Genomic DNA, 44,908 nt, shown 5'->3' on the forward strand with positions numbered 1-44,908 from the left:
TGGAGTGCGTTCAGCCAAGAATTGGTGCGAGAAAGCAATCGCTATGAGTTGAGATGCTGGCGGGACAGCGCCCCCCTCTGTCCTGCCGGACATCTCCCCCATATGGGGGGAGATCGGCAGCCTCGGCGCCCCATCTTACGGCTCGGCGTCGAACACCGGGGTGAACGCCCGGATCGTGCAGGGCGTCGGGTTGACGTGACGGATGCGCACCCGCCCCTGCCCTTCCCAGCTGTCGTCGATCGGCACCTCGACATTGCCGGTGAACAGCGTTGCCCCGCCGTCGGGCGTCACGATCGAGGGCATGCGCACGGGTTCCCAGCGCCCGCGCATCAGGGACTGCACTTCCAGCCCCGTTGTGTCGGTCTCGAACAGCGACAGGATCACCTTCGCCACTTTCTTGCGGCGGCCGATGAGGGAGCCGTCGCGGCCGCCGACATCGAGCTCCAGCGTGTCGGCGCTTGCCGCATAGGGCAGGCCGAGCTGCCATCGGGCGGCGCTCGCTCCGCCCGGCAAAGTCACCGTGCCACCGCCGCTGACGGTCAGGCCGCGATAGACCTTGCCGTCGGCCAGCACGTCGACGAACTGGCCGGCCAGATGCGCGGCGCCTCCGACTGATGTGACCGCCGCCCCGATATAGGTCAGGCCGCAATCGACCTCGAAGGCATCGGCGACGGCGTCATATTCGAACGGCGCGGTCTTGATCTCGATATAGCGCTTCGTCACACCGCCGATGGTGCGCTTGACGACGAGCCAGAGGTCGTCGTTGCCGGCCTGGCCTGGAGTGACCGCGGCGCTCTCGACCACCGCCCAGCCCGTGCCGTCGAAGCCGCCGCCCAGACGGTGCCGGTGCATGCCGCGCACCTCCTGGCTCGGCTGATGGGTGTAGCCGCCGAGCTCGCCGTTCTCGAGCGGAAACCACAGCAGCGGGTCGGGATCAGTCTGGAAGGCCAGTTCGATCACACCCTGCTTGGGGATATGCTCCGAGACCTGGCCCACGTCATCCGAGGAGAAACGGCTCTGCGCCGTCTGCGTCAGCTCGGCGATCGATCGGCGCGAGCGCGTCACATAGAGGAACGACTGGCCGGCATCGACCGGCCGGATGCGCGCGCAGCCGAAGGTGCGCGAGCGGCGGTTCTTGAAGGAGGACGGCGTCAGAGCCTCGTCTATGCCCGAGCCCGAAAGCGCGCGCACGCCGCCGGACGTGCCGATCAGCAGCGCGCCGTCGGAATCGGCGATCCAAACGATGTCGTTGGCCTGGCCGCCGCCGGCCTGAAGGAATTCGATGGCGTCATCGTCCTTTTCACCCAGGGCGAAATTGTCGAAATCGCCCGTCCTCGACGCATAGACCGAGAAACGGCGGCTGAAGGCCAGGCGTTCCTCATACAGCGAACCGCTTTCGACATACTTGCCGGGGACGAACGTGCCGAGCCGCCAGCGGGTGATTGGCGACAGGTCAGGCAGGGCATGCCCGTACATCGTGACCTGAACGAGGGTTGTGCTGGTTCGCCCGGTGATCTTCGCCCAGCGCCAGATGTTGTCGCCGCCGAGAAGCCGAATGGCTCGGCCGATATCCGAGGTCTGGAACCCCGTGCCGCCATTGATGCCGACGACGGATGAAGCCGTGAGATTGAAAGGCGTCATCAGGGCGCCATCTTCGTTGGGAGCCCATTCGGCCAGCTGCGTGTTTGCGCTGTCAGGGCCACCACCACCCTCCATATCCAGCCGCAGATACTCGAACGGGGTCTTGTTGAAGAAATCGAAATATCGGCGTTCGTAGGGAGACCATCCGATCTGGGCGACTTGCGAATCGATCGTCGTCCAGTTGGTTCCGTTGTTAGACCCCTGAACCACCCACTGTGTCGGCATGTCTTCTGCATTTGCCGCGCCGCCGGATGCCTGCACCCAATAGGCGTTGCAGACCTTTTGCGCGCCGCCGGGTTGCTGGTACTGGACCCAGGCTGTTGTTCCGGAGGACAGGAAAGACAGCGTGCGGCCGTTCTTGTCGAACAATTGCCACGCATTGCCCGTCGCATTCTGGCTGGAGACCGTGCCTGTTGGCGTGGTCAACCCGGTCATCTTCGGGACGAACGAACCGTACGATGCCGGCGTCAGTGTCGTGGAAGTGTCGTTGATGTCGTCATACGGGCCGTCGAGGAACTGGAAGTCGTCGAGCGTCCAGGCGGTGTGCGCCGTGCGCGTCAGCACCTTCGGCGGATAGTTGCGATGGGTGATCCACATCTGGTCGGCCGACTGCACATAGGCGAGCTCGAACAGGTCCGCTTCGAGATAGGGCGACGCCACTTCCACCGTGCCGACGCGGGCGCCATAGGCATAGACGCGGATATACTGGTCGCCGAATTCGAGCGCATAGGCCTGGTCGGCCGAGAAGATGAACGGGATCAGCCGTGTCTTTTTCGCCGAAAGCTTGACCTCGCCGGCGAAATAGGTGCCGCCGCGCTTGCGGATGCCGCCATGCGGCAGCGTCACGAAGTTCTCGCACCGGGCGAGTGCCGCCCGATAGAAATCGAGCGACGCGCGAGCGTGCAAACGCGGACTGATCTCGCCGCGGGTGAAGACGTCCTGAACCGGATAGAGCGACGTCATCAGCGCACACCCCTGCCGTCGCCGCGCTGAAAGGACCAGGAAGCGGTGTAAAGCCGCCCGCCCCGCTGGATCGCATTGGCATTGAAGGCGGCGTCCAGCGCCCGGTCATAGGCCGCGCGGGCGATGTCGATCATCCCTGACTTGTAGGTCAGCGGATGCGCGACCTTGACGGCGAGCGCGGCCACCACCACCTCGGTGAAAAGCGCGTCCCAGTCGTTGGGGTCGGTCAGGTTGGCGACGTAGCGGATGACAAGCGGCCCGGGCTGGTCCGAATAGATCAATCCCGCCTCCTGCCGCCACGAGACCGGCACCCCGTCCGCCTCGCCATTGTGGGTCATCGGCAGCGGGCGCAGGCAGTCGGCCGGCAGTTCATAGGCGAAGTTCAACGTGCAGGCGCTGTTGCCTGTATCCGATGCCGTCACCGTGGCGCGCAGGATCGCGAACACCCAGGCGCATTTGGTCAGCTCGGCCTCGCGCGTCAGGTCGAAATGCAGGTTGAGCAGACGCGCCGCCTTGACGTCCTGGTCGAGACTGTCGATCGGCGCCTCGTCGAGCACGGCGAGCGCCATATTGGCGATGTCGAGTGGTGTGATGGCCATGGGTCGCCTCGTGGTGAATGATTAGGGAAAGAGCTTCTTTCTCCCCGCTCACAGGGAGAAATGCCGGCAGGGCTGAGGGCGGCGCCGGCATCGAAAGCTGGCGCCAATTTCCAAGCGCTGGCGCTGCCCTCACCTGCCTGCCGACATCTGTCAGCGTAGACGGGGCGAGGAGTTCTGCGCGGCCGTAAATCTCAATTTCGGAGAAACGATATTTCTGACCGACGCCAGCCTGGCTGTCTGGGCTGTCTAGAGCCGTTCAGCGTTTCATAGAATCGCTGAAAGGCTCTAACTCTTTGTTTTTACGCAATTCCCTAGGGGAAACCGTTTCATACCTTTCCTGGAATTGCTTTAGTATCCGTCCTCGCTGGCGCAGTAGGTCAGCGTCACGACCTGAGACGGCGCTTCCTGCGCCGCAGCCCCCGCCAGCTTACTTTTGAGATCGAGTCACGCGGGTCGCAACAGACCACAGTGCCTCTGAACCGCTGGCTACTTCTCAGGAAGCGCAATACCTTTCGCCAACTTCAACCATGTTTTTCTGGCGATTTCATAAGTGTCCTCGGTTGTATAACAGATCAACGTAACAACCCCGAAGGGAGCCTCCGAGACGGCCGTCCAGTTCCGGATCAGGCCAGGTTTCCTGAGGCGGACAGAAGATAACGAAACATCCCGGCCATCGATCTTGACGAGCGACGGCTTGTCGATCGCTATGGGATCGAAGCCATAAGTAACACCCCTGGCAATTGTTTCATCGTTGATCTCGTTTCGGTACCGTTCGAAGAACTCATGCGAGTCCAAGCCTGTCGGAGTCGTTGTCGAAACCACGCTGCAATCGCCACCACACGCGTCGGCCATGCATGACAGGAAGATCTTTTGATCCTGAAACTCCGCCTGCCACAAATCATCGCTGTATGTCAGTTTCACGCCCGTGGTGGGTTCGGAGATTTCTCCCGCGAAGACTGACGAGACGACGGAAAGAACGAAAAGGATTGTCGTTGCGGAGCGCATGGAGCTGATTATTTCCTCTGATCTTGAGCTTGAGGCTCTCTTCGAGCAACCTGCCCCAGATCAACCATCCGCGCTAAGCCAAATCAATGTCTCGGGAGGCAAATTTCCGGCTGCGTGCGCGCCTTACCCGACCAGCCATTGCCGCCATATCGGCATGGATAATATCGATAGGACGATGAGAGCACACCAAACCCACCCTAGCCACACCAAGAGCAAACACCACCAGGCAAATCGATCGCCTCGTGCAGCCGCTCGTTTGACGGCGGCATACTTGGCCCAACTCGAAATGGAGTAGAGCGTTGAATACACGGAACCGCCCTTTGGAGGGGCCGCCTCGATTTCCTCGCCGAGAAGATGGCCTCCGTACAATTGGAACGGCGCCGAGAGGACAAGGCTTATCGTGATGGCAAAAAGGAACCAGTTCAAACCAATATTCTCTCGCTGCCGTAAACCCCTATTCTAGCTGCCTTCGAGAATGAAATAGTAACGTCACCCATTACAATTAGACCATTTTATTCAAGAAGCGGGGGCACATTGCCCCCGCCTTTTTGGCCCGGTCAGGCCTCGGTCGTCTTCAGCGCGATGAAGGTCATGTTCTTCACGCTCGATGCCGTGCGGTCCCAGTTCGCCGCCAGCGCCAGCTCCGCGTCGGTGGCGAACTCGCCGGCGGTGGAGGCGTCGAGGAAGCGGGTGCCGGGCACATGCGGCACGAAATGCCGGCGGCCCACCATCTCGGTGACGCCGCCGCCATGGCCCTGGCGCGGCTTGCGGTCGAACTCCAGCGGGCCGCCCTCGGTGTTGACGGGCAGCTCGTTCCACAGGATCGCCTTGTCCTTGAACATGAACGCCGTGTAGGCGCCCTACGGCGCCCCCCTCTGTCCTGCCGGACATCTCCTCCTCAAGGGGGGAGATTGGCTGTCGCGGGCGCCGCGTTCCGGCATGCCCCCCTAGCGCGCTCAGCCCGAAAACCCACCGCAACCGAACCGGCCGCCATCCCCGGCGGCCCATCGCCGCGCGCCCTTCAAACCGCCAGGCAGGAGACAGCCAATGGTCCATGTCATTCCCCTGTCCATCGCCCAGCGCCGGCGTGATCCCGACAAGACGCAGCAAGCTCCTGAGATAACGCCCATAGCCGGCCCTACGCGGGGCTATGCGGGCGATGTCGGGGAACTGACCGCGCATTACCAGCAGCGCATGGCGCAGCAGGAGGCTTTCGACACCGACTTCATCCGCCGCCATTTCGACGGCCAGCTGGCAAAGGCCGAGGACGAGGCGGCGGCGAAGGCGCCGGCCGACGGGCGCGGCCTGCATGACGCCATCTATGGCGAGCTCGACCCCTATACCGGGCAGGTGGCCAAGCCCGGCCTGTTCGACGCCCTGTTCCAGGACATTCTGCGGCAAGTGCCCGAGGGCCAGCGGGCGGATTTCATCCGGCAAGGCTCTGCAACGCGCGAGGCCCGCTCGCTGCGCCTGGCGGCGAGGCAGATCCAACTGCGTGACGCTTACGAGCAGGCCCGGCTCGACACGGTGCTGAACGACAATGCCGCGGCGATCGGCAAGGGTGGAGGCGCAGATCGCCAGGGATCCACAGCGGGCGCTGGATATGCTGACGACCGGAGCGATTACAGACGCTGCCGGCGACGATGCCGCCGGCGACGCGGCCATGGGCTGGATGCTCGCGCCGAGCAGCCTGAAGGCGGCGAAAGGCGACCGTGTCGGGAGACTGACGCCGGATGAAAGGGTGGCGCAGGCGTTTGGCGACACTGCTCCGCCGGATCAGGCCATTCCCCTCGAGGCGATAACCTATCTGAAGCCGGACGATCTCGCGGCGCTGAAGGCTCAGGCCAACAACGCCACAGTGGCTCGGATGATCGGTGCGCATGCGAGAGTCATGCTTGCCGAGCAGAACGCGCCGGCTGTCATCGCCACCACGGGAAAATACCCCGAAGAGGAACCGACGGCGCAGGATTTCGTCAACATCTACGGCTCCGATGAGGGCCCGAGGCGCTTCGATGACTTCCGCATAACGACCGGCGTCGCCAAGGCGTACTCCGACATGTATCCGGCGACGAACCAGGCGATCCATGCCGATCTCCGTGACGCCGAACCCGCGCCCGGCGGTTCGCCGGAAGCGGTTGAACGCTACGAGGTAAAGGCGGCGGCCGCCCGCCTGATCATGCTCGCTCGCGATGCCGATCCCGCCGCCTATGTCAGCCAGCTGTATCGCGGCGATGCTCCGGACTGGAGCAAGCTTGAAACGCCCGAGGATTTCCAGGCCGCCGTCAACTGGGCCCGGGCCGCTCAGCAGCAAATGGGGTTCAGGACGGTGTTGTCCGTCCCGCAGGAATTCTCGGACAGGATGGGCGCCAGATATGTCGATGAAAGCGTGCCGCCGCAGCAGCGCATCATCGAACTGAGCGAGAAATTCAAGGCACTGCGCAACCCTGAAGAGCGCTTCACTTTCGCTTGGCAGATGCTGCCGTCCGCCCTGGCCGGCCTGCGCCGGAACGCGGCAGGCAAACCGAGCCGTCGGGAAACTGCGCATGGCGCGACAGCATGTTGAGCCCATGCGCGGCATATTGCCGGGAAAGCGCGGTGCCCGCCCCTTCCAGCGTTTCGCGGCGGCCGTCGCGCGGCCACGCGAAGGGCAGCCAGTCGCCCCAGGGTTTCAGGGTCAGCGCCTGCATCGCCGGGGTCTGCTGCGAGGCCCTGACGGCTTTTGTGACGTAGACGACGTCCGTTTCGGTGTCCCAGGCGAGTTCGACGGCGGCGGAAGGATGGTCCCAGCCGAAATCGAGCGCGCCGAGCCTCGGCCAGTAGCGCGGCAGCCGGAACGGCTCGCAGGCGATCAACTCCTCGGCCACCGGAAAGATGCGGCCCGAGCCCAGCACCGGAATGCCTTTCGCGCGGGCCTCGCGCTCATGCGCGGGATAGGCGGCCACGATCGCGGCACGTTCCCCCGGCGAATAATGCTCCGCCTCGTCGATGGTCATGAAGGTGACGTGTCGGGACATGGCGGTTTCCTGATTCAGCGTCTGCGCAAATTGGCGTATCGCCTTGTCCACGCACGGTTTTTTCCCGCCACCTGCCGCTGGCCGAACGATAGAAGAGCCATTCCGCTCAGCCGTGAGCGGCAGCTTCCCGCATTTGCGCATGCCGGCGCACATGCTCCAGCGTCAGTTCGGGGCCGATATGCGAAAGCTCGGTCGCGGCCGCTTCGGCCGCATCGGCCGCGGGTTCGATGACGCGCTCGAACATATCGCGCTCGTAGAGCCTGACCGCCTCGCGCCAGTCGCCGGCCTCGACGAGATGGCGCGCAAGCTCGGCGGCGTCGAGCATGGCGGCATTGACGCCCTCGCCGCCGAAGGGCGACATAAGATGGGCGGCATCGCCCAGCAGCGTCACACCGACCCGGTTTTGCCAATGATGGCCGACCGGCAGCGCATGGATGGGGCGCGCCACGATCTGGTCGTTGCTGGCCGCGATCAGCGCCAGGATCTCGGGCGACCAGCCTTCGAACTCCGCCATCAGCCGTGCCCGCGCTGCCGCCGGCGTGGAAAAATCGAAGGTCCGGGCCGCCCAGTCGGCCGGCACGCGGAAGATGGCGTAGCCGCGCAGATGGGCATTGGCGTTGCGCTGGACGATCATGTTCCTGCCATCGCCTTCGACGCCGATCTTGCCGCGACCGACCAGCTTCGAGATCGCCGGGTGTCTGGCGTCGACATCGTCGATGCCGAACTCGATGAAGGTCAGTCCCGAATACTGAGGGCGATAGCGCGACACCAGCGGGCGCACGCGCGACCAGGCGCCATCGGCGCCGACGACCAGATCGAACGGCCCCAGCAGATCAGGGCCGAAGGCAAGGTCATAGGCGCCGTCCGGGCGCGCATAGACTTCACGCAGGTCCCTGCCCCATTGCACGGTGCCTTCGGGCAGCGAGGCAAGCAGGATCTCGCGCAGCGCCGAGCGGTCCACCTCGGGGCGATCTCCGCTGTCGTCGTCATCGGCCACTATCAGCTGACCGTTCTTGTCGTAGAGCCGGCTGCCCTGGTCCTCGTAGCGCGCGATGCGCAGGAATTCCTGTTCCAGCCCGGCGCGCCGCAGCGCCAGCTGGCCGGACTCGACATGCAGGTCGAGCGTGCCGCCCTGCGGGCGGAACAGCGCATGCTCCTCGCGCTCGAAGACGGTCGCGGCGATGCCGTTGATATGGAGAATGCGGGCCAGCGTCAGCCCGGCCGGGCCGGCGCCGATGATGGCGATGCGTGGGGTCGTTGCGGTCATGGACAGAGGTCTCGCAGTGAATTATATAGGAGCCTATATAATATCCATAGGTACCTATGCAACCCATGATCGACTGGAATCTGTTCTCGGACCCCGCCCCGCTCGTCAACATGGCCTCGCGCAGCTTCGCCCGCCTGGGCGAACGTCGCGTCAAGCCGTTCGGTTTCTCCATCGGCCAGTTGCCGGTCGTCTATCTGCTGCGCCATGGCGGCGCGATGTCGCAAAGAGATCTCGCGCGCCTCGCCAAGATCGAGCAGCCCTCCATGGCGCAAGTGTTGTCGCGCATGGAGCGCGACGGGCGCGTGCGCCGATCGCCCGATCCCGCCGACGGCCGCAGCCAGTTGATCTCGCTCACCGAAGCGGCGCTTGAGAAACTGCCCGCAACGCGCACGGCCCTGGAGCAAGGCAAGGAGCGCGCCTTGGCCGGCTTCAGCGAAGACGAGGTTCGGATGCTGGTCGGCCTGCTGAGGCGGCTGAACGAGAACCTCGATCAAATGGTGGCGCGGGAAGTGGAGTGAGTGCTCGCAAGACTTGGGTTCCTCGCCCCCATCGCAGATGGGGGAGAGGTGGCGCGGCGAAGCCGCGACGGAGAGGGGGAATCGCGCGAACCAGGCAAGCAGGGCTTCACCTTGTCGACCCGGCGCCTTACGAAGCCCCCGCTCCGTCCGCTTCGCGGCCACCTCTCCCCCGCTCTGCGGGGGCGAGGAACCCAAATCCTGCAACCTCACCCCTTGCCCATCCCCTCCACATCCGCCGCGCTCAAGAACAGCAGCACCACATCGCTCATCCCGAGCAGCGGCGTGAAGGTCACGATCGTGATCCCGCCTGTGGCGTTGGTGCGGGTCAGGCCTTCGGAATAGATGTCGATCGGCGGCTCCTCGTCGAACCACACGCCGTGCAGGGTCTCGCCCTGCCATTTCTCGCGGCCCTTCTCGAAACTCTTGAATGACAGCACGCTCTCGCCGGCCTGCACGTCGCCGCCGCCGCCATGGCGCACCACCACGCTGTCGAGCGCGCCGGGCGCGCCGCGGCCCATGATGGTGTCCGAAATGGCATCGGCCGGGATCATGCCGGTGCCCCAGGCGGATTGCTGCTGCGGCGGGCCGACCAGCACGCGCTGCGGATTGTCGCGCGTGCCCTCGCCGGTCACGCCGGCGGCCCACAGCCTGACCGCGTTGTCGAACACCTTGCCTTGCCACCACGCGGGATAGCGGCCGGTGAGATGCATGGCCCACTCCGCGCCGCCCGCCCTCGTCTTGCCGAGCTGGTTGCCGGCCATGAACAGGCGCTCGCGGTTTTTTGCGCCCGCCGCGTGAAATTCGGCCTGGCGTTGGTACGGCTTGTAAGCGGCCAATTGATTGCGGCTGCGCCGGCGCTCAAGCTCCGTCAGCAGCGCCAGATATTCCGCCCTGGCCGGAATGATCGACGGGTCCGTCGAGGAACGGCCGGAGGATGGCTTCGAGGGCCCGGATGCGGCTGCGGATCTCCTCATCGCTGAGCGTGTCCATTTGGTTGATGGCGGCATCTATGTCCTTGGGCAGCACCGAGAGCACGATCTTGAGATACTGGTCCGGCTTGTCGGCCCGCACCTCGGCGATGACGCCGGCGCCATGGGCGCGGAAATCGGCGCAAACGACGGCGAGAAAATCATCACCCAGCGTCTTTTTCGCGCGTTTGGGGCGAGGTTTGGTCGCGGCGGCCGGCGGCCTGTCGACTGGCTTGCGCCGCACGGCCCGTGCCTTGCGGGGCGGCCCGGCATCGGTTTGGTCAGTCATGGACCGGCGCCACGCTATCGGCCTCGCCGGCACCAATCGCCGGCTTCTGCCTTGGCGGCTTTTTCGGCCCGGCGGGCTTCTTGCGCCTCTTGGCGGCTTTCTTCTTCGCGGGCTCCACGGGCCTTGCCGTTCCGGCAGGCTTCGTGGCCTTGAGCCGCGCCATGGCGAGGCCGACGAGCTGCCCGCCGATCGCGGCCTGCGGAAAGCCGAAGCCGCCGGCGACATTCCGCACCATGCCGATGAGCACACCGGGCATGACCGGCTCGATACGCCCCAGCCGCGCTTGCGGTGCCGCGCCCTCGAATTCGCCGATGGCGCTGACGATCTCGAGGCCGTCGTCATTGGTGATGATGGTGGCATAACGGGGCATGGGATCTCTCCTCACGGCGACGGCCTTCAATGTCGATACCGGGATCCAGAACCGGACTTGCCGAGATATCCCGGCCTTGAGTACCTTGGCTGTCTGAGAATTCGCGAGGGGGGAGTTCCGTGGGACCATCGTCGACTCCAGCAAGGCTTGGCACGCCTCGAGCGCTCGTCGGCCTGATCGTGCTGTCGGCCCTCGTCGTCCCCTTATCTGCCTCCGGGACAAGGGCGCAGGCCAGCTCCGCCCAGCCAGGCTCGGACTGTACGGTAAGCCAAGCCGGATCAGTCTGCTTCGGAGAACAGCATTCCATCGCCCTGGATGCGAAGGGAGAGATCGATCTCCTGAACCAGATGTGGCAGCAAGGCTGGCGCGGAGTGAACCCTCTGCGCAATCTGCACCACGGCGTGATCGACGGGAATGTCTGGGAATATGTCGGCTTCACCTGGAAGAACACCGTGGAGTACGAGGCCAACCCGATCGAGAAAGCGGATCATATTTCAACGCCGGAAGGATTTACCTTCTGCGGTTACAGGATAGTCGAAATCAGCATGAACAATGGCGACCTGATCATCGTACCCAGGGACGAAGACATCCTGGTCAATTTCGATGTAAAGCCGCATGGTGACACATTCAACCAGACCAGGGCCTGGCTGAATTTTGGTGTTCAGGCTCGATACTACAAGAAACTTCGGGCAGACGCGCAGCCGCCCACCGACTGCCAGGACGCATATTGGCGCACGATTCCCTACGTAAGCTCCAACATAACGTCGCCGCCCAGCGGCCGCCTTCCGGCTCAAAACGAGCCGCTGACAATGGCGATCCTGGGCGAAGGCGCCACGCAAGGATCCGCATGCGGCCATGCCGAGCAGAATGCCCGCATCGATGCGGCCAAGACGAACCAGACCGTCACCGGTATCGGAGCCTGCCAATGCACGCAGGACGACTCCAGGCAGCTTTGGGTCTGCAAGCTCCCCTACGCGGTTTCGCGATGATTTCGACCGGTCGCCTGCCCCCGGCACGGCCGATACCGGCATCCATTCAAGACAAAACCCGCCACGGCGGCGGGTCACTGGCGCAAATCAGCACCGTGGCTCTAAATGTACCATGGCTGCCCTCAGCGGTCAACAAAAAAAGGAACAAATTCCTATCAACCACCCCTAAGCCTCCTCCTCGATCACGCTCTGCGCGATCTGGGCCGCGCCGCCATTGATGCGGGCGGCGATGACATGGCCGAGCGCCACCGCCCCCACGCACAGCACCACCGACAGGCCGACGTTCAGCGCCGCCCGACCAAACCCGCCGGCGCGCAGCAGGTCCAGCGTCTGCAGGCTGAAGGAGGAGAAAGTGGTATAGCCGCCACACAGCCCGATCATCACGAACAGGCGCAGGCTGTCGGAAGCCGGATAACGCCCGCCGGCGAGCGTCAGCGTGCCGAAGAAGCCGATCAGCAGCGAGCCGCTGATGTTGATGATGATGGTGCCCCAGGGCAGCTGGCTGCTCACCGGCAGCGCCCAGGTGGAGACGAGATAGCGCGCCAGCGTACCGAGCGCACCGCCGGCCATGACGATAAGACAGTTCGAAAAAGACATGCTCGATCCTCTGTTGAGGCGAGCATGAAGCCCGCCATGGCGGCGGGATCGACAGACTCCCACCGCGGTTTTCGCGGCAGGAGTCATCAGCCATCACTGGCGGTTTCGGGAGAACTCCATTCCCATCACTGGCAAGATGCCAGAGCTCCGGGCATCCGGCAAGGTGGCGCAGGCAAGCTTGGCGGGAGGCTGAAAACAAAAAACCCGCCTCGGCGGCGGGCCGTCGGCGCAAATCAGCACCATGAAGAAATCATAGCACAAATGCCCTCACCCGGCAATCGAACGGGCCGCTGGGCAACCGAACAACCCCTCCTTCGCTAGCCGGCTTTTCAGGAACCGGCAGCTGTGAGACCATCGGACAAGCTCATGGAATGATTCCCGTCACGGCCTTTATGGGAGAGGACGATGGACAGACCAGCCATGGCATCCGTGTATCGGATGCGGCATGCTCCAGCCACGGTCTCCGGTGTGCGCAGCACCGGCCAGGGCCAGGCCGATCCGGTGATCCGGGTCAACTCGCTGGGCGAAGCGGTGCACTTCCTCGCCAACGCCTACCCCAACTATGACATCAGCGGCGCGACGGTCACCTGCGGCGATCCATCGATCCCGCGCCTCGACAGCCTCGAGGTCAAGGCGGTCTGGCGCGAATATGGCGAGCGGCTGACCCGGGAATAGTCTTCTCCATCCGCATCCAGTTCCTGGCGCCTTCACCATCACCGTCATACTGGTCCTGCTGTTCGCCGACAGGATCTGACGCGGCGCGCTTTGCCCCGGCTTCGGATCGGAAACGGCGCTGACGCGTTTCTTCTGCGATCAATGAGGGAGAACCACCCATGAACGTCGCCAATCTGCAACTCGAAGGCCTGCTGATGGCCGTCGCCTCGATCAACCATGTCCTGGTGCGCAAGGGCGTGCTGACGACGGAGGAGATCGACATCGCACTGCGCAAGGCGGAAGCCTCGGAAACCGGCGAGGAGCGATCCGGCGGCATGTCGGCATCGAGCCGCGACGCCGTCAACTTCCCGATACGGCTGCTGGAACTCGCCAACCAGTGCCAGCCGGAAGCGGACATGCCTTCCTTTTCGAAGCTGGCCCGCATGGTCGGCCAGATGAAGGAACCCTACAACGACCAGATGTGAGGGGATACCGACTTAGGCCCGGAGGTCCCTGGATGGCCCCGTTCGCCATCGCCGTTTCGGCCCTCACGCTCGGGTCGAACACGCAGCAGTTATCCCGTTCGAACTCACGCTCGACCTGGCCATCCCAGGTTCAGCGCCAGCGCCCTTCCCGGTCCATGGACGGCGGCAAACAGCAGTCCGGCCAGGAACGAGAAATGGTCGACGAAGAACCCGAACTCGGCCTGGTTGCCGGCCCAGTGGCTGGGCCCGTGGAAGGCGAAGGCCAGGAACAGCACATAGGCCGCCGCGACGAGAGCCGCCTGCGTGAAGAAGGCGCCGCTCAGGAAGCACAGCACCAGCGCCACCTCCAGGATTGCCGCGCACCAGGCAAGAAACAGCGGGAACGGAAAGCCGGCGGCGGCGATGAAGCCGGCGGTAGCCTCCATGCCCAGGAATTTGAAGGTCACCGCCATCAGGAAGACAGCAGCGAAGATCAGGCGGGCGACGAGAAGAGCCGTGGTCTGCCACGGCGATTGAGCGATTTGCGACGACATCGGGGGTTCTCCGGTTTCATATGCCCCAAGGACGTGTCGCCCGACGCGCATCCGACATGCCGGTGAAGTTTTTCGTCGTTTGCCGGCTGATGGTATAGTGTTGCGACTTCCAGGAGGGGGGAATCAGGCATGGCCAAGAGCTTGAGCATCGGCGCGCCGCAACATCCGGTGACTGGCGCCGCCTATGAGCAGGATTGCCGGGACATGCTCTTGCCTCATCTCGAGGCCCTGCTCGACAAGGTCGAGGCCGCGGGCTGGGACCGCGTGCAAGCGGCGACGGCCCTCATGTATCTGTCGGCCAAAAGGCTGAAGCCGGCCTGAGGCGAAGCTCGCTCGGCACGCCTTTCCGACCGTCCTTCTTACGAATCTTTAATGATCGCGAAACTTGTCCGTAACCCTGATCGTGCTATTGTTAGCTGGGGCTAATGCACAGCTATGTCTGTGCACGATATGGGTGGGCTAGGAATTGGGCGCGAGCGTCAGATTGGGGACGAAGTCCTATCTGGTCCGGTCACCGGTGCTGGAGTGCAGCGGTTGCGGCGGCACGGGGCAGGTGTTCCACTGCCCGCGCTGGACAAGCTCCAACGGCCTCTGCTGCCCGGCCGGCACGCATCAACGCGGCTGCCCGGGCGCCAGCGCCCCCTGTGCCGAATGCGGCGAAGCCACCAGCCACGACGCCGAACCTCTCCATCCCCAGGCCTGACAACCAGCTTTGCGCCCCTGCCACGGGGGCGCGGCATGTCATTCCCGATTTCGAACCCTGGCCAGCGAAATAGCGGACGAGCATCTGTCCCGCCCGGCCCGTGGCATGCCAGACTGACAACCGCCGCCGACATATACTCCCCGCGGAGCGAGGCTACCGGCGAACCAGAATCGGCGACAATGGAGGGCCGCACCCATGTCCGGCACCATCATGTCCGACACCAATCGCAGGACCGGCAGTTGCCTGTGCGGCGGCGTGCATTTTGTCGTCACCGGGCAGCCGACGCGGGTCGGTCTCTGCCATTGCAAGGATTGCCGCAAGGCCGGCGGCTCGGTCTATTCAGCCTTCGCCATGTGGCCGCGCGCCGCGTTCGAGACTTCGGGCGAGGTCGCCAGCTACGGCACGCGCAGCTTCTGCCCGACCTGCGGCAGCCGCGTCGCCTGGGTCGACGACAAGGAGGCCGAGGTGATGCTCGGCAGCCTCGACGTGGTCCCGACCGACCTCGTGCCGGACTATGAATTGTGGATCATCCGGCGCGAACCGTGGCTTCATGCCTTGCCCGGCGCCGAACAGTTCGAACGGGACCGTCCGGCGCAGGAAAGTGCCGACCCGGCCCAGCCAGGGTCTCTTTCGGACGCTGCTCCCGGCGATTGAAAATGATCTTTCGGGGGCGGAACCCTGCCCTGCCAACGACGTTATCCGGCGCCCCCATCATGGAGACGACCGTTGAACGACAAGATGTTTCCCCGACCGATCCGGCTGAAATTCGCGCCTGAGCGGGAGCGCATCGTGCGCAGCGCCTGGGAAGGACTGGAGTGCCTTGATGACTGGCCGGCCGGCCAGGGCCGCGAGTACCGGGCGGCCTTGCGCAGCTGCCGCGACGCCCTGGATGGTTGGGCGCCGCCGGAAAAAGCCATGCAGGCGATGATCCATGCCGCCCGCGAAGCGCGCATCCTGCAGTAACGGAAAGCTGATGACCGCTTCGACGTTATCGGCGCCGATCCGCATCAGACCGCACGGCTCGGCCGCGATCCGCGACGTGGCCACCCTTGAGGACGCCAACCAGATCCTCATAGACTGGCCGCACGCAAAACGCGGTCCGTTCTACCAGACCGCCCGCGAAAAGGTCGAAGCGGCGCTGGAGAACAGCCAGGCCGCGGCTCAGGCCCAGGAGGCATTCACAGCGCTCTGCGATCATGCCGGTGTCCTGGTTCGCTGAAGCGGAGCGTTCCCGCCCAATTCCAATCAGCCCTGATCCCTGAAATGACCAAAGGAAAAGCCAGGCGGCCGGATCGCCTGGCTTTTTCTCGTTGGACCTGATTGTGATCCCAGTCCCGCTATTTGGCGGGCAGGTCCCCATCCACGATCGGGTGCGAGGCTTCAAACCCGAAGCTCTTCGGCGCCATCAACATCAAGGCTATCACGATAGCGATCGAAGCAAGAAAAGTGGCGGTGCTGGCGATGTCTCTCACGGGTCCCGTCCTTGCGAATTCAATTCGTAAACAAAACGTTTCCCACGATGCCGGGTTCCACGGCCCGGCGATTGGGCTGACAACCGGGCCTACTGCTTGGGCGGTTGGGCAGGCACCTGCCCCGGCTTGATGACAGGCGTGTTGCCTTGGTCGGGCGCGGGCGCCGCCATGCCCTGGTCGCCGGTCGCCGGCGGCTTCAACACACCGCCGCAATCATTGAGCTTTTCGCTGAGATCGCCGCCACCGGGCTGCTGCTTGCCGCCCTGATCGGTCTGGACGCGGCATTTGTCCGCCGGCCGGGCCTCTTGCTGATCCGTCTGGGCCAGCGCCGGCCCTGTCAGCGACAGGATCAAGGCGCATGATGCAATGGCGAGAGGTTTCATCTCGGCTTCCTTTCTCGAGCGGCCGCGGTGGCGGCGAATTCCCTTCACAGGGTCAACGCCAGCGGGCCGAAAAGGTTGTCGGCCAAAACTCTCCGAGCCGAATCGCCGTGACGGAGCCTAGCCACGCGGTTTCCTGGCGGAAGCCGGTTTGGACGCTTTCTGGCCCTCCTCGCCGACCTCGACCGGAAGTTGGAAGCGATGCAGCAATCCGGCCACGGTGAGCACGATCAGCGTGGCAAGACCGGCTACCTGCCAAAGTCCCAGGCCGCAGGCGACACCGATCGCGCCGGCCAGCCACATGCCCGCGCCGGTCGTCAGCCCCTGGACCTCGCCGCGTGAAAACAGGATCGAGCCGGCGGCGAGGAAGGCGACACCAGCCGTAACCGCCTCGACCACCCGGATCGGATCGACCTTGACAGACGACTGCGCGAACATCGGCGCGTGGATGATCTCGATCGTCAGTATGCCGAAAGTGGCTGCCGCCACGCAGATGAGAATATGGGTGCGCAACCCGGCCGGGCGATTGCGCCACTCGCGTTCGAAACCGATGACCGCTCCATAAAGCGTCGCCAGTAACAGCCGCGCCGCGATGACCGGAAACGACGTGTAGGTGGGATGGCCGAATTCCTCGACGAGCTGTTCCATCTTGGTCCCCTGAGCGCTGACGTTCCCAACGTGGCCGCACCGGGACAGTTCCCGCACGAGGCTTGAAATCGGCGACAGCTGGTCAAATCAGGCCTTGCCGGGCCGCCCCCACAGCGCCTGAAATCACAAGCCGCGGCCGTGCAAGCAGTGCCTGTCGGGCCGGCGGAACCAGCCGTTTCTCCGCCTCCAGGCATCTGGTTCGCCGGCAAACCGGCAGGCAGATTTCGACTCGATTTCAATAAGATATGAGAGATTCCTAATTTACAAAAATCTGGTCCAACCAGAATCGCGCCCTGGGCTCGGTTTGGGGTTGCGCTCACGGAAATTTGAAGCAATAAAAGTCTCGGCCTTTGGGGGTCTTGGTTCGGGGTGCTTAGCTTTTCCGGTGGTTGCCGTTCTTGGCCGTAAGGCCAGTCGGGACCGCCCGGGCGCATATCGCTTCATCAAGGTACGGCTGCAAATCTTGGGCGCCTGTCGTTGCGGCAGGCTGGTTCGTCGCGTCGACCGTGAAGGGTCGTCCGGCAAGAGGGTGGGGTATTTTTCATGAATTTTGGCATGAATTTTGTTGGCATGAATTTTCTTGGCAAGACGCGCTCGAAAGGCGAGCGCAAGATCGTCGCCTTGCTGGCAAGCACCGCTCTGGCGGGCGCAGCGCTCACCATTTCATCTCCTGCCCATGCTGTGGATGCGATCTGGGGTGGTCTTGGATCCACGCCCACGGACAACGCATACGGCACCGCCAACAACTGGAGCACCCAGTCGGCGCCGACGAGTGCCGGATCCACGGCCGTGTTCGAGGGCCCCGGCCCCTATACGGTTGTCGTCACGGGAACCGTGACGCCGGACAGCTGGTCCATTTCCGGCCCGAATTCCTACAGCATATCAGGCGGCACGGTGAACTTCAGTACGACTGCCGGCCTGACCAACACGTCCTCCGCCAACCAGTCCATAAACACCATCCTTGGCGGCGCGGGCGCAACGGTGACGCAGAATGGCGCCGCCACGCTGACGCTCTCCGGCATCAACACCTACACCGGCGCCACCACCATCAGCGCCGGCAAGCTGGCGCTTTCGGGCTCCGGCAGCATTGCGAGCTCCAGCGGCGTTTCCGTCACCGGTATTTTCGATATCTCCGCCACCACCACCGGCGCCTCGGTGCAGACGCTGACCGGGACAGGCGATGTGGTGCTGGGATCCAAGACGCTGACGATCACCGCCGCCTCGGGCGACTATGCCGGCGTCATGAGCGGCACCGGCGGCGGCCTTTCGATCAATGGCGGCTCGCAGACGCTCAGCGGATCAAACACTTATACCGGCGCGACCGTGATCGGCGCCGGCACGACGCTGGCCTTGTCGGGTTCCGGCAGCATCGCCGCATCGAGCAGCGTCCAGGCCAGCGGCACGCTGGACATCTCGGCCACGACCAGCGGCGCCTCGATCAAGACGCTGACCGGCGGCGGCAAGGTCGTGCTGGGATCCAGGACCCTGACCATCACCGCGGCATCCGGCAATTTCGTCAACATCATCGACGGCGCGGGCAGCCTCACCATCGCCGGCGGCACGCAGAAGCTCGACGGGATGAACACCTTCACGGGCAAGACGACCATCGACAGCGGCGCAACGCTGGCCCTGACCGGCAATGGCCGTGTCGACAAGTCGAGCGGCGTCGAGGTGAACGGCACGTTCGACGTCTCCGCCGCGACGGGCGCGAACATCAAGGCGCTGACCGGCAGCGGCACGGTCGAGCTCGGCGCAACCTCGCTCATGCTCAGCGCAGCATCGGGCACGTTCTCCGGCGCCATTCATGGCACAGGCGGCATGAGCGTCAGCACCGGCACGCAGATCCTGACCGGTGAAAACGACTTCACCGGCGGCGTCGGCATTTTCAGCGGCGCCACGCTCCAGATCGGCGACGGCGGAACCACCGGCTCCATCGTCGGCAGTGTCACCAACTATGGCACGCTGGCCTTCAACCGGTCGGATGAATTGACCTATGCCGGCAATCTCACCGGACCGAAAACCGGCCTGGTAACGGTAAGCGGCGGCGGCAAGATCATTCTGACGGGCTCAAACAGCGGCAACGGCGCCGTCATTGCCTCCGGCAGCACCTTGCAATTCGGCGACGGCGGCACCACCGGCTTGCTCGGCGGGGTCAATCCCGGCGGCATCTCCAATTCAGGCGCGCTCATTTACAACCTCACGGGTCAGCAGCAATGGCGGGGTGTCCTTAGCGGCTCCGGCACCATCGAGCAGGCCGGCAGCAATTCGCTGACCCTGACCGGCGACAGCTCCGGCTTCACCGGCAGCACCACCGTTTCGTCCGGCTCGCTGATCGTCGGCGTCAAGGGCGTCGGCAAGCTGGGCGGCGATGTCCAGGTCAAGTCCGGAGCCAGCCTCGGCGGCTCGGGCACGATCGGCGGCGACGTCACCATCCTGTCGGGCGGCAAGCACGTCATCGGCGACGCCAGCGGCACGCCGATAACGCCCGCCCAGACGGTCAGCGGTGATTATGCCAACCATGGTATTCTCGAGATCGAAGGTTCGCCCACGGCCAGTGACAAGCTGACCGTCGGCGGCACGGTCGACATTACCGGCGCGACGCTGAAACTGTCGCTGTCACCCGCCACGGCCGCGAGCTGGAACCCGCTCAGCGGACCGTTCACGATCATCGACAAGCAGAGCGCGGGCACTGTCACCGGCACCTTCGCCTCGATCCAGAACAATCTCCTGTTCCTCGACGAAACCATCGACTATGCCGGCGGCGACGGCAACGATGTCACCCTCAGCCTGTCGCGGAACGACCTTTCCGTCGGCGACGTCGCCGACACGGCCAACCAGCGCTCCGTGGGCGAAGCCGTCGACCAGCTCGGCACCGGCAATCCGCTGGGGCTCGCGATCCTGCTGCTCAGCGACGAGGAACAAGCCCGCCTGGCGCTGGACGCCATCTCCGGTGAGGCGCAGGCCTCGCTGAAGGGCATGTTCGTCCAGGACGCCCACTACATCATGGACGCCGCCACCAACCGTGTCCGCTCCGCCATCGACGGTGTCGCCACCGCGTCGATCCCGGTCATGGCCTATGGCGAGGGCGGCCCGGAACTGGTCGCCGCCAACAGCAGCCGCTTCGTCGTCTGGGGCCAGGCCTTCGGCTCCTGGGCCACCATCAAGGGCGACGGCAATGCCGCCGGCCTCGACCGCTCCACCGGCGGTTTCATCGCCGGCGGCGACGGCGCCATCGGCGACGCCTGGCGCCTGGGCGTGCTCACCGGCTACAGCCATTCGTCCTTCCACGCCGATGACCGCGCCTCTTCCGGCTCCAGCGACAACTATCATCTGGGCGTCTATGGCGGCGGCCAGTGGGGCGCCTTCGGCCTGCGCGGCGGCGCCGCATACAGCTGGCACCGCATCGAGACCGGACGCACCGTCGGCCTGCCCGGCTTTGCCGATGCGCTGACGGCGAACTACGATGCCGGCACCGCGCAGGTCTATGGCGAGGCGGGCTATCGCATCGACACGCAGCAGGCCGCGTTCGAGCCCTTCGCCAATCTCGCCTATGTCAACCTGCACACGGACGGCTTCACCGAAACCGGCGGCGCCGCGGCGCTGACGGCATCGGCTTCCAACACCGACACCACCTTCAGCACGCTGGGCATCAGGGCTTCGACCGACTTCTCGTTGAGCGGTGTCCCCGTCACGGCACGCGGCACGCTTGGCTGGCGTCACGCCTTCGGCGACGTGACCCCGACCTCGACGCTGGCCTTTTCGGGCAGCGACGCGTTCTCGATCGCCGGCACCCCGATCGCCCGCGATGCGGCGGTCATCGAGGCCGGCCTCGATTTCGCGGTCACCGGCAAGGCGACGCTTGGCCTGACCTATTCCGGCCAGTTCGGCAACGGCTCCAGCGACAACGGCTTCAAGGCCAGGCTCGGCGTGGAGTTCTAATCAGCCTCGACGACCGGCGAACGCCAGCGTTCGCCGGTTTCATTTTGCGCCCCGATTTTCATCCCGCCAGATATCCGAACCCCGCGCACCGGCGCCGGAATGCGCGGCCGGAGATCGGCGGGCGGCGGCAAGATGAGGATGTAGCGGCCTGCAATCTGCCTCAGCGGCCGTAGATTCCGATCTCGTCCAGACGCAGCGGACCCGCCGTGCCCTTGCTCGCGTCGCCCGCCTGTTTCCTGAGCGCCGCGTCGAGCTTTTCACTGGCCCTGCCGTTGGGGTCGACGGCCGCGTCGACCAGGTCGTCGAGCGTAACGCCGAGCTTGTCCAGGCCGAGCTTCTTTTCGATCGCGGTGATGGCCAGCGCCGAGCCGGGCTTGGCCTTCAGGGCATCGACGGCCCGTTTGATGTCGGCGCTGTACTGCGTCATCGACTTGTAGTCGCTTCGCTTGATGCCGAACTCCTCGCCCAGGCGCTCGATCAGCCTGACCTTCATTTCCGTCGCATCGACATTGTTGACGCTGAACATGGCATCGGAAATCTTCGCCCGCACCTGGGTGAAGGGAGAACCGGCGGAGTTGCCGGCAAAGCCCGTGACGTCTGTTATTCCGGCGGGACCATCGTCCGCCGCTCCGCCCGTGCCGCGGGCTTGTTGCAGGATGAACAGAGCCGAACTGTTGACTGGCGCTATTGGCATGCCTGGCCTCGCCGGCCGGACGCGTTCCACATCGAACGGCGGCCGGGAACCCGAGCCAGGGCATCATGCCCCAACAACCTTGTTTGACGCGATATGGTGTATATTTTCCTAACGGCATCCCTGCTCCGAACCGGTGACGGTTCGAAGGCCGGTCAGTCCGGCTGAAACTCGATGTCACCCGGTTGGTCCGGCCTGGCGACCGCCCCGTCCTTTCGCGGACACTCCTCGTAGCGGTGGTCGCGGCCGCCGCAGAACGAGCAGCACATGGCTTCGCGGCCCTCGTTTCCGGGCCACCATTGCGGGGTTTCGTAGGGTTTTCTGCCGTCCATGCCCAGCAATGCACGACGCGCGATTTGGTTGCGCGCCCAGCGGCGCCCCGCGCACGTCGCGGAACCGCGACAGGATGCGGGTTATGTGGGACAATAGATCAGCGCGATTGCGCGCAGACAAGAGAAGCCGCCATGTTCACCACCCGAATGTCAAATCGCATACCCACCTTGCTCGTCACCGCCGGCGCCATCCTTGCGGCGACCGTCGTCGCCGACGCACGGCCCGACAGCCGCTCCATGAGCTGTGCCCAGGTACAAGCCATGATCCAGAGCCATCGCGCCGTGGTGCTGACGACCGGCCCGAACACCTATGACCGTTATGTCAGGCAGTTCGGCCATGAATGCGACTGGCCTGAAGTGCCGATGTCGGCCTACATCCCGTCCCGCGACGGGACCTGCCCGGTCTATCGCTGCGAGGAGCCGATCTACAGGTTCCCGGGTTGAGGGCATTTCGCCAATTGACGGCAAGGTTCGGGAATTGACGGCGGTTTGCCGAATTGACGGTCCCGCGCCCCGCCGTCATAACCATCCTGCTTCCCGCTTCGTCTAATGGTAGGACAGCGCCCTTTGAAGGCGTGAATCGTGGTTCGAGCCCATGAGCGGGAACCAGCCTCCGGCAAACCATGCCGGTTTTTCGACGCCGCGCTTCCTGAAACCATTTCGTCGGCCCCGCGTTGACCAACGGGGCATGGCCAGCCAGCAGGGAGAAATCTTATGACCGTCAACTGCCGCGTATCCATCGACAACCGGCCGGACGCCACCAATGCCGTGTTTCAGGCGGTGCCCCGGATCGGCGAAAGCGTTTCGCTCGCGGTCGACGGCAGCGCACAGGATCTGCGGGTGTCGCGCGTCGTCCACGTTCCCAGCGACGGAGTTGAAGGCGCGGCGATCATAGTCGAGGTGACGACCAGCATCCTCTAGCGGCAAAGCTCGCCGGGAAGGACCGGAGCCTCACGCTACAGTGATCGGCGCCGGCGAAACCTTGCGCGGCCATATGCGTTTCATGGCTGCAACATGGTCGAGGTTCCAATGCAGACCGCATGGTTCTCCAAGCCCGTGGTGGTCTCGGTCGGCGTCTCCGGAGCCACCCGCAACCTGTCCAACACACAGCAGGCCATCGACCTGCTCACCACGCATTGGCGTGATGCAGGCAGCCCGAAACACCAGTCCGCATTGCGCGCCTGCCGCCGGGCAACGAACGGCGACGTGACCTCCGACATCGCCAGGGAGGCTTTTGTCGAGGCCGCGCGCGAGGCGCATATACTGGTCGAGTAGAGTCTGATCGAAAGTCGCCGACAGCAACGCCCGACGCGGGTCGCCGACGGGCGTATCCGCTAAATGCCGAATCCCACCGCCGCATCCTCGTCGGCCTCGGCGCCGGCCTGCGGCACGCTGATCGACGCCAGCGGCGCCACCAGGCGCCAGTTGAGACGGCCGGGCGACCGTTCCAGCGTCGCCGACCCGCCGAGCGACTGGGGCGCCACGCGCTGCAGCACGACGGTGCCAAACCCTTTTCGCGCGGTTTCGTCGCGCCGGTCTTCCGGATAGGGAGCGGATTTTTCCTCCCACGTCAGCTGGAACTCACGCCCGCCGGACGCGTCGGCGCCGATCTTCCAGGTGATCTCGACCCGGCCGCCCTCGCCGCGCAGCGCGCCATATTTGGACGCGTTGGTGCCCAGTTCATGGAAAGCCATGCCCAGATTCTGCACCGCGTTCGACTGCAGCGTGAGCACCGGCCCCGACAGCAGGATCTGCTCTTCACGGCCGAACGGCTTCAGATGCTCCTGGATCAGGTCGAACAGGCTCGCCCCCGCCCATTCCGAGGTGACCAGCAGATCATGCGAGCGCGACAGCGCCATGATGCGGGCACGGATCAGTTCCTCGAACTCGCGCGGATCGCTGGAGCGCTTGCTCGTCTCCCGGACCATCGACAGGATGACCGCAAACTGGTTCTTGACGCGATGGTTGACCTCGCGCATCAGCAGCCTGATGCGGCGCTCACTCTCCTTGGCCGCGGAAATGTCGCGGGCGATCTTGGAGGCGCCGACGATCTCGCCATTGGCGTTCTTGATCGGCGACACCGTCAGCGACACGGCAATCAGCGAGCCGTCCTTGCGCTGCCTTGTGGTCTCATAGCTCGCCACCCGCTCGCCATTGCGGATCCGGCCGATGATCCCGACCTCCTCGCCCTTGAGGGGATCGGGGATGAGCATGAGGATCGACTGCCCCACGGCCTCCTCGGCGCTGTAGCCGAACATGCGCTCGGCCGCCAGGTTCCAGGTGCGGATGATGCTGTTCAGATCCTTGCTGATGATGGCGTCGAAGGAGGAATCCACGATTGCCGCGAGCCGCCCATCGGCGGACGCATCCAGTCTCTGCTCTTCCCCAGCCACCGTCATGCCGCCCGAACTAGAGTACGTCCGTCCCAAGGCAATCGCCCCGACCGGCAATAAAACAGGACGGAAGCGTTCATTCCTCGTCGGACGTCTTGCCGGGCGATCGGTCCGGCGTCAGCATGCCGAAATCCTGCGACTTGATGCCCTGTTCGGCGGAGAGAAATCCTTCGGCCAGCAGGCCGCGCCGCAGCAACTCGCGAACGGCGGCGGAGCGGCTTGGCATGCGCTTGTCATAACGCCAGTTCTCGAGCGCCCTCAACTCGTCGGCCGAGAGCATGATCTGCAACCTTTCGGGACGTTCGAGCTCGGCCATCGAGCGATCTCCACGCTTGCGCGCCATCAAATTAGTATTTGTCTAATTACTCATAGAGTTAGGAAGAGACCGACAACACGTCAAGGCCTGTTTGTGGGCAAAGGGGGCATCAGGCACACAAGGCGGAGGAAACACTGTGTGCGCATGAGCATAACTCTACTAACTTATTGATTTTATTTTAGTTTTTTGAGAAAAACCTTGCCATGCGAGGATTTGTGGCGCATGGTGGGGGAAAAAAAAATAACCTCCGGGAGGTCGCTATGAGACCTGACTGCTCCAACAAGCTGCGCAACGACGTCGCGGCGCTGACGCTGAAATCCTTTCAGATCAATGGCATCGTCAAGATCAGCACGGTTGCCGAAGAGGTGCGGCTCGCAAATATCGAGGAAAATGTCGCGCTGGAAGACATCGAATCCCTGGTCATGCAGGCAGCCCAGCTTGTCGGCGCGGCCATCGAGTTCGATGGCCTTTCCTTGCCGGTCGATGGCCCGGCTTTGCTCGACAATGTCCTGGTAGAGGATACCGCGATCGCCCTGCCCGACCTTCCGCGGCCTGCCCCGCTCCAGTAGGGCAAAGCCCAGCCCGGTAAGGAAGCCATGGTCGCGACCCGGGACACGCGCGCATTGTCATCGTGGCTTTGCTGAGCGCGACAGCGAAGCGACGATTGCCTTACTTCTTGTACCGCCGATCTCACTTCGCCAGGCGGCTCCATCGGTTAAACGCCTTGCCCGCGGGTGCGCCGTTTGCAGCGCGGAACGAGTCCGATCCTGGGAAGTTACGGATCGTTTTTGAAAGGGAGGATGCCGTGAAAAACCTGCGCAGTCTACTTGCAGAAATGTCCGCCAGCTGGCTCCGGCGCCGCAAGGCGCAAGCTCCGGCCGCAATACCGACGATCAAGACAGCCCCCGTTCTCTCCCACCGCACGGCAAGACAAAGGCCGCCACATAAACCAAAGCCGGTATCGGCTCGCGACGTCGCTTCGAACATGTGAGCGCGGGCTGCTGACATTGCGACGCAAGGACAGTGCCGGGCGGCTGTGGGAATCGCGAGCGCGCCTTATATAGTCCTCCAGGTCCCAACCGGAGAGCGCCGCAATGACCCTGAAAACACGCAAGCTCGGCAGCCAGGGGCTGCAGGTCTCGGCCATCGGCCTCGGCTGCATGGGCATGAGCCAGCACTATGGCCCGGCCGACGAGGCCGAATCCATCGCCACGCTGCACCGCGCCATCGAGCTCGGCTGCACCTTCCTCGACACCGCCGAGGTCTACGGCCCGCACACCAACGAGGCGCTGCTGGGCCGGGCGCTGAAAGGCCGGCGCGACGAGGTGACCATCGCAACCAAATTCGGCTTCCGCATCGAGAACGGCAAGCAGCGCGACGGCGTCGACAGCCGGCCGGACCATATAAGGGAGGTGGTGGAAGCCTCGCTCGGCCGGCTCGCCACCGACCATATCGACCTGCTCTACCAGCACCGTGTCGACCCCGCCGTGCCGATGGAAGATGTCGCCGGCGCCGTCGGCAGGCTTGTCGACGAAGGCAAGGTGCGCTTCTTCGGCCTGTCGGAGGCGGGCGCCTCCAACATCCGCCGGGCGCATGCCGCCTTCCCCGTCTCGGCGCTGCAGAGCGAATACTCGCTGTGGGAGCGCAATCTGGAGCCGGAGATCATCCCGCTGCTCGGCGAACTCGGCATCGGCCTCGTCCCCTTCTCGCCGCTCGGCCGTGGCTTCCTGACCGGCGACGTCAAGCGCGCCGAGGACTACCCCGAAGGCGACTACCGCCGCAACGACCCGCGCTACCAGGGCGCCAACTACGACGCCAATGTCGAGGCAGCCGGCACCGTGCGCGACATCGCGGCCGCCCGAGGCGTCAAGCCCGGCCAGATCGCGCTGGCCTGGCTCATCGAAAAAGGCAACGGCTTCGGCATCGACATCGTGCCGATCCCCGGCACCAAGCGCAGGAAATATCTCGAGGAGAATGTCGCCGCCGCCTCGCTGAAGCTGGATGCCGCCGACATGGCCGCGCTGGACGAGGCACTGGCGCCGGGGAAGGTCTCAGGGCCGCGCTATGGCGAGCGGGGGATGGCTATGGTGGATCGGTAGGGGTTTGGGGTGGGGTGTTCGATCCAGTTGGGCAAGTAGTACCGGGTAACAATGGGGCCGAAAAATGGACTGGTCCTACTTGAGGACTGGTCAACGTTCGAAGAGCGATTTCGAGGACCAAGGTGAAGGCGAAAGTAGAAAGGAGTGTTTGCCGTCTGGAAGAAAAAGCAGACAGGACTAACGTAGCAGTTTGAGCTTGGAGGCGGATTCCTATAGAGGCTTTTTCCAAATAAGGTCGACGAGCGATGGCGATCAAAAAGCGCATCAAAAATCTGAGCAAGCTCACGCGTGAACTTCTTGCCGAAGGCGAAAGCGTGCGGTCGGATTTCAAGCGTCTACCCGACGGAATTAGTGCAGATGACCTCGTTGCCTTTGCCAACTCGGAGGCCGGTGGACAAATACTAGCAGGCGTTGATGAGCAGGTTGTCGACAAGGCCCAAATCGGCGTCGTGCGTGGTTGCGATGTCAGCGATGCCACCGTCCTTCAAGTATTGAACAAAGCAGTCAGTTGCATCCCGCCGGTCTCGATTGATGTCTATATCGAAAACCTAGATGACAAGCCCATTCTCAGGGTGGAGGTTCCACCGAGCCAGACCAAACCGCATTGTACGCCAAAGGGCGTGTACTGCCGCCGAGACGGTTCCCGAAACCGCCCTTTACATCCGAGCGAGTTGCTTCGGCTTTTCCTGGACAGCGAAGCAAGCGCGTTTGCGGCGCGGTTCGAGGTGGCAGCGGAGCGCATCACGGACGAACTGAGCAGTCTTGAGTCGTCGCTCGACAGCAGTATCAGGAGTATGTCCGATCAGCTTGGCTGGGCCGACTCTCAGCTAGGTGACACGGAAAGCACCTTGGCTCGCATTCAAGGTCTGGTCGGAAAGCTGACCATAGACACTGACAATGCGAACTCTCGCCTGCGCGCACTTTTTCGACAGGACAAGCGGGAGGACCCGGTCCGAAAAAGGACCCGCTTGCAATACGTCAACGGGCGCATCAAAGAGATCAGGGACGACGAAGGTCTTTTTGCGCACGTCGTCGCCGGGGGGCAACTTACGTACAAGGGAGAACACCCCGAAGATAGTGACATCACAGACGAGGATGCCAAGCAGCTCCTACAAATTGCGGTTAGACATGTGCATGACACCGAACGAGACAAGAAGTACCAAATTGTCGTCAAGGCCTCCGAGGCTTGCAGCGATGACGAACTTGATCAGTTCGCAGCAAAAGTCGCCGATGGCGGTGAGGTGGCCGATGGAATTCGTGATCGTGCCAAACGCGCCTTCCGGCTCGGATTCGTAATCTATGACAATGCCTTTGTAGGGACAGCGGCATTAAAGAAACCAGCAGCGAGCTATCGAGCCAAGGTCTTCAAGAAGGCCAGCAGCCAGCTAGACCCTGCAGCCTATCCTTATGAGCTCGGCTGGATATTTCTCGATGTCACCCATCGCAAGAAAGGTCAGATGACCCGGCTTATCAATGATCTTCTACCCGCCGCCAAAGACTCCGCCTTGTTTGCCACGACGCGAACCTCCAACGACATCATGCGCGAAATGCTTACTCAGCTGAAATTTTCCGAGCATGGCACCGAATACAGGTCCGAGCAGAATCCCGAAGACACGGTGAGATTGTTTGTTCGCAACACACCTCAAACACAGAAAAGCGAATAGACAGCCTGACCGTCTGAATGGCTGCTTCTACGAAATCGAAGGTGCCGCTTAAACGGCCGAAACGAGACGCAAAGCGGTCATCGGAATGCCCTACTCCGAAAACGCGACACTCACCCCGCGCTGGCGAAAATACGCCTGCATCAGCTTGCGGCCCTGGCGGTTGCCCTGCGCCAGCTTGGCCGGGTCGAACACCGCCTGCTTGATCCCCTCCCGCGTCAGCGCTGCCTTCAGCGCCGCTATATGCGCGTCGAGGTCGGCATTGTCGGCGCGCAGCGATGCATAGATGTTGTCGGTCGCCTCGGCCACGGTCGGTTCGCTCACTTTTATCGTCCTCAAATTGATCGTGCGGCGGCTTAGCACAAATTCGTGGCGACGCAATCATCGGACAGCACGCACAAAATCGACTATAGGGAAGCCAATCCAGACGAAAGCCGCCCGCCGTGCCGACACTTGCTACCCTGCTGACGTTCCTTGCGGCTCTGCTCGTGCTGGAAATCACTCCCGGCCCCGACATGATGCTGGTGATTGCGCGCGGCATTGGTCAGGGCCGACGCATAGCGTTCCTGACTGTTGTCGGCATGGTCTTTCTTGCCGGCCTCGTTCAGGTCGGCTTGCTGGTGCTGGGCGTCACGTCGCTGCTTCAAGCGTACCCTTCCGGCTTGGTCGCGCTGCAATGGGCCGGCGCGCTTTACATGCTGTATCTCGGCGCTCGGATGATTTGGGCCAGCTTCGGCAGTCACAAGAGCAAGCGCCTGTCGATAACGCGCATTTCCGACCGGAAAGCCTTGCGCGACGGCGCGATCAACAGCCTGACCAATCCGAAGTCGCTGTTGTTTATGTTCGCCTTCCTGCCCCAATTCGTTGACCCCAGCGTTGGCCCCGTCTGGTTGCAGCTTCTTGTTCTGGGATCGATCCAGAAGCTTGCCGGCATCGTGTCCCTTGGGTCTGTCGCAATGGCATCCGGCACGGTCGGACAGTGGTTGACCCGATGGCCGAGCCTGCTTGCATGGCAGGAACGGTTTACGGGGCTGATCATGGTCGGCCTTGGCATTCGCTTACTGGTTTCGGGCGGATCAGTTCATCGCCACTAGACCCGGCCATCGCGAGGTAACCCGCCTTGCTGTCCGGCACCGCCTTGCCGGACGGTTCGTCATCCGGCCGGAAACCCTGCCTCAGGCGGCGCGGATATGCTCTTGCCCGGACGGGGTCATCATACGCTGGATTTCCGCCTCTAAGGGCAGCGTCCCGGGCATCCTGCCGACATAGTCGGCGACGTCGGCCATGCGCCGCAGCGTGCGCCAGTAGACGTCTTCCATCAGGCTGTGGGCGAATTCGCCGTTGCGGCCGATGCTGTAGAGGCCGTCAATGCCGGTGGAAGTGGCGAAGCGCTGGCGCTGCTCCTCGTATTTCAGGAGGTAGACCGGATAGGAGATCGGCGTGCGGATGACGCCGCCGGCGCTGATGAAGCGGCGGCGCAGCTGCGGGTAAAGCGCGCAGATGCCGTCGAGGCAGGCTTCGGCGAGCTTGTCGTCCGGCATCGCCCAGTTGGCGTCACCGACCTCGCAGCCGATGTCGAAAGTGATCAGCGTCTTGCCCTGCGGCGCCAGCCACGGCATCGAGATCGGCGTCTCGGTCAGCCTGAAGAAGGGCAGCGAGCGGTCCGGCACCCAAAGCATCGTGTCGGGCAGCAGGCCACGGCCGGTGAAGCGCAGATTGACGAAGATCATCGGCCGGTAGCGAAAGGCCGCCATCGGCTCCAGCGCGGCGCTGCCGCTGACCAGCCGGGGCAGCACATGGACCGGCGCCGTGCTGACCACGGCGGAAACCTCGGTCACCTCGCCATTGACCCGGACCGCCCTGACCTGTTCGCCCTCGACCAGGATTTTTTCGACCGGCGACTCCAGCCGGATCAGGTGCCGGACCTCGCTGGCCATGGGTTCGAGCAGCTTCGACATGCCGCCTTCGGGATAGACGTGATAGACGTCGGCGCTTTCGGGCATTTCGTGCGAATAGCCGTTGCAGACCGCGCGCCTGGTGACGATGGCCGCCGCGTTGAGATAGAGCGACTTCAGGATGCGCGGCCCGAATTTCTGGCCGATCGCCGGCGACAATTCGTCGGCCGCCGCCCCCGACCAGGCTTCCGCCAGCGGGATGGCGACCTCCTCGGCCAGCGTCTCGCCATATTTCTTGCGAAACCAGTCGGCGGCGGAAAAGACCGGCCGTTCGCGATAACGCTCGGCGATCGCCGGCGCCGCGAAGCGCGGCGACAGCATCAGCCCGAACGGATAGGAGTAGGATTTGCCGCGCAGATGCACCGCCTCGCCATAATGCTTGACAGTGCGGCAGACGCCGCCGGCGCCGAGTTCGTCGGCCAGCCGGTTGGAGACGAAATGGGCGCCGAAATCATAGGAAAAGCCATCGGCGTCCTTGAAGGACGAGGCCATGCCGCCGATCGACTTGCCGGCCTCGAAGACGATCACGGGCAGGCCGCGTCTGTTGAGGTCCAGCGCGGCGGTCAGGCCGGCAATGCCGGCGCCAAGCACTGCAATCGGTTTCATCGTGAGCATCCCCCCGGGCAGATGAACTGCGCCGAGGACTAGGCGGCAAGATTTACGGCCGCTGAAACCGATTTGCTAAAATCCGAGCTTTTGCCGGCAAACAGAGCCGGCCGGCCGCTCACATTGTCGTGAAGCGAGGGCGGATCGGCCATGCAGGGCAGCGCCGGTCAGGCCGAGCTGCGCAGCATCAGCTCCGCGTTGAGCAGGATCCGCCCGCTTCCCGGAGCCGCCGCCGGGGCGTTGTCGTCGAGCCTCTCCAAGAGAAGTTCGATGGCGAGGCGGCCGATCTCGTTGTAATTCTGCGCCACCGTGGTGATCGGCGGACAGGCATAGCGCGACAAGGGATGGTCGTCATGCCCGGCGACACGGAGGTCGCAGTCCGCCCCGTGGCCGACCTTCAGGCCCAGCTGATAGGCCGCGCCCAGCACGCCGAAAGCGACACGGTCGTTGGCGCAAAGCACGGTCCTGGTCGGGAAGCCCTCCCCCTTCAGGATACGAAGCGCTTCGTCATAGCCGAACTTCTCGAAGTCCCATGACCTGACATCGGTGACGGGCACGATTTCAGGCGTCATCCTGAACTGCCGCATCGCTTCGACATAGGCCTCCTGCCGGGCCGAGGCATTGTTGTTGACCAGCGGCATGGCGAAATAGCAGGGCGGCCCGCCGGACCTGCAGAGATAGTCGACGATCAGCCTGAAACTCTGCCTGTTGTCGGTGCCGACGAAGGAGGAGGTCTCGTCGAGCGGTGAATCGACATAGATCAGCGGAATGCTCGACCCCAGCTCCGCCAGGATGCGGTGATGCGACTGCACGCCGAGCGGCGCGATGATGGCGCCGGCTATGTTCATCGACCGGAAGGTCTGGATCGCCTGGTCTTCCATTTCGGCGCGCCCGTCCGAGGACAGCACGAACGCCAGGAAGCCGGCCTCGTTGGCGATCAGTTCGATGCGGCGCGTCAGCGCCATGTAGAACGGATCGGCCGAATTCGGGATGATGACGCCCAGTATGTTGCTGCGGCGGCGGTTGAGATTGACGGCGAACATCGACGGCCGGAAGTCGGACTTCTTCAGCGCCGCCTCGATGGCGCTGCGTGTGTTTCTCCTCACCGAGCCGGGATCGTTGAAATATTTGGAAACCGTCGTGCGGGACAAGCCGACAAAGGCGGAGAAATCCTCCATCGTCTTGATCGTCTTTGCCATTCATGGGCCCCCTGATTTACCCGCCCCCGTCCCTGTCTACTTGAGTCACCTTTTGCCGGGAAGAAGCAGGCCCGCTTCTTTGGCGCATCGTTCGAAATCACGCCTCGGCGGTAAACTGCACTTTCATCGTCGCCGGATCGCCGCTGCTCTTGGCGAAGAACGGCAACAGCTCCGCAAGCGGCAGCCGGTGGCTGACCAGTCGCACCATCGTGCCGTCGTCGCGGCTCAGAATATCGAGCGCCTGCGGGATGTTGCGGTTCAGCGAATGCGACCCGGCCAGCCGGATCTGCCGGCGGAAGATCTCGAACGGGGCGACCGAAATCCTGGCCTCGGGCGCGCAGACTCCGAACACCAGCACTGTCCCGCCATCGGCGGCAAAGCCGATCATGCCTTCCACCACCTTGGCGACGCCGGTGGCGTCGGCGACGAAGTCGAAGCCCCTCGCCCGCGCCGACAGCGCCTGCGAGCCGGAAACGAGCGGCTCCAGCCCGAGCGCCTCGGCGAAGGCCAGGCGCTGCTCGCTGATGTCGGCGACCGCGACCTTGCCCACGCCCTTGGCCTTCAGCGACAGCGCCAGGAGCAGGCCGATCGGCCCGGCGCCGAACACCAGCGCCGACTGGGGCCTGCTCGCCTCGACCCCAGCGGCGCCGAGGCCGTTCAGCACGCAGGCGAGCGGCTCGGCAAGTGCGGCGGTGGCGAAATCGAGATCGCCGATGGCATGGAGGTGACCGGCCTTGACCAGGCTGTATTCGGCGAAGCCGCCATTTTCCGTAACGCCATAGGCCTTCAGCGTGGCGCAGAGATTGGTGAGGCCCTTGCGGCAGGCCGCGCAATGGCCGCAGGGAATGTTGGGATCGACCGCGACTCGGTCGCCGGGCTTCACCGTGGTCACGTCGTCGGCGACCGCCTCGACCGTGCCGGCATATTCATGGCCGGGAACCAGTGGAAAGGCGCCCACGCCGTAGCGGCCGTGCAGGACCTCGATGTCGGTATGGCAAAGGCCGGCCGCGCGAACCCGCACCAAAGCATGTCCGGGCCTGATCCCCGGCAGGTCGAGATCGGCCATGCCCGCGACGCCGGCGGCGGCAAATCGGACTGCTTTCATTTTCATCTCCCTTGATGACGCCGTCTTGCGGGACGTCAGCTCATCCAGTTGCCGCCGTCGACATTGTAGGTCTGCGCCAGGATGTAGTCGCTGTCGGACGAGGCCAGGAACACGGCAAGCCCGGCAATGTCATCCGGATTGGCGAAACGGCCGATCGGCACCGACTTCGCCACCGCCGCCTTCTTCTCGCCCGGCTTCAGGCCTTCCCAGCGGGCGAAATGGGCATCGACGATATCCCAATGCTCGCCATCGACGACGCCTGGCGCTATCGCATTGACGTTGATGCCGTGCTTGACCAGCGCCAGCGCCGCCGACTGCGTCGCCGAGATGATGGCCGCCTTGGAGGCGCAGTAGAGCAGCACCAGCGCCTCGCCGCGCCGGCCGGCCTGGCTCGCCATGTTGATGATCTTGCCGCCGCGGCCGCGCGCGATCATCACATTGGCCACCGCCTTCATCATGAACAGCGGCCCCTTGAGATTGATGTCGAAAACCCTGTCGTAGCTGGCCTCGGTGATGTCGGTTACCGGCGCCATGTCGAAGATGGCGGCGTTGTTGACGAGGGTGTCGATGCCGCCGAAATCGTGATCGATCCCAGCCACGACCTTGTCGATGGCGTCGAGATCGGTAACGTCGAGTTTCCTGGCGCTGGCCGCCGGGCCGATCGCCTCGGCCGCCCGCGTCGCGCGCTCGATGTCGATATCGGCGATCACCACACGGGCGCCTTCGCGGGCAAAGGCCTGCGCGAAGCCGAGGCCGATGCCGCGCGCGCCGCCGGTGATGAGGGCAATCTTGTTGTTCAGTCTCATGGCGAATTTTCCCGGGTTTTTCGAAAGGTGTAGCGGCAGCGGGAAGGCACGGACCCGTTTCGCGGATCCGTGCATCCTCCGGGCCTGCTGCATTGGGAGGTTTTTCAGGTCCGGACCGCCGGGGACGGCGCACGCTCGCCCCCGGCATCTGGCTCGAACGGGCTATTTGATGTAGCCGGCCTCCGTCATCGTCTTCTCCACCGCGCTCTGGGCGCCGTTCAGCACATCGTCGACCGACTGCTGGCCGGTGACTGCGGCGGCGATCGCCTGGCCGACCTGGGTGCCTATGCCCTGGAATTCGGGGATGGCGACGAACTGGATGCCGGTATAGGGAACCGGGTCCTTGGTCTGCTTGGTCGGATCGGCGGATTCGATCGCCGAGAGCACCGTCGCGGCGAAAGGCGCCGCCTTCTGGTAGTCCGCGCTGGCATAGGTGGACTTGCGTGTTCCCGGCGGCGCCGCCACCCAGCCCTCGGTCTCGCCGACGCGCTGGACATAGGCTTTCGAGGTCGCCCACTTGACGAAGGATTTGGCCGCGTCCGCCTTGGTGGAGGTGGCCGGGATGGCGAGGCTCCATGCCCAGCCCCAGGCCGAGCCATTGGGGGTGACCGCCACCGGCGCCTTGGTGAAAGCAACCTTGTCTGCGACCTGGCTCTGCTTGGGATCATAGACGCGGCCGGCGGCCGACGTCGCGTCGATCCACATCGCGCAATGGCCGGAGGCGAACAGCGTCTGGTTCTCGTTGAAACCGTTCGAGCTGATGCCCGGAGGCCCATCCTTCTTCATCGTCTCGACATACCAGCCGACCGCCTTCTTCCACGCGTCGGAATTGATCTGCGGCTTCCAGTCCATGTCGAACCAGCGGCCGCCGAACGTGTTCACCAGCGTGCCGACAAAGGCCATGTTCTCGCCCCAGCCCGGCTTGCCGCGCAGGCACAGGCCGTACTGTTCCTTCGACTTGTCGGTGAGCTTGTCGGCGAATTCCGTGATCTGGTCGTAGGTCGGCTGCTCCGGCATCTTCAGGCCGGCGGCGTCGAACAGGTCCTTGCGGTAGAGCGTGAACGAGCTTTCGGCGTAGAACGGCACGGCATAGAGCTTGCCGTCGACGGTCAACCCGGCGCGCACCGGTGCGATCAGGTCGTCATAATCATAGTCGTCGCCGAGATCGTTGAGCGATGTCAGCCAGCCATTCTTGCCCCAGATCGGCGTCTCGTAGCCGCCGATCGTCAGCACGTCGAACTGGCCGGCCTTGGTCGCGATGTCGGTGGTGACCCGCTCGCGCAGCACATTCTCCTCGAGCACCACCCAGTTCACCTTGTTGCCGGTCGCCTTTTCCCATTCCGGCGACAGCTTCTGCATAATGATCATGTCGCCATTGTTGACCGTAGCGACGGTGATTTCGGTGGCGAGCGCGGCGCCGGTCGCCAGCGCCGAGGCGGCGGCCGACACGGCGAGCATTCCGATAAGCTTACCTGTTTGCATTTCGTCTCCTCCTTTACGAATGCGCATGCATAAGTGAACATGCGTGCAGATTTTATTGCGCTTAAGTATGCTCAAGTCAAGCTCGGCAAGGCTGGAATTTTCTGGGCTAGTCCCGCGCCGAACGCGGCGGAGTGCAGCCTGGCAGAGCACACAAAGCGACGCGCGTAGCAAATTATGTGAACGCGTGACTAGTTTTTGTTGACTTCCCTGTCGCCGCAATTTACCTCGGCTGGAGCCGAGCCTATCGTGCGGCGTTTCACGCCCGTTCCGGTTCGAGCCGAGGGAGAGAAGGAATTGCAGCAATGAGCCGCCGAGCGGAGCCCGCCTCCGAAGCCACGGGGCCGACGATCGTCGCCGGCGAAATCCTGGTCGAGATCATGGCGACGCAGCCGGGCCTGGGCTTTCTCGAGCCGCTGGCGCTGGTCGGGCCGTTTCCCAGTGGCGCGCCGGCCATCTTCATCGACCAGGTCGCGCGGCTGGGCGGCGGCGCCGGCATCATCGCCTGTGTCGGCCGCGACGATTTCGGAACCATCAACCTGGAACGGCTGCGGCGCGACGGCGTCGACGTCTCGGCCGTCTCGGTCAGCGACCGCTACCCGACCGGCAGCGCCTTCGTGCGCTACAGGCCCGACGGCGGCAGGGACTTCGTCTACAACATCGCCGAATCCGCGGCCGGACGGATCGGCCTCACCGCCGAGGCGCGGCGGCTGGCGGACGGAGCCGGCCACCTGCATGTCATGGGATCCACCCTGTCGGTGGCCGGGCTGAAGGAAATCGTCGCCTATGCCGCCAAAGCGGTGCGGGCGCGCGGCGGTTCCACCTCCTTCGATCCGAATGTGCGCAAGGAGCTCATCGAGGGCGCCGACGGTGCGCAGTTCGCCGCTCTGGTCGACGATGCCGACCTGCTGCTGCCCTCGGGCGACGAGCTGCTGGCGGCGGCCGGGGTCGATGACGAAGACCAGGCGGTGAAAGCGCTGATCGCCAGGGGCGTCGGTGAGATCGTGCTGAAACGCGGCGCCGCCGGCTCGACGCGCTTCGCCGCCGACGGCACCCGGATCGATTCTCCCGGCTTCGTGGTGGAGGAAATCGACCCGACTGGCGCCGGCGACTGTTTCGGCGCCACCTATCTGACCTGCCGGCGCCGGGGGATGGAGCCGGCGCGGGCGCTGCTCTATGCCAACGCGGCGGGCGCCCTCAACGTCACACGGCGCGGCCCGATGGAGGGCCTCGCCGGCTTCGATGTACTCGACGGCTTCATGGCCGGCACCGACCGGACGAAATGACATGACGACCAATCCGCTCACAGGTCTCGCCGCCGCGCGTGCGAAGGGAAAGCCCTACGGCATCACCTCGGTCTGCTCGGCGCATCCGCTGGTGATCCAGGCCGCCATCAGGCGCGCCGTCAACGACAGGGAAGCCGTGCTGCTGATCGAGGCGACCTGCAACCAGGTCAACCAGTTCGGCGGCTACACCGGAATGACGCCCGACCTGTTCGTCGCTTTCGTGCTGGAGATTGCCAGCCGCGAGGGGCTCGATCCCGCGCGCATCATCTTCGGCGGCGACCATCTCGGGCCAAATCCGTGGCGCGGCGAGCCGGCGGCGCAGGCGATGAACAAGGCCGAGGCCATGGTCACGGCCTATGTCTGGGCAGGTTTCAGCAAGATCCATCTCGATGCCTCGATGGGCTGCGCCGGCGAGCCGGCGGCGCTGGACGACGAGACCATCGCGATCCGCGCCGCGCGCCTCGCCAAGGCGGCGGAAAAAGCAGCGCGGGCGCGCGGCGGCGCCATGCCGCTCTATATCGTCGGCACCGAGGTTCCGGTCCCCGGCGGCGCCGACCACGCGATCTCGGACCTGAAGCCCACCGAAGCAGCGGCGGCGCGGCGCACGATCGAGATCCATCGCGACATCTTTGCCCGTGAAGGCCTGGCGGAGGCAATCGCCCGCGTCATTGCCGTGGTCGTGCAGCCGGGCGTCGAATTCGGCAGCCAGAATGTCGTCGCCTACGCGCCCGAGGCGTCGAAGGCGCTGACCGCGGTGCTCGACGAGCAGCCCTCGCTCGTCTACGAGGCGCATTCCACCGATTACCAGAGCCGTGCGGCGCTGACCGCGCTTGTCGCCAACGGTTTCCCCATCCTCAAGGTCGGCCCCGGCCTGACATTCGCCTTGCGCGAGGCGCTCTACGGGCTCGACCTGATCGCCGGCGAAATGGTCGCCGGCTATGGCGACAGGCCGCTCGCCCGCACGATGGAGCGCGTCATGCTGGCCGCGCCCGGCCATTGGCACAGCCATTATCACGGCAATGCGGCGAGCCTCTATCTGCAGCGGCATTACAGCTACAGCGACCGCATCCGCTACTACTGGAGCAATCCCGCCGCCAGCGTCGCCACGGCCCGGCTGTGCGAGGCGCTCGACGGCATCGCCATCCCGGAGACGCTGATGCGGCAGTTCCTGCCGACTATACCCGCAGGCCTCGGCGCCGCCGGCGATCCCGAGGCAATCCTCCTCGAAGCGGTCGACCAGGTGCTGGCCGACTACGACGCCGCCTGCCGCGGCGCTGGCGCCTGAACAGCCCCAATTCGAGCGCCGGCGTCGGCCAGCCGATAGGCAACTAGAACATTACTCGTCCTCGGCGTGCCTGCGTTTGGCGACGACAGCCTCGTACCGCGCCTTGACGCTTGGGTCTGCTGCGTCGCCAAGCACCGCGTTTGTCGCCACGTTACCACCGTCAATTCCAGGAGTTCCCGCAACGCTCTCGGCCAGCTTTTCGTAGGCTACTGGACCACGGACAAAAGGCTTGAGATAGCCGTCCAGGATACCTTTGCCGGGCGTTTCGATTTCCTGGCTGAGCGCGGCGAGATAGTCGTCCTTGCTGGTTTTTGACCAGTCGAAGCTAAAGCCCGCTCGCTGCGCCATTATCGCGTGAACCGTCATGATCACGCGGCCGTTCCCGTCGAGGAAGGGATGTCCAAAAGCAAGGTATCCCATCACCTCACCCGGTCTGGCGGTCATGAAAGCCTTGTCTTGACCATTCAACAGGGCGAAGTCGATTGCGAGGCGAATTTCGGTGGGCGCCGCAAAAATCACGTCGCCCTTTTTGACAATGAGGCCGGGCGCCGTTTTCAAGCGGTCTTGCCCCGCCCATGGATAGAATGCTTCGAAGAGAATCTGGTGCGCCTTCAGGACATCGCCATATTCAAGCCACTTGCGGCCAGCCAAATACTTGAACGCAGCGTCCAGACCAAGGGTGAAGGCGGTATGTTGAAGCCGCCGGACGATCTCCGGGTCTTTTTCCTTCTCGAAATTGCGCAGATAACCGCGTGTCTCGAAGTCACCAAATGGATCGAAAGTCACTGCTTGGCTTCGCGCAAATAGCTCGCCTGCAGCCGTATCACTTCCCTGGTGCTGAGATGCCCTGCCCTTTGAAGAGCAATGAGCAGACGTTCCACATCATCGGGAACTACATCGTCACCCGAATGGCGCGAGATATTGACCGCGAGAGCATCGCCTTGCGTGAGCACGTAGCTGATGTGATGCCGCTCGGCCAACCGGCGGATGGCGTTCGCAGTAGCGGTCTGGGGACGTGCGGGCATCATTTATCCTCGGAAAAAACAATAGCACTTTCTGCCCTTGAAATCCACTAAAACGCGGAAAAGAAAGTGCTATCAGGCAGTTCCGGCCAGAACATGGGGCTGGGCGATAGCCCAATGACACCTCCATAATTCGGCCCGTGCTATATTGGGCTGACCCTTGATAAGTGCAGCCAGTTCAGTTCTTCTTTGTTGCGGCGTCAGCTTTGATGCTCCGAGTGAAACGGTCAGCGCGCGGCGTGCCTTGCCAGCGCGTGCTCGATCAGCACGTCGATGACCTCGCCATAGCCGATGCCGATCGCGGCCAGCGCCTTGGCGTACATGGAAATGTCGGTGAAGCCGGGCAGCGTGTTGACCTCGTTGACCAGCAGCGAGCCGTCTGCGCGCAGGAAGAAGTCGACGCGCGCCATGGCCTCGCAGCCGAGCGCCCGGAAAGCCCGCGCGGCCATCTCCCTGGCCTTGTCGGCGACACCGGCCGGCACATCGGCCGGCACTTTCACCACCGCGCCGTCGGCATCGATGTACTTCGCCTCATAGGTATAGAAACCGTGCTTGCCGGCCGGGATGATCTCGCCGGGCAGCGACACCGTCAGCGACCCATCGGCCCGCTCCAGCACCGAGCACTCGATCTCGCGGCCCTCGACGAACTCCTCGATCAGCACCTTGCCGTCATAGCGGAACGCGGTTTCGACGGCGCGGTCGAACCCATCCCGGTCATTGACCTTGCTCACCCCGAAGGACGAGCCCTGGCGCGCCGGCTTGGCGAAGAAAGGCAGGCCGAGCGCCCCGGCGATCTCCTGGAAGGAGCCGACCTCGTTGCGGTGCGCGGTGACGGAACGCGCGACGGCAAGTCCGGCGTCGCGCATCAGCCGCTTGGCGACATCCTTGTCCATGGCGGCGGCGGAAGCGAGGATGCCGCAGCCGACATAGGCGACATCGGCGACCTCGGCATAGCCCTGCACCGACCCGTCCTCGCCGAACGGCCCATGCAGCACCGGAAAGACGACATCGACAGGCGAAAGGTCGGGCTGCGCGCCGCCGTTCGGCACAACCACCAGCCGGCCCTTGCCGCCAGGCAGCAGGGCGACCTCCGCGCCGTCCTCGGACAGCGGCGCCCCTGCCCCGTCGGCGGCTTCGCCCGATCGCTGCGGCAGCCATCTTCCGTCCCTGGAAATGCCGATCGGCACCACCTCGTAGCGCGTCCGGTCGATCGCCTTCAGCACATTGGCGGCCGAGAGGCGCGACACGTCATGCTCGGCCGAGCGCCCGCCATAGAGGATGGCAACCCTGATCTTGTCCTTCATCGAAATCCCTCAAATCAGATGGTCACGGCAATGCCGCGATTGGCAAAGAAACGGTCGAAATCGTATGGCGCCAACACTGCGTTCTCTTGTGTGGCGCGGGTATGGCCGGATGGGTTGTGAAAGCGAAAACCATCATCGGATGCCGCGGTCACCAGCACCAGATGGCCGCCCTTCGAGGGCGGTTCACGCTCGGGCCAGCGGATCGAACTGCTGACCGAAGCGATGAAGAAGCGCGACCGGCCGAGGATCGCGGGAATCTCCGCAGTCGCGACATTGGTCATAACCTCGGCATGCAGGCCGAAAGCTTCCCTGACGAAGATGACGAAGGGCGCGTAGATCAGTCCCTTGATCGACTGGTCGGCTTCGTTGACGACGTAGCCGCCATACCGGGTGCATCGGCGTGCCAGTTCGATCGTCGGCACGATCTCGCCGCGCGTCGCCAGGATCATCTTCAGGCACGCCATCCCGCAGATGTTGGCGGCCCAAACCGCGTATTCCTCCAGCGTTTCCGCGCCCGATCCCCGCCACAGGGGATCGCGCCTCAGCGCCGTATCCGCGCCTTCGGCAAGCACGGCCAGCGTCATGTCTGGCGTTTCCCACTGACTGAAGAATGGAACCTCGTCAGGCAAAGGCGTCATGCAAATCTCGGGCGCGGGCAAAGTCTAGGGTAGGTAAACCGAATTTCGTATACAGGAATACACAAGCCACACAAGGAGACGGAATTACGGCGGCGCGGTCAGCGCATAGAGATTGGTCGGCGCGCCGTGCAGCATCACCTCGCGCTCGAAGCGGAAGCCGCATCGTTCCAGCGCGCGGCTGGAAGCCGTGTTGACCGGACGCACCAGGCCGATCACCCGCCTGGCGCCGAGATCACCGAAGGCGAAGGCCAGTGCCGCGCGGATGGTTTCGCTGGCATAGCCCTGCCCCCAGCTTTCCGGCCGCAGGTGATAGGACAGGTTGAGCCCTTCGAATTCCCCGGAAACGGTGACCCCGCCGAAGCCGATCAGCCCATCCTCGGCCTCGATCGCCCAGCGGCCGAAACCGTGTTCGCGCCAATGGCCGATGTCGCGCAACAACCGGTCGGCGCTTTGCCGTGGCGTGTCCGGCGTCGGATCGGGCCGGTGCGCCACCAGCTCCGGCCGGGCGAAAAGCCGCGTGACGAAGTCAAGGTCCGCGGCCGCCGGCGGCCTCAGCAACAGTCGGGCGGTGCGCCTGGCCTGCCAGGCATCGGCTCGATGTTCGGCCATATCGGGTTTTCGGGCCATTTCCGGTCTTCAGGAGGTGTCAACGGCAGGCACTTTGCGCAGTCAATTGCGCTGTGATCATGGCGCGGACCGCACACTCAACCCCGCGCCTTTCGCCGACCTTACGCAATTGTATAGGGCCGCCGGTTGTCAAACCGCCGGATCGGGACGATCCTTGGCCGACAGCCATTGGGTACCGTGCCATGAAGGATCGCCGGATACACATAGCGCTCGAGGCCAGGCGCCTCTCATTGCCCCGCCGCCAGTTCCTGCTCGCCGCCGGCGCACTGCTCGCCGGCCCGCTGCCCGCGATCGCCGACGTGCCTGTCCCCTACGATCCGAGCGCCATGCCGCCCATGGACAGCCGCGCCGCCTTCATCGACTGGATGAAGAAGAACCGCGGTGAGGATGCCGGTTTCCTCGGCCAGCGCTGGGACCGTTTCCAGGCCCTGATCGCCCACAAGGATGTCTGGGACGATCGCGACAAGCGCGCCTATCTGATGACGCCGCGCGAGGAGTTCGTCACCAAAGCCAATCTCGGCCGCGCCTATGAATGGCACTATCTCGACATCGGCTATGGCGTCACCATCACCGGCCCGCACAGCGTCGCGCGCATGACCAATTCGCTGGAGATAAAGCCCGGCGACAAGGTGCTGGAGATCGGTACCGGCTCCGGCTACCAGTCGGCCTATCTCGCCAACCTCACCGACAAGGTGTTCTCGATCGAGATCATCAAGCCGCTGGCGGCCAGAACGCGCGCGCTCTACGACGCGCTGATTTCCAGGGGCTATTCCGAATACAAGGCGATTCATACCCGCAACGCCGACGGCTATTATGGCTGGCAGGAGGAAGCGCCGTTCGACAAGGTCATCGTCACATGCGGCATCGACCACATTCCCCCGCCGCTGCTGCAGCAGTTGAAGCCGAACGGCATGATGGTCATTCCGGTCGGCCCGCCCGGCGCCCAGCATGTGCTGAAGGTCACCAAGCACCAGGAAGCCGACGGGACATTCCAGGTCACGCGCGCCGACATCTACAATGGCGGCACGCTGTCCTTCGTGCCGTTCACCAAGCTCGAAGGCGATACGATCAAGGGCACGCATAGCGGCCCTTGAGCCACCGGATCGCGTCCCCGGCAGGCGCTACTTCAACAGCGCCGCCAGCCTTGGGATGCCCTCGGTCACCGCGCGCCGGTCGGCCAGCGTGAACGACAGCCGCAGCGTGTTGCGCCCGGTGCCGTCGGCATAGAAGGCGTTGCCCGGCACGAAGGCGACGCGCGCCTCCTTCACCGACCGCGCCAGGAGTTCGGTGGCGTCGGTGCCTTCCGGCAGCGTCACCCAGACGAACATGCCGCCTTCCGGACGGCTCCAGGTCACGCCCTTGGGCATGTTGGCTTCCAGGGCGCCAAGCAGGCCGTCGCGGCGCTCGCGATAGGCGCCGATCAGCTTTTCGACCTGGCCTTCGAACACGGATTCGGCGACGCGGTGCATCACCATCTGGTTGATCGACGGGCTGTGCAGGTCGGAAGCCTGCTTCATCAGCACCAGCTTCTCGATCACGTGGCGCGGCGCGCAGACCCAGCCAACGCGCATGCCCGGCGACAGGATTTTCGAGAACGAGCCGCAATAGAGAGTGCGCGCCTTGTCGATACCGCCCGAGCGGGCGCAATCCAGGGCCAGGATCGGCGGCACGCCCTCGCCGTCATAGCGCAGCGCGCGATAGGCGGCATCCTCGATGACGGCGATGTCGAGCTCGCCGGCGAGGTCGAGCACCGCCTCGCGCTGCTTCCTGTCCAGCGTGTTGCCGGTCGGGTTGGCGAAATCAGGCACCAGATAGGTGAACTTGACCTTGCCGCCATTCGCGCCGGCCGCCGCGCGATAGGCCTCCGGCGTCATGTTGCCGCCGGCGGTGTTGAGCCGGTCGTAGCGCGGCTCATAGGCGTTGAAAGCCTGTAGCGCGCCGAGATAGGTCGGCCACGTCACCAGCGCGGTGTCGCCCGGCGACAAGAACAGCTTGCCGAGATAATCCAGCGCCTGCTGCGAACCCGAGGTGATGAAGATGTTGGCCTCGTCGCAAGCGACGCCGAGCTTGCCCATCTGGCCGGCGATCCAGCGCCGCAGCGGCAGGTAGCCTTCCGAAACCTGATACTGCAACGCCGCCCCGGCCTCAGCGCCGCCAAGCACATCGGCATAGGCGTCGCGGATGGCGTCGGCCGGAAACAGCGACGGATCGGGAATGCCGCCGGCGAACGAGATGATGTCTGGCTGGTCGAGCAGCTTCAGCAGCTCGCGGATTTCGGAGGCTTTCATGCGCGAGGAGCGCGAAGCCAGCAGGTTCAAAAGGGTCAAGTCACGCCTCCCGCGACGATTTTTATATAGGTCAACCTAGCTGACCTATATCCGTTCTCGCCGGCAAATTGAATAGAGCCTGAAAGATTTCGCCGATGCGCCAGTCGCTGGACGGGCAGGAAGGCGAAACCTAAAGCGTCTTCTTGTAGCCAATATGGCTGGCTGTGAAGCCGAGCCCGTCATAGAAGCGGTGCGCGTCGGCCCGCCCCTTGTCGGTGGTGAGCTGGACGAGAACGCAGCCCCGCGCCCGGCATTCTTCGATCGCCCATTCGAACATCTTTCTCCCGATGCCGTCGGAACGCCTGCCGCCTGCGACGCGAACTGCCTCGATCTGCCCGCGCACTGCGCCCTTGCGCGAGAGGCCGGCAAGGAAGGTGATCTGCAACGTGCCGACCACCTCGGCGCCATCCACGGCAACCGCCAGCAGTTGATTGGGATCGGCGTCGATGGCCGCGAACGCATCGAGATAGGCTTGTGCCAGCGGCAGGGAGGCATCCTCACGCGTGGCGCCGAGCGGATCGTCGGCGAGCATGGCGACGATGGCGGGCAGGTCGGCGGCGACAGCCTTGCGGAAAGTGATCATGATGGCGAGACTTACGGCGCGGCGCCGGCGGCGGCAAGTGCGCGCCTTCCCTTCTCCCCCTGTGGGAGAAGGTGGATCGGCGCGCCAGCGCCGAGACAGATGAGCAACTGTGTTTGTCAGGATGGTTTTGGATTCCAAGGTTTGTCGTTTCGGATCATTG

General features: G+C 64.2%; 51 protein-coding genes, 1 tRNA gene and 1 riboswitch. Of the genes, 21 read left to right on the top strand and 31 right to left on the bottom strand.

Annotated features, from left to right (window positions below; genetic code table 11):
* Positions 1-135: 135 nt before the first annotated feature.
* The 4 genes from J0I79_RS13525 to J0I79_RS13540 all read right to left on the bottom strand — a co-directional run bounded on the left by J0I79_RS13525 (position 136) and on the right by J0I79_RS13540 (position 5,050).
* Positions 136-2,604: a hypothetical protein gene (locus J0I79_RS13525; protein WP_292859007.1), complete on the bottom strand. Its 2,469-nt coding sequence runs from the start codon at positions 2,602-2,604 to the stop codon at positions 136-138.
* On the bottom strand, positions 2,604-3,203 hold the full coding sequence (locus tag J0I79_RS13530) for a hypothetical protein (protein ID WP_292859010.1): 600 nt from the start codon (positions 3,201-3,203) through the stop codon (positions 2,604-2,606). Before J0I79_RS13530 ends, J0I79_RS13525 begins: the two co-directional genes overlap by 1 nt.
* A gap of 486 nt (positions 3,204-3,689) precedes the next feature.
* Complete coding sequence (locus tag J0I79_RS13535; protein WP_292859013.1) at positions 3,690-4,208, bottom strand: hypothetical protein; 519 nt, start codon at positions 4,206-4,208, stop codon at positions 3,690-3,692.
* A 557-nt stretch (positions 4,209-4,765) separates the two neighbouring features.
* Positions 4,766-5,050 (bottom strand): hypothetical protein, encoded by a 285-nt coding sequence (locus J0I79_RS13540; RefSeq protein ID WP_292859016.1) that lies wholly within the window; start codon positions 5,048-5,050, stop codon positions 4,766-4,768.
* 761 nt (positions 5,051-5,811) lie between these two features.
* On the opposite strand from J0I79_RS13540, the gene J0I79_RS13545 reads away from it, so the two are divergent.
* Positions 5,812-6,771, top strand: a complete 960-nt coding sequence (locus J0I79_RS13545; protein ID WP_292859019.1) for a hypothetical protein — start codon at positions 5,812-5,814, stop codon at positions 6,769-6,771.
* Here the strand turns inward: J0I79_RS13545 and J0I79_RS13550 are convergent.
* Both J0I79_RS13550 and J0I79_RS13555 read right to left on the bottom strand, forming a co-directional pair.
* Positions 6,665-7,375 (bottom strand): terminase family protein, encoded by a 711-nt coding sequence (locus J0I79_RS13550; RefSeq protein WP_366014388.1) that lies wholly within the window; start codon positions 7,373-7,375, stop codon positions 6,665-6,667. The genes J0I79_RS13545 and J0I79_RS13550 overlap by 107 nt on opposite strands.
* On the bottom strand, positions 7,329-8,489 hold the full coding sequence (locus J0I79_RS13555; protein WP_292859025.1) for an NAD(P)/FAD-dependent oxidoreductase: 1,161 nt from the start codon (positions 8,487-8,489) through the stop codon (positions 7,329-7,331). The genes J0I79_RS13550 and J0I79_RS13555 overlap by 47 nt, the downstream gene beginning before the upstream one ends.
* A gap of 65 nt (positions 8,490-8,554) precedes the next feature.
* Here J0I79_RS13555 and J0I79_RS13560 point away from each other — a divergent pair, with 65 nt between their 5' ends.
* Positions 8,555-9,007 (top strand): MarR family transcriptional regulator, encoded by a 453-nt coding sequence (locus J0I79_RS13560; RefSeq protein WP_292859028.1) that lies wholly within the window; start codon positions 8,555-8,557, stop codon positions 9,005-9,007.
* A 206-nt stretch (positions 9,008-9,213) separates the two neighbouring features.
* Here J0I79_RS13560 and J0I79_RS13565 read toward each other — a convergent pair whose 3' ends face one another.
* From J0I79_RS13565 to J0I79_RS13575, 3 genes are read right to left on the bottom strand one after another with little or no spacing between them, the layout of a single operon-like run.
* On the bottom strand, positions 9,214-9,843 hold the full coding sequence (locus J0I79_RS13565; protein WP_292859031.1) for a terminase family protein: 630 nt from the start codon (positions 9,841-9,843) through the stop codon (positions 9,214-9,216).
* Between the two features lie 22 nt (positions 9,844-9,865).
* The gene (locus J0I79_RS13570; protein WP_292859034.1) at positions 9,866-10,264 is read right to left on the bottom strand and encodes a hypothetical protein; all 399 of its coding nucleotides are present in this window, start codon (positions 10,262-10,264) and stop codon (positions 9,866-9,868) included.
* Positions 10,257-10,634 carry a hypothetical protein gene (locus J0I79_RS13575; protein ID WP_292859037.1) on the bottom strand — a complete coding sequence of 126 codons (378 nt, stop codon included), beginning with the start codon at positions 10,632-10,634 and terminating at the stop codon, positions 10,257-10,259. Before J0I79_RS13575 ends, J0I79_RS13570 begins: the two co-directional genes overlap by 8 nt.
* Positions 10,635-10,753: 119 nt before the next feature.
* On the opposite strand from J0I79_RS13575, the gene J0I79_RS13580 reads away from it, so the two are divergent.
* Positions 10,754-11,623: a hypothetical protein gene (locus tag J0I79_RS13580; protein WP_292859039.1), complete on the top strand. Its 870-nt coding sequence runs from the start codon at positions 10,754-10,756 to the stop codon at positions 11,621-11,623.
* A 165-nt stretch (positions 11,624-11,788) separates the two neighbouring features.
* Here the strand turns inward: J0I79_RS13580 and crcB are convergent, their stop codons facing one another.
* Positions 11,789-12,220, bottom strand: coding sequence for a fluoride efflux transporter CrcB (gene crcB, locus J0I79_RS13585; RefSeq protein WP_292859042.1), 432 nt, complete (start codon positions 12,218-12,220; stop codon positions 11,789-11,791).
* Between the two features lie 70 nt (positions 12,221-12,290).
* A riboswitch (Fluoride riboswitch) is annotated at positions 12,291-12,353 on the bottom strand.
* Between the two features lie 272 nt (positions 12,354-12,625).
* Here crcB and J0I79_RS13590 point away from each other — a divergent pair.
* The gene (locus tag J0I79_RS13590; protein ID WP_292859045.1) at positions 12,626-12,895 is read left to right on the top strand and encodes a hypothetical protein; all 270 of its coding nucleotides are present in this window, start codon (positions 12,626-12,628) and stop codon (positions 12,893-12,895) included.
* 158 nt (positions 12,896-13,053) lie between these two features.
* Entirely contained in the window at positions 13,054-13,359 is a 306-nt protein-coding gene (locus tag J0I79_RS13595) for a hypothetical protein (protein ID WP_292859048.1), read from the top strand.
* Positions 13,360-13,463: 104 nt separating this feature from the next.
* Here the strand turns inward: J0I79_RS13595 and J0I79_RS13600 are convergent, their stop codons facing one another.
* On the bottom strand, positions 13,464-13,892 hold the full coding sequence (locus J0I79_RS13600; protein ID WP_292859051.1) for a DoxX family protein: 429 nt from the start codon (positions 13,890-13,892) through the stop codon (positions 13,464-13,466).
* A gap of 129 nt (positions 13,893-14,021) precedes the next feature.
* Between J0I79_RS13600 and J0I79_RS13605 the strand changes: the two genes are divergently transcribed.
* From J0I79_RS13605 to J0I79_RS13620, 4 genes are all read left to right on the top strand, one after another.
* Positions 14,022-14,213, top strand: a complete 192-nt coding sequence (locus J0I79_RS13605) for a hypothetical protein (RefSeq protein ID WP_292859054.1) — start codon at positions 14,022-14,024, stop codon at positions 14,211-14,213.
* Positions 14,214-14,805: 592 nt separating this feature from the next.
* On the top strand, positions 14,806-15,249 hold the full coding sequence (locus J0I79_RS13610; RefSeq protein WP_292859134.1) for a GFA family protein: 444 nt from the start codon (positions 14,806-14,808) through the stop codon (positions 15,247-15,249).
* A gap of 72 nt (positions 15,250-15,321) precedes the next feature.
* Entirely contained in the window at positions 15,322-15,558 is a 237-nt protein-coding gene (locus tag J0I79_RS13615; RefSeq protein ID WP_292859057.1) for a DUF982 domain-containing protein, read from the top strand.
* Between the two features lie 10 nt (positions 15,559-15,568).
* A complete protein-coding gene (locus tag J0I79_RS13620) occupies positions 15,569-15,814 on the top strand; it encodes a DUF982 domain-containing protein (protein WP_292859060.1) in 246 nt (81 codons plus the stop codon).
* Between the two features lie 118 nt (positions 15,815-15,932).
* On the opposite strand, the gene J0I79_RS13625 is transcribed toward J0I79_RS13620, so the two are convergent.
* The 3 genes from J0I79_RS13625 to J0I79_RS13635 form a co-directional block, all read right to left on the bottom strand.
* On the bottom strand, positions 15,933-16,067 hold the full coding sequence (locus J0I79_RS13625) for a hypothetical protein (RefSeq protein ID WP_269750924.1): 135 nt from the start codon (positions 16,065-16,067) through the stop codon (positions 15,933-15,935).
* An 89-nt stretch (positions 16,068-16,156) separates the two neighbouring features.
* A complete protein-coding gene (locus J0I79_RS13630; protein WP_292859068.1) occupies positions 16,157-16,450 on the bottom strand; it encodes a hypothetical protein in 294 nt (97 codons plus the stop codon).
* Between the two features lie 117 nt (positions 16,451-16,567).
* Positions 16,568-17,095: an MgtC/SapB family protein gene (locus J0I79_RS13635; protein ID WP_292859071.1), complete on the bottom strand. Its 528-nt coding sequence runs from the start codon at positions 17,093-17,095 to the stop codon at positions 16,568-16,570.
* Between the two features lie 555 nt (positions 17,096-17,650).
* Here J0I79_RS13635 and J0I79_RS13640 point away from each other — a divergent pair.
* Positions 17,651-21,034: an autotransporter domain-containing protein gene (locus J0I79_RS13640; RefSeq protein ID WP_292859074.1), complete on the top strand. Its 3,384-nt coding sequence runs from the start codon at positions 17,651-17,653 to the stop codon at positions 21,032-21,034.
* A 160-nt stretch (positions 21,035-21,194) separates the two neighbouring features.
* Here the strand turns inward: J0I79_RS13640 and J0I79_RS13645 are convergent, their stop codons facing one another.
* Positions 21,195-21,728: a hypothetical protein gene (locus J0I79_RS13645; RefSeq protein WP_292859077.1), complete on the bottom strand. Its 534-nt coding sequence runs from the start codon at positions 21,726-21,728 to the stop codon at positions 21,195-21,197.
* 152 nt (positions 21,729-21,880) lie between these two features.
* Complete coding sequence (locus J0I79_RS13650; RefSeq protein ID WP_292859080.1) at positions 21,881-22,057, bottom strand: hypothetical protein; 177 nt, start codon at positions 22,055-22,057, stop codon at positions 21,881-21,883.
* Between the two features lie 147 nt (positions 22,058-22,204).
* On the opposite strand from J0I79_RS13650, the gene J0I79_RS13655 reads away from it, so the two are divergent.
* The 4 genes from J0I79_RS13655 to J0I79_RS13670 all read left to right on the top strand — a co-directional run bounded on the left by J0I79_RS13655 (position 22,205) and on the right by J0I79_RS13670 (position 23,332).
* Complete coding sequence (locus tag J0I79_RS13655) at positions 22,205-22,501, top strand: hypothetical protein (protein ID WP_292859137.1); 297 nt, start codon at positions 22,205-22,207, stop codon at positions 22,499-22,501.
* A gap of 91 nt (positions 22,502-22,592) precedes the next feature.
* Positions 22,593-22,666 (top strand) — tRNA-Gln (locus J0I79_RS13660).
* A 105-nt stretch (positions 22,667-22,771) separates the two neighbouring features.
* Entirely contained in the window at positions 22,772-22,978 is a 207-nt protein-coding gene (locus J0I79_RS13665; protein WP_292859082.1) for a hypothetical protein, read from the top strand.
* A gap of 108 nt (positions 22,979-23,086) precedes the next feature.
* Positions 23,087-23,332 (top strand): DUF982 domain-containing protein, encoded by a 246-nt coding sequence (locus J0I79_RS13670; protein WP_292859084.1) that lies wholly within the window; start codon positions 23,087-23,089, stop codon positions 23,330-23,332.
* 59 nt (positions 23,333-23,391) lie between these two features.
* On the opposite strand, the gene J0I79_RS13675 is transcribed toward J0I79_RS13670, so the two are convergent.
* Both J0I79_RS13675 and J0I79_RS13680 read right to left on the bottom strand, forming a co-directional pair.
* Entirely contained in the window at positions 23,392-24,456 is a 1,065-nt protein-coding gene (locus J0I79_RS13675) for a PAS domain S-box protein (protein WP_292859139.1), read from the bottom strand.
* A gap of 70 nt (positions 24,457-24,526) precedes the next feature.
* A complete protein-coding gene (locus J0I79_RS13680; RefSeq protein ID WP_292859086.1) occupies positions 24,527-24,766 on the bottom strand; it encodes a hypothetical protein in 240 nt (79 codons plus the stop codon).
* A gap of 260 nt (positions 24,767-25,026) precedes the next feature.
* Here J0I79_RS13680 and J0I79_RS13685 point away from each other — a divergent pair, with 260 nt between their 5' ends.
* The 3 genes from J0I79_RS13685 to J0I79_RS13695 all read left to right on the top strand — a co-directional run bounded on the left by J0I79_RS13685 (position 25,027) and on the right by J0I79_RS13695 (position 28,529).
* Entirely contained in the window at positions 25,027-25,335 is a 309-nt protein-coding gene (locus tag J0I79_RS13685; RefSeq protein ID WP_292859088.1) for a hypothetical protein, read from the top strand.
* A gap of 525 nt (positions 25,336-25,860) precedes the next feature.
* On the top strand, positions 25,861-26,865 hold the full coding sequence (locus J0I79_RS13690) for an aldo/keto reductase (protein WP_292859090.1): 1,005 nt from the start codon (positions 25,861-25,863) through the stop codon (positions 26,863-26,865).
* A gap of 245 nt (positions 26,866-27,110) precedes the next feature.
* Positions 27,111-28,529, top strand: coding sequence for an ATP-binding protein (locus J0I79_RS13695; RefSeq protein WP_292859092.1), 1,419 nt, complete (start codon positions 27,111-27,113; stop codon positions 28,527-28,529).
* Positions 28,530-28,619: 90 nt separating this feature from the next.
* On the opposite strand, the gene J0I79_RS13700 is transcribed toward J0I79_RS13695, so the two are convergent.
* Entirely contained in the window at positions 28,620-28,850 is a 231-nt protein-coding gene (locus tag J0I79_RS13700; protein WP_292859094.1) for a hypothetical protein, read from the bottom strand.
* 119 nt (positions 28,851-28,969) lie between these two features.
* Between J0I79_RS13700 and J0I79_RS13705 the strand changes: the two genes are divergently transcribed.
* Entirely contained in the window at positions 28,970-29,620 is a 651-nt protein-coding gene (locus J0I79_RS13705; RefSeq protein WP_292859096.1) for a LysE family translocator, read from the top strand.
* A gap of 81 nt (positions 29,621-29,701) precedes the next feature.
* Here J0I79_RS13705 and J0I79_RS13710 read toward each other — a convergent pair whose 3' ends face one another.
* From J0I79_RS13710 to J0I79_RS13730, 5 genes are all read right to left on the bottom strand, one after another.
* Positions 29,702-31,087 carry an FAD-dependent oxidoreductase gene (locus tag J0I79_RS13710; protein WP_292859098.1) on the bottom strand — a complete coding sequence of 462 codons (1,386 nt, stop codon included), beginning with the start codon at positions 31,085-31,087 and terminating at the stop codon, positions 29,702-29,704.
* Between the two features lie 167 nt (positions 31,088-31,254).
* Positions 31,255-32,265 (bottom strand): LacI family DNA-binding transcriptional regulator, encoded by a 1,011-nt coding sequence (locus J0I79_RS13715; RefSeq protein ID WP_292859142.1) that lies wholly within the window; start codon positions 32,263-32,265, stop codon positions 31,255-31,257.
* A 118-nt stretch (positions 32,266-32,383) separates the two neighbouring features.
* Positions 32,384-33,391 (bottom strand): zinc-dependent alcohol dehydrogenase family protein, encoded by a 1,008-nt coding sequence (locus J0I79_RS13720; RefSeq protein ID WP_292859101.1) that lies wholly within the window; start codon positions 33,389-33,391, stop codon positions 32,384-32,386.
* Between the two features lie 35 nt (positions 33,392-33,426).
* Entirely contained in the window at positions 33,427-34,197 is a 771-nt protein-coding gene (locus J0I79_RS13725) for an L-iditol 2-dehydrogenase (protein WP_292859104.1), read from the bottom strand.
* A gap of 162 nt (positions 34,198-34,359) precedes the next feature.
* Positions 34,360-35,655, bottom strand: coding sequence for a sugar ABC transporter substrate-binding protein (locus J0I79_RS13730; protein WP_292859145.1), 1,296 nt, complete (start codon positions 35,653-35,655; stop codon positions 34,360-34,362).
* A gap of 326 nt (positions 35,656-35,981) precedes the next feature.
* Between J0I79_RS13730 and J0I79_RS13735 the strand changes: the two genes are divergently transcribed.
* Together J0I79_RS13735 and J0I79_RS13740 are read left to right on the top strand one after the other, a co-directional pair.
* Positions 35,982-36,962: a sugar kinase gene (locus J0I79_RS13735; RefSeq protein ID WP_292859107.1), complete on the top strand. Its 981-nt coding sequence runs from the start codon at positions 35,982-35,984 to the stop codon at positions 36,960-36,962.
* Between the two features lies 1 nt (position 36,963).
* The gene (locus J0I79_RS13740; protein WP_292859110.1) at positions 36,964-38,247 is read left to right on the top strand and encodes a D-tagatose-bisphosphate aldolase, class II, non-catalytic subunit; all 1,284 of its coding nucleotides are present in this window, start codon (positions 36,964-36,966) and stop codon (positions 38,245-38,247) included.
* 51 nt (positions 38,248-38,298) lie between these two features.
* Here the strand turns inward: J0I79_RS13740 and J0I79_RS13745 are convergent, their stop codons facing one another.
* The 5 genes from J0I79_RS13745 to J0I79_RS13765 form a co-directional block, all read right to left on the bottom strand.
* A complete protein-coding gene (locus J0I79_RS13745; RefSeq protein WP_292859113.1) occupies positions 38,299-39,033 on the bottom strand; it encodes a Fic family protein in 735 nt (244 codons plus the stop codon).
* Positions 39,030-39,272, bottom strand: coding sequence for a hypothetical protein (locus J0I79_RS13750; protein WP_292859116.1), 243 nt, complete (start codon positions 39,270-39,272; stop codon positions 39,030-39,032). Before J0I79_RS13750 ends, J0I79_RS13745 begins: the two co-directional genes overlap by 4 nt.
* A 224-nt stretch (positions 39,273-39,496) precedes the next feature.
* A complete protein-coding gene (locus tag J0I79_RS13755) occupies positions 39,497-40,573 on the bottom strand; it encodes a D-alanine--D-alanine ligase family protein (RefSeq protein WP_292859119.1) in 1,077 nt (358 codons plus the stop codon).
* A gap of 14 nt (positions 40,574-40,587) precedes the next feature.
* Positions 40,588-41,211, bottom strand: coding sequence for a C39 family peptidase (locus J0I79_RS13760; protein WP_292859122.1), 624 nt, complete (start codon positions 41,209-41,211; stop codon positions 40,588-40,590).
* A gap of 84 nt (positions 41,212-41,295) precedes the next feature.
* The gene (locus J0I79_RS13765; protein WP_292859125.1) at positions 41,296-41,820 is read right to left on the bottom strand and encodes a GNAT family N-acetyltransferase; all 525 of its coding nucleotides are present in this window, start codon (positions 41,818-41,820) and stop codon (positions 41,296-41,298) included.
* 200 nt (positions 41,821-42,020) lie between these two features.
* Here J0I79_RS13765 and J0I79_RS13770 point away from each other — a divergent pair, with 200 nt between their 5' ends.
* Positions 42,021-42,932 carry a protein-L-isoaspartate O-methyltransferase gene (locus J0I79_RS13770; RefSeq protein ID WP_292859128.1) on the top strand — a complete coding sequence of 304 codons (912 nt, stop codon included), beginning with the start codon at positions 42,021-42,023 and terminating at the stop codon, positions 42,930-42,932.
* Between the two features lie 27 nt (positions 42,933-42,959).
* Here J0I79_RS13770 and J0I79_RS13775 read toward each other — a convergent pair whose 3' ends face one another.
* Together J0I79_RS13775 and J0I79_RS13780 are read right to left on the bottom strand one after the other, a co-directional pair.
* The gene (locus J0I79_RS13775) at positions 42,960-44,126 is read right to left on the bottom strand and encodes a PLP-dependent aminotransferase family protein (RefSeq protein WP_292859148.1); all 1,167 of its coding nucleotides are present in this window, start codon (positions 44,124-44,126) and stop codon (positions 42,960-42,962) included.
* Positions 44,127-44,295: 169 nt separating this feature from the next.
* Positions 44,296-44,748, bottom strand: coding sequence for a GNAT family N-acetyltransferase (locus J0I79_RS13780; protein WP_292859131.1), 453 nt, complete (start codon positions 44,746-44,748; stop codon positions 44,296-44,298).
* Positions 44,749-44,908: the final 160 nt, after the last annotated feature.

The organism is Mesorhizobium sp. (assembly GCF_017306585.1).
Lineage (GTDB): Bacteria > Pseudomonadota > Alphaproteobacteria > Rhizobiales > Rhizobiaceae > Mesorhizobium.

Coding starts and splice junctions, on each gene's coding strand:
- J0I79_RS13525 (WP_292859007.1), bottom strand. CDS start 2,604: ATGACGTCGCTCTATCCGGTTCAGGACGTCTTCACCCGCGGCGAGATC.
- J0I79_RS13530 (WP_292859010.1), bottom strand. CDS start 3,203: ATGGCCATCACACCACTCGACATCGCCAATATGGCGCTCGCCGTGCTC.
- J0I79_RS13535 (WP_292859013.1), bottom strand. CDS start 4,208: ATGCGCTCCGCAACGACAATCCTTTTCGTTCTTTCCGTCGTCTCGTCA.
- J0I79_RS13540 (WP_292859016.1), bottom strand. CDS start 5,050: ATGTTCAAGGACAAGGCGATCCTGTGGAACGAGCTGCCCGTCAACACC.
- J0I79_RS13545 (WP_292859019.1), top strand. CDS start 5,812: ATGCTGACGACCGGAGCGATTACAGACGCTGCCGGCGACGATGCCGCC.
- J0I79_RS13550 (WP_366014388.1), bottom strand. CDS start 7,375: ATGTGCGCCGGCATGCGCAAATGCGGGAAGCTGCCGCTCACGGCTGAG.
- J0I79_RS13555 (WP_292859025.1), bottom strand. CDS start 8,489: ATGACCGCAACGACCCCACGCATCGCCATCATCGGCGCCGGCCCGGCC.
- J0I79_RS13560 (WP_292859028.1), top strand. CDS start 8,555: ATGATCGACTGGAATCTGTTCTCGGACCCCGCCCCGCTCGTCAACATG.
- J0I79_RS13570 (WP_292859034.1), bottom strand. CDS start 10,264: ATGACTGACCAAACCGATGCCGGGCCGCCCCGCAAGGCACGGGCCGTG.
- J0I79_RS13575 (WP_292859037.1), bottom strand. CDS start 10,634: ATGCCCCGTTATGCCACCATCATCACCAATGACGACGGCCTCGAGATC.
- crcB (WP_292859042.1), bottom strand. CDS start 12,220: ATGTCTTTTTCGAACTGTCTTATCGTCATGGCCGGCGGTGCGCTCGGT.
- J0I79_RS13590 (WP_292859045.1), top strand. CDS start 12,626: ATGGACAGACCAGCCATGGCATCCGTGTATCGGATGCGGCATGCTCCA.
- J0I79_RS13595 (WP_292859048.1), top strand. CDS start 13,054: ATGAACGTCGCCAATCTGCAACTCGAAGGCCTGCTGATGGCCGTCGCC.
- J0I79_RS13600 (WP_292859051.1), bottom strand. CDS start 13,892: ATGTCGTCGCAAATCGCTCAATCGCCGTGGCAGACCACGGCTCTTCTC.
- J0I79_RS13605 (WP_292859054.1), top strand. CDS start 14,022: ATGGCCAAGAGCTTGAGCATCGGCGCGCCGCAACATCCGGTGACTGGC.
- J0I79_RS13610 (WP_292859134.1), top strand. CDS start 14,806: ATGTCCGACACCAATCGCAGGACCGGCAGTTGCCTGTGCGGCGGCGTG.
- J0I79_RS13620 (WP_292859060.1), top strand. CDS start 15,569: ATGACCGCTTCGACGTTATCGGCGCCGATCCGCATCAGACCGCACGGC.
- J0I79_RS13630 (WP_292859068.1), bottom strand. CDS start 16,450: ATGAAACCTCTCGCCATTGCATCATGCGCCTTGATCCTGTCGCTGACA.
- J0I79_RS13635 (WP_292859071.1), bottom strand. CDS start 17,095: ATGGAACAGCTCGTCGAGGAATTCGGCCATCCCACCTACACGTCGTTT.
- J0I79_RS13640 (WP_292859074.1), top strand. CDS start 17,651: ATGAATTTTGTTGGCATGAATTTTCTTGGCAAGACGCGCTCGAAAGGC.
- J0I79_RS13645 (WP_292859077.1), bottom strand. CDS start 21,728: ATGCCAATAGCGCCAGTCAACAGTTCGGCTCTGTTCATCCTGCAACAA.
- J0I79_RS13650 (WP_292859080.1), bottom strand. CDS start 22,057: ATGGACGGCAGAAAACCCTACGAAACCCCGCAATGGTGGCCCGGAAAC.
- J0I79_RS13655 (WP_292859137.1), top strand. CDS start 22,205: ATGTCAAATCGCATACCCACCTTGCTCGTCACCGCCGGCGCCATCCTT.
- J0I79_RS13665 (WP_292859082.1), top strand. CDS start 22,772: ATGACCGTCAACTGCCGCGTATCCATCGACAACCGGCCGGACGCCACC.
- J0I79_RS13670 (WP_292859084.1), top strand. CDS start 23,087: ATGCAGACCGCATGGTTCTCCAAGCCCGTGGTGGTCTCGGTCGGCGTC.
- J0I79_RS13675 (WP_292859139.1), bottom strand. CDS start 24,456: ATGACGGTGGCTGGGGAAGAGCAGAGACTGGATGCGTCCGCCGATGGG.
- J0I79_RS13680 (WP_292859086.1), bottom strand. CDS start 24,766: ATGGCCGAGCTCGAACGTCCCGAAAGGTTGCAGATCATGCTCTCGGCC.
- J0I79_RS13685 (WP_292859088.1), top strand. CDS start 25,027: ATGAGACCTGACTGCTCCAACAAGCTGCGCAACGACGTCGCGGCGCTG.
- J0I79_RS13690 (WP_292859090.1), top strand. CDS start 25,861: ATGACCCTGAAAACACGCAAGCTCGGCAGCCAGGGGCTGCAGGTCTCG.
- J0I79_RS13695 (WP_292859092.1), top strand. CDS start 27,111: ATGGCGATCAAAAAGCGCATCAAAAATCTGAGCAAGCTCACGCGTGAA.
- J0I79_RS13710 (WP_292859098.1), bottom strand. CDS start 31,087: ATGAAACCGATTGCAGTGCTTGGCGCCGGCATTGCCGGCCTGACCGCC.
- J0I79_RS13715 (WP_292859142.1), bottom strand. CDS start 32,265: ATGGAGGATTTCTCCGCCTTTGTCGGCTTGTCCCGCACGACGGTTTCC.
- J0I79_RS13720 (WP_292859101.1), bottom strand. CDS start 33,391: ATGAAAGCAGTCCGATTTGCCGCCGCCGGCGTCGCGGGCATGGCCGAT.
- J0I79_RS13725 (WP_292859104.1), bottom strand. CDS start 34,197: ATGAGACTGAACAACAAGATTGCCCTCATCACCGGCGGCGCGCGCGGC.
- J0I79_RS13730 (WP_292859145.1), bottom strand. CDS start 35,655: ATGCTCGCCGTGTCGGCCGCCGCCTCGGCGCTGGCGACCGGCGCCGCG.
- J0I79_RS13735 (WP_292859107.1), top strand. CDS start 35,982: ATGAGCCGCCGAGCGGAGCCCGCCTCCGAAGCCACGGGGCCGACGATC.
- J0I79_RS13740 (WP_292859110.1), top strand. CDS start 36,964: ATGACGACCAATCCGCTCACAGGTCTCGCCGCCGCGCGTGCGAAGGGA.
- J0I79_RS13750 (WP_292859116.1), bottom strand. CDS start 39,272: ATGCCCGCACGTCCCCAGACCGCTACTGCGAACGCCATCCGCCGGTTG.
- J0I79_RS13755 (WP_292859119.1), bottom strand. CDS start 40,573: ATGAAGGACAAGATCAGGGTTGCCATCCTCTATGGCGGGCGCTCGGCC.
- J0I79_RS13760 (WP_292859122.1), bottom strand. CDS start 41,211: ATGACGCCTTTGCCTGACGAGGTTCCATTCTTCAGTCAGTGGGAAACG.
- J0I79_RS13765 (WP_292859125.1), bottom strand. CDS start 41,820: ATGGCCGAACATCGAGCCGATGCCTGGCAGGCCAGGCGCACCGCCCGA.
- J0I79_RS13770 (WP_292859128.1), top strand. CDS start 42,021: ATGAAGGATCGCCGGATACACATAGCGCTCGAGGCCAGGCGCCTCTCA.
- J0I79_RS13775 (WP_292859148.1), bottom strand. CDS start 44,126: ATGAAAGCCTCCGAAATCCGCGAGCTGCTGAAGCTGCTCGACCAGCCA.
- J0I79_RS13780 (WP_292859131.1), bottom strand. CDS start 44,748: ATGATCACTTTCCGCAAGGCTGTCGCCGCCGACCTGCCCGCCATCGTC.